Annotated in this window: 47 protein-coding genes, 1 tRNA gene and 1 pseudogene; 26 read left to right on the top strand and 23 right to left on the bottom strand. The window is 34.4% G+C overall.

The annotated features are described in order from the left end of the window. The 3 genes and pseudogenes from Q0941_RS03670 to Q0941_RS03660 all read right to left on the bottom strand — a co-directional run. A pseudogene (locus Q0941_RS03670) lies at positions 1 to 159 on the bottom strand (ammonia monooxygenase); the annotation flags it as partial. 107 nt (positions 160 to 266) lie between these two features. Continuing rightward, positions 267 to 629 (bottom strand): hypothetical protein, encoded by a 363-nt coding sequence (locus tag Q0941_RS03665; RefSeq protein WP_299291480.1) that lies wholly within the window; start codon positions 627 to 629, stop codon positions 267 to 269. Between the two features lie 118 nt (positions 630 to 747). Then, a complete protein-coding gene (locus Q0941_RS03660; RefSeq protein ID WP_299291478.1) occupies positions 748 to 1,311 on the bottom strand; it encodes a methane monooxygenase/ammonia monooxygenase subunit C in 564 nt (187 codons plus the stop codon). 255 nt (positions 1,312 to 1,566) lie between these two features. Here Q0941_RS03660 and Q0941_RS03655 point away from each other — a divergent pair, with 255 nt between their 5' ends. The 3 genes from Q0941_RS03655 to Q0941_RS03645 all read left to right on the top strand — a co-directional run bounded on the left by Q0941_RS03655 (position 1,567) and on the right by Q0941_RS03645 (position 3,106). Further along, positions 1,567 to 2,136 (top strand): methane monooxygenase/ammonia monooxygenase subunit B, encoded by a 570-nt coding sequence (locus Q0941_RS03655; protein ID WP_299291476.1) that lies wholly within the window; start codon positions 1,567 to 1,569, stop codon positions 2,134 to 2,136. A 95-nt stretch (positions 2,137 to 2,231) separates the two neighbouring features. Next, on the top strand, positions 2,232 to 2,546 hold the full coding sequence (locus Q0941_RS03650; RefSeq protein WP_299291474.1) for a hypothetical protein: 315 nt from the start codon (positions 2,232 to 2,234) through the stop codon (positions 2,544 to 2,546). A gap of 38 nt (positions 2,547 to 2,584) precedes the next feature. Then, positions 2,585 to 3,106 (top strand): hypothetical protein, encoded by a 522-nt coding sequence (locus Q0941_RS03645; RefSeq protein ID WP_299291472.1) that lies wholly within the window; start codon positions 2,585 to 2,587, stop codon positions 3,104 to 3,106. Between the two features lie 87 nt (positions 3,107 to 3,193). Here Q0941_RS03645 and Q0941_RS03640 read toward each other — a convergent pair whose 3' ends face one another. After that, positions 3,194 to 3,463, bottom strand: coding sequence for a hypothetical protein (locus Q0941_RS03640; RefSeq protein ID WP_299291470.1), 270 nt, complete (start codon positions 3,461 to 3,463; stop codon positions 3,194 to 3,196). 131 nt (positions 3,464 to 3,594) lie between these two features. After that, positions 3,595 to 3,927 carry a hypothetical protein gene (locus Q0941_RS03635; RefSeq protein WP_299291468.1) on the bottom strand — a complete coding sequence of 111 codons (333 nt, stop codon included), beginning with the start codon at positions 3,925 to 3,927 and terminating at the stop codon, positions 3,595 to 3,597. A 124-nt stretch (positions 3,928 to 4,051) separates the two neighbouring features. On the opposite strand from Q0941_RS03635, the gene Q0941_RS03630 reads away from it, so the two are divergent. From Q0941_RS03630 to Q0941_RS03565, 14 genes are all read left to right on the top strand, one after another. Then, complete coding sequence (locus tag Q0941_RS03630) at positions 4,052 to 4,501, top strand: 30S ribosomal protein S15 (protein ID WP_299291467.1); 450 nt, start codon at positions 4,052 to 4,054, stop codon at positions 4,499 to 4,501. Further along, positions 4,501 to 5,922 carry a DHH family phosphoesterase gene (locus tag Q0941_RS03625; RefSeq protein ID WP_299291465.1) on the top strand — a complete coding sequence of 474 codons (1,422 nt, stop codon included), beginning with the start codon at positions 4,501 to 4,503 and terminating at the stop codon, positions 5,920 to 5,922. Before Q0941_RS03630 ends, Q0941_RS03625 begins: the two co-directional genes overlap by 1 nt. Beyond that, positions 5,885 to 6,127, top strand: coding sequence for a KEOPS complex subunit Pcc1 (locus tag Q0941_RS03620; protein ID WP_299291463.1), 243 nt, complete (start codon positions 5,885 to 5,887; stop codon positions 6,125 to 6,127). The genes Q0941_RS03625 and Q0941_RS03620 overlap by 38 nt, the downstream gene beginning before the upstream one ends. After that, positions 6,127 to 7,392: a serine--tRNA ligase gene (gene serS, locus Q0941_RS03615; protein WP_299291461.1), complete on the top strand. Its 1,266-nt coding sequence runs from the start codon at positions 6,127 to 6,129 to the stop codon at positions 7,390 to 7,392. Before Q0941_RS03620 ends, serS begins: the two co-directional genes overlap by 1 nt. Positions 7,393 to 7,432: 40 nt before the next feature. Then, entirely contained in the window at positions 7,433 to 8,044 is a 612-nt protein-coding gene (locus Q0941_RS03610; RefSeq protein ID WP_299291459.1) for a 30S ribosomal protein S3ae, read from the top strand. A gap of 25 nt (positions 8,045 to 8,069) precedes the next feature. Then, the gene (locus Q0941_RS03605; RefSeq protein ID WP_299291457.1) at positions 8,070 to 8,498 is read left to right on the top strand and encodes an RNA-binding domain-containing protein; all 429 of its coding nucleotides are present in this window, start codon (positions 8,070 to 8,072) and stop codon (positions 8,496 to 8,498) included. 189 nt (positions 8,499 to 8,687) lie between these two features. Further along, complete coding sequence (locus Q0941_RS03600; RefSeq protein WP_299291455.1) at positions 8,688 to 10,145, top strand: NAD(P)/FAD-dependent oxidoreductase; 1,458 nt, start codon at positions 8,688 to 8,690, stop codon at positions 10,143 to 10,145. A gap of 41 nt (positions 10,146 to 10,186) precedes the next feature. Next, positions 10,187 to 10,978: a MoxR family ATPase gene (locus Q0941_RS03595; protein ID WP_299291453.1), complete on the top strand. Its 792-nt coding sequence runs from the start codon at positions 10,187 to 10,189 to the stop codon at positions 10,976 to 10,978. Further along, positions 10,979 to 12,541: a vWA domain-containing protein gene (locus tag Q0941_RS03590; RefSeq protein ID WP_299291451.1), complete on the top strand. Its 1,563-nt coding sequence runs from the start codon at positions 10,979 to 10,981 to the stop codon at positions 12,539 to 12,541. It abuts the gene before it with no gap. A 59-nt stretch (positions 12,542 to 12,600) separates the two neighbouring features. Next, complete coding sequence (locus Q0941_RS03585) at positions 12,601 to 14,136, top strand: pyridoxal-phosphate dependent enzyme (RefSeq protein WP_299291449.1); 1,536 nt, start codon at positions 12,601 to 12,603, stop codon at positions 14,134 to 14,136. Positions 14,137 to 14,140: 4 nt separating this feature from the next. Next, positions 14,141 to 14,596 carry an ASCH domain-containing protein gene (locus tag Q0941_RS03580; protein WP_299291447.1) on the top strand — a complete coding sequence of 152 codons (456 nt, stop codon included), beginning with the start codon at positions 14,141 to 14,143 and terminating at the stop codon, positions 14,594 to 14,596. Positions 14,597 to 14,658: 62 nt separating this feature from the next. Further along, the gene (locus tag Q0941_RS03575; protein ID WP_299291445.1) at positions 14,659 to 15,222 is read left to right on the top strand and encodes a TATA-box-binding protein; all 564 of its coding nucleotides are present in this window, start codon (positions 14,659 to 14,661) and stop codon (positions 15,220 to 15,222) included. An 8-nt stretch (positions 15,223 to 15,230) separates the two neighbouring features. Beyond that, positions 15,231 to 15,452 (top strand): hypothetical protein, encoded by a 222-nt coding sequence (locus tag Q0941_RS03570; RefSeq protein WP_299291443.1) that lies wholly within the window; start codon positions 15,231 to 15,233, stop codon positions 15,450 to 15,452. Positions 15,453 to 15,523: 71 nt separating this feature from the next. Next, on the top strand, positions 15,524 to 16,099 hold the full coding sequence (locus tag Q0941_RS03565; RefSeq protein ID WP_299291441.1) for a hypothetical protein: 576 nt from the start codon (positions 15,524 to 15,526) through the stop codon (positions 16,097 to 16,099). On the opposite strand, the gene Q0941_RS03560 is transcribed toward Q0941_RS03565, so the two are convergent. Beyond that, entirely contained in the window at positions 16,096 to 16,800 is a 705-nt protein-coding gene (locus tag Q0941_RS03560; protein ID WP_299291439.1) for a hypothetical protein, read from the bottom strand. The two genes, Q0941_RS03565 and Q0941_RS03560, sit on opposite strands and share 4 nt — an antisense overlap. 74 nt (positions 16,801 to 16,874) lie before the next feature. Then, the gene (locus Q0941_RS03555; RefSeq protein ID WP_299291437.1) at positions 16,875 to 17,051 is read right to left on the bottom strand and encodes a hypothetical protein; all 177 of its coding nucleotides are present in this window, start codon (positions 17,049 to 17,051) and stop codon (positions 16,875 to 16,877) included. Positions 17,052 to 17,170: 119 nt separating this feature from the next. Here Q0941_RS03555 and Q0941_RS03550 point away from each other — a divergent pair, with 119 nt between their 5' ends. Beyond that, the gene (locus tag Q0941_RS03550; RefSeq protein ID WP_299291435.1) at positions 17,171 to 17,512 is read left to right on the top strand and encodes a P-II family nitrogen regulator; all 342 of its coding nucleotides are present in this window, start codon (positions 17,171 to 17,173) and stop codon (positions 17,510 to 17,512) included. Between the two features lie 156 nt (positions 17,513 to 17,668). Here Q0941_RS03550 and Q0941_RS03545 read toward each other — a convergent pair whose 3' ends face one another. The 5 genes from Q0941_RS03545 to Q0941_RS03525 form a co-directional block, all read right to left on the bottom strand. Then, positions 17,669 to 17,908: an Lrp/AsnC ligand binding domain-containing protein gene (locus Q0941_RS03545; RefSeq protein WP_048071573.1), complete on the bottom strand. Its 240-nt coding sequence runs from the start codon at positions 17,906 to 17,908 to the stop codon at positions 17,669 to 17,671. A gap of 127 nt (positions 17,909 to 18,035) precedes the next feature. Then, entirely contained in the window at positions 18,036 to 19,004 is a 969-nt protein-coding gene (gene dusB / locus Q0941_RS03540; protein WP_299291431.1) for a tRNA dihydrouridine synthase DusB, read from the bottom strand. Positions 19,005 to 19,053: 49 nt separating this feature from the next. Then, positions 19,054 to 21,228, bottom strand: a complete 2,175-nt coding sequence (locus Q0941_RS03535; protein ID WP_299291428.1) for a thrombospondin type 3 repeat-containing protein — start codon at positions 21,226 to 21,228, stop codon at positions 19,054 to 19,056. Between the two features lie 73 nt (positions 21,229 to 21,301). Continuing rightward, entirely contained in the window at positions 21,302 to 23,476 is a 2,175-nt protein-coding gene (locus Q0941_RS03530; RefSeq protein WP_299291426.1) for a thrombospondin type 3 repeat-containing protein, read from the bottom strand. A gap of 14 nt (positions 23,477 to 23,490) precedes the next feature. Beyond that, entirely contained in the window at positions 23,491 to 25,869 is a 2,379-nt protein-coding gene (locus tag Q0941_RS03525; RefSeq protein ID WP_299291482.1) for a thrombospondin type 3 repeat-containing protein, read from the bottom strand. A gap of 195 nt (positions 25,870 to 26,064) precedes the next feature. Here Q0941_RS03525 and twy1 point away from each other — a divergent pair, with 195 nt between their 5' ends. Next, a complete protein-coding gene (gene twy1, locus Q0941_RS03520) occupies positions 26,065 to 27,093 on the top strand; it encodes a 4-demethylwyosine synthase TYW1 (RefSeq protein ID WP_299291424.1) in 1,029 nt (342 codons plus the stop codon). On the opposite strand, the gene rdgB is transcribed toward twy1, so the two are convergent. Both rdgB and Q0941_RS03510 read right to left on the bottom strand, forming a co-directional pair. Continuing rightward, positions 27,071 to 27,619 (bottom strand): RdgB/HAM1 family non-canonical purine NTP pyrophosphatase, encoded by a 549-nt coding sequence (gene rdgB / locus Q0941_RS03515; RefSeq protein WP_299291422.1) that lies wholly within the window; start codon positions 27,617 to 27,619, stop codon positions 27,071 to 27,073. The two genes, twy1 and rdgB, sit on opposite strands and share 23 nt — an antisense overlap. Beyond that, the gene (locus tag Q0941_RS03510; protein WP_299291420.1) at positions 27,603 to 28,223 is read right to left on the bottom strand and encodes a KEOPS complex kinase/ATPase Bud32; all 621 of its coding nucleotides are present in this window, start codon (positions 28,221 to 28,223) and stop codon (positions 27,603 to 27,605) included. Before Q0941_RS03510 ends, rdgB begins: the two co-directional genes overlap by 17 nt. A gap of 36 nt (positions 28,224 to 28,259) precedes the next feature. Between Q0941_RS03510 and Q0941_RS03505 the strand changes: the two genes are divergently transcribed. Then, positions 28,260 to 28,583, top strand: coding sequence for a hypothetical protein (locus Q0941_RS03505; protein WP_299291418.1), 324 nt, complete (start codon positions 28,260 to 28,262; stop codon positions 28,581 to 28,583). Here the strand turns inward: Q0941_RS03505 and kae1 are convergent. Then, positions 28,580 to 29,563, bottom strand: a complete 984-nt coding sequence (gene kae1, locus Q0941_RS03500) for a KEOPS complex N(6)-L-threonylcarbamoyladenine synthase Kae1 (protein ID WP_299291416.1) — start codon at positions 29,561 to 29,563, stop codon at positions 28,580 to 28,582. The genes Q0941_RS03505 and kae1 overlap by 4 nt on opposite strands. Position 29,564: 1 nt before the next feature. Further along, positions 29,565 to 30,752: a redox-regulated ATPase YchF gene (locus Q0941_RS03495; RefSeq protein ID WP_299291414.1), complete on the bottom strand. Its 1,188-nt coding sequence runs from the start codon at positions 30,750 to 30,752 to the stop codon at positions 29,565 to 29,567. Positions 30,753 to 30,824: 72 nt separating this feature from the next. Between Q0941_RS03495 and Q0941_RS03490 the strand changes: the two genes are divergently transcribed. Further along, complete coding sequence (locus Q0941_RS03490; RefSeq protein WP_299291412.1) at positions 30,825 to 31,370, top strand: AAA family ATPase; 546 nt, start codon at positions 30,825 to 30,827, stop codon at positions 31,368 to 31,370. A gap of 29 nt (positions 31,371 to 31,399) precedes the next feature. Further along, the gene (tgtA, locus tag Q0941_RS03485; protein ID WP_299291410.1) at positions 31,400 to 32,908 is read left to right on the top strand and encodes a tRNA guanosine(15) transglycosylase TgtA; all 1,509 of its coding nucleotides are present in this window, start codon (positions 31,400 to 31,402) and stop codon (positions 32,906 to 32,908) included. A gap of 69 nt (positions 32,909 to 32,977) precedes the next feature. Here the strand turns inward: tgtA and Q0941_RS03480 are convergent, their stop codons facing one another. Together Q0941_RS03480 and Q0941_RS03475 are read right to left on the bottom strand one after the other, a co-directional pair. Next, positions 32,978 to 33,280: an ATP-binding protein gene (locus Q0941_RS03480; protein WP_007403030.1), complete on the bottom strand. Its 303-nt coding sequence runs from the start codon at positions 33,278 to 33,280 to the stop codon at positions 32,978 to 32,980. 141 nt (positions 33,281 to 33,421) lie between these two features. Further along, positions 33,422 to 33,634 (bottom strand): hypothetical protein, encoded by a 213-nt coding sequence (locus Q0941_RS03475; protein ID WP_012215921.1) that lies wholly within the window; start codon positions 33,632 to 33,634, stop codon positions 33,422 to 33,424. A 113-nt stretch (positions 33,635 to 33,747) separates the two neighbouring features. On the opposite strand from Q0941_RS03475, the gene Q0941_RS03470 reads away from it, so the two are divergent. From Q0941_RS03470 to Q0941_RS03455, 4 genes are all read left to right on the top strand, one after another. Then, complete coding sequence (locus Q0941_RS03470; protein ID WP_299291407.1) at positions 33,748 to 35,013, top strand: MBL fold metallo-hydrolase; 1,266 nt, start codon at positions 33,748 to 33,750, stop codon at positions 35,011 to 35,013. 1 nt (position 35,014) lies between these two features. Beyond that, positions 35,015 to 35,854, top strand: coding sequence for a DNA glycosylase (locus tag Q0941_RS03465; RefSeq protein WP_299291405.1), 840 nt, complete (start codon positions 35,015 to 35,017; stop codon positions 35,852 to 35,854). A 33-nt stretch (positions 35,855 to 35,887) separates the two neighbouring features. After that, a tRNA-Arg gene (locus Q0941_RS03460) sits at positions 35,888 to 35,962 on the top strand. A gap of 40 nt (positions 35,963 to 36,002) precedes the next feature. Beyond that, the gene (locus tag Q0941_RS03455) at positions 36,003 to 36,353 is read left to right on the top strand and encodes a hypothetical protein (RefSeq protein ID WP_299291403.1); all 351 of its coding nucleotides are present in this window, start codon (positions 36,003 to 36,005) and stop codon (positions 36,351 to 36,353) included. On the opposite strand, the gene Q0941_RS03450 is transcribed toward Q0941_RS03455, so the two are convergent. Genes Q0941_RS03450 through Q0941_RS03430 form a run of 5 tightly spaced genes read right to left on the bottom strand, consistent with a single transcriptional unit; the run spans position 36,350 to position 43,939 of the window. Next, the gene (locus tag Q0941_RS03450) at positions 36,350 to 36,814 is read right to left on the bottom strand and encodes a plastocyanin/azurin family copper-binding protein (RefSeq protein ID WP_299291401.1); all 465 of its coding nucleotides are present in this window, start codon (positions 36,812 to 36,814) and stop codon (positions 36,350 to 36,352) included. The genes Q0941_RS03455 and Q0941_RS03450 overlap by 4 nt on opposite strands. A gap of 52 nt (positions 36,815 to 36,866) precedes the next feature. Continuing rightward, a complete protein-coding gene (locus Q0941_RS03445) occupies positions 36,867 to 38,459 on the bottom strand; it encodes a cytochrome b N-terminal domain-containing protein (RefSeq protein WP_299291399.1) in 1,593 nt (530 codons plus the stop codon). Beyond that, complete coding sequence (locus tag Q0941_RS03440) at positions 38,443 to 39,048, bottom strand: Rieske 2Fe-2S domain-containing protein (RefSeq protein WP_299291396.1); 606 nt, start codon at positions 39,046 to 39,048, stop codon at positions 38,443 to 38,445. The genes Q0941_RS03445 and Q0941_RS03440 overlap by 17 nt, the downstream gene beginning before the upstream one ends. 43 nt (positions 39,049 to 39,091) lie before the next feature. Then, positions 39,092 to 42,922 carry a S8 family serine peptidase gene (locus Q0941_RS03435; RefSeq protein ID WP_299291395.1) on the bottom strand — a complete coding sequence of 1,277 codons (3,831 nt, stop codon included), beginning with the start codon at positions 42,920 to 42,922 and terminating at the stop codon, positions 39,092 to 39,094. A gap of 30 nt (positions 42,923 to 42,952) precedes the next feature. Further along, positions 42,953 to 43,939 (bottom strand): methyl-accepting chemotaxis protein, encoded by a 987-nt coding sequence (locus Q0941_RS03430; protein ID WP_299291393.1) that lies wholly within the window; start codon positions 43,937 to 43,939, stop codon positions 42,953 to 42,955. Positions 43,940 to 44,130: the final 191 nt, after the last annotated feature.

The raw sequence follows: 44,130 nt of genomic DNA, 5'->3' as shown, positions 1-44,130 counted from the left end.
AATAAGCATCAACGTTTGCGATATTGAGAATACCGTGTACGAAGTCCAAGCCCAGTCAGTGTAGAAGATGTAGTCTCCTGCATTAATTGTTAACAGTGTTGAGTTAACTGCAACTACTACTATGAATAAGTAGTGTGTACATCGTCTTAACCAGACCATAATCAACTTGAAGAAAGGGTCAGTATATAAAATTTTAGAGTGTGATGAAGATCGTTGTTTTTTATTAAAATTAAAATGAAAAATAAAGTGTCTGAAGGGGTTTCCTTCTAGTTACCAACGAATAATGCGATGAAGATTGTACCTGCTGTAACTGCAGCAACACTGCCGCCAACGATACCATTGCTATTCTTGTTGGAACCTTCTTCCATGACTTTAACACAGAAGATGTAACCTATTGCCTCAATGATTGTAAGTACGATGAATGCAAAGTGACCACTTGGAGTTGGATATGCCCATGGATAATAGAAGTATCCTGCTGCAGTACCGCCAAATGTTGCCAACCATGCTGCCCAGAATGAAATTGTAATCATGCCGGTCATGTTTTCAACACGTTTTCCAATCATTCGTTCTACGTCAGCGCTAGATGATCCACCGCCACCGCCAGAACCGAATCCTTTAGGAAGAGTCATTATGGAATTATTCTAATTCAGAATCCTTTTAAGTCTTTCTTAAAGGCCGGCACCTAGTACGATCTACGGCTTTGATGAAAATAATAAAAGAGAAAAAATGTGCGATTGCACAATTTGTCTATGGGATTGCTCTACTGTACAATTTGCCTTCTAAGGCCATCTTGTACATTTCAGCAACATATGGATTCTCACCTGGAGTTTCTGCACCTAACTCTACGAGTCTAGCATATACTCTGACTACGTATGCGAGTGCTCCCATGAATGCAACTACTACACCCATGTTAAACATCCAGTGATTTGGTACTGCAAAGATTTCTTCTACAAACCAGAAGTGCCACATCTCATTGACTCCAATTGTAAACATGGTTGCTAAGTAACCGAGAATGGTCATTTTCAAACCTGTGTTCATTGAATTATTTGGACCTCTAAGAACTGGAACTTTTCTATCATAGATTGCTGCTGCACCCCAACCGAGTGGTAATGCTACAAAGTGGGAGTATAACCACCAGTGTGCTGGAGTAAATGCACTATCTCTGATAGATGTCTGATGTAGAGAACCGTCTACGAAGTTATCTACTTCGACGGATGCTGCAGTACTTCCCATAGCAATAACGATGAGCCAGATTTTCTTAAGTCTCTGAATCTCAACTTCTTTTGGGATTAATGCGGGCATCTGTGCCATGTAAGATATCATGTAAGTTCGGGATATAAAGTAAGAGATTCCAATTTAATGTAATTTGATGAATTTTTTTATATATTTGATAGAAAAATATGAAAATTCTTGTATTCCAAATTAGAATTTTGAATTAATTTTATTATATTTTCCCTATTTTCATTGTATAACATCGATGATTTACATTCCATTAAGCGTCGATCCTCGTAATGAAGGTAAAACATATAACGACGTGTATTATCTTTCTGATTATTAGGGATAACTATGGTCGAAAAAAAGATTTTCGTATTCGGACTAGCTGTCGTACTAGCATTAGGAACTTTAGGTTTCAACTGGGTTGAGTCTATTCTTCCAACTGCTGATGCACACGGTGTCCAAGCACAACTTCAGAGTCGTTTCATCAGAATTGAGGATGAAACCTTCAACAGACAATCCCTCCAAACTGGCGAAACCTTGACACTTCAAGGAACATTAGTCAGTCTTGTAGAGAGAGACCTTAGAGGATGGCTATCTATCTTCTCAGAGTCAACCAACGCAGGTAACAGATGGGAGATGTTGGCAAGAGACCCACCAGGAAACGTCTTTGACATTCCAGGAAACTCTGTCATCGAATACTCACTATCAGCCAAAGCACTTGAAGCAGGTGTATACCACGTACACACCCAACTCAATGTAGCAAGCGTCGGTCCAGGACTTGGTCCAGGTCAAACAGTAGTTGTTGAGGGCGAACCAATTATCAAACCAATCCCATATACCAACATCGCATATCAATCAATTATTATCGGTGTTGGATATGTCATTACGTTTGCAACACGACCCTGGCAAGTAATCTAAACAACCCAACCTTTTCCTTTTCATTTTCTATATTTCCTTACGTCTAGCGTAAGTAACAAACTAAGTTTTATCTTCTAGAAATCAATACTGAAAATATGCTAAGTTTCAAAGTAACCAAACTAGATATTTTTCAAAGTTATTTTTTCGGCGAGGTTGAATTTCGTTCAGATCAATACAAAGTAAATATTCAAAATCAAAGAAGAGGTAAAGTTCTAAAATTGCCATTTGAGATTCAACCAAAAAACGAGAAGGTTGTTGTAAGAATGACAGGTCCAGGAGATCTATTTGTTGAAGACTATCTCCCATTTTCAGGGGAATCAGAATGGCTTGAAATTGATTCAGATGAAATTACGTATTTTCTGGCTGATAATCAGGATAAGCTCGATACAATTGAAATTATGTACGAATAAGAGAAAGGACTTTAAGGAATCTGACTTAGAAAAATCACATGATTTGGCCAGGAACTAATGATCCTCACAAAAGGAAGAAAACAATCAAGTTCCTAATTATTACTGCAGTGATTGGAATTTCAGTTGCTGCTGCCAGTTCAACAATTCAGCAAATGGCCAATTCAGATAACCCATTGAAAGTCTGCATAAATGATAGAGATACTCCTTACAAAATCAAGGCAACATTAGAACTGATTATCGATGGTCAAAAAGCAGACATTCCAGCAAACATTGGAATTAACGAAGGGGAATGTCATAGGACAATGTATACACTTACAGATGATGGTACCATTTATGCTGAATGGATAGAAGAATATCCCTTTGAAATTGGACACTTTTTGTGGATGTGGGATTTCCCTCTAAGAGACATGGATCAGAGTAAATCTACAATGTACGTGAATGGAAAAGAATCACCTCATTTCATCAACCATCCACTTCAAGAAGGATATCACTACAAGGCTGAATTCACATCAAAAGATTACGATACATCCAAAGACAAAGACTTCTTGCCAGAACAATAAGCAATTTCGGACTTCGTAAAAATCCAAAAAAATTTTGCATGAACTAAGGTATAGAGATTAAAAATAATGAAAAGAAAGGAAGTTGTTTTACCAGTATTTTCCGTTGTCTGGAATCAGACCAATACCTTCTCTTTCAAAGTGTCTGTCCAACTCGTCGACCCATCTTTCACGGTTGTCTTTGTATGCCCATCCGTGAACACGTAACCAGAATGCAATAATTCCTAGAAGGAAAACTGTAAACATCATGGTTCCAAAGATGTAAATCATTACATCGTAGAATAATGGATCATAGTTTGGTCCTAATTGTCCTGTAAGTGATGACAGGATGCTTAGGAAAGTTCCTACGATAGGAGTCATGATATTTTGGCTCTATTTGTGCGATATATACATTTCCTTTATTCTCAGAAAAGACGAGATCAGCATTTACAAAATTAAACCTAGTTGACACTAAGTGATAGATAATAAAATAAGAGAAAAATGAGGTTTGTTTATCCTCTTCCCATTGCTGCGTATTTGCCAGATCTTCCTCTAATGAAGAAAGCTCCTGCAATACCACCAAAGACTGCACCAGCAATAACTGAGGCACCTACGACACCACTTGCATCAAGATATGGAGTTCCTGAACCAGATGATGGATTTGCTTCAGCAGCTTCGATTCTTCTACGTTGAATCTCAAGTGCTTCCTCTAAGGTATATGATCCGGTTTCTCCAGAGTCACCAACGTTGCCCATGTATTGAGCGAATGCAACTGAAGCTGCACCGATGGCACCGAAGAAAAATACAGATAGCATGGTTGCTGTTAATAGTACTTTTGTATTCATACCGTTTACCTGTTCGTTTTGAAGCCAGAGTACTTATTAAAACTTTAGTCTGTCCCTCAATTTTTGAAAAATGTACGAGATCAGCATAAGTAACGTTTAATTCTGCTCAGAATTGAGCCAAAATATGGGACGAATGCATACTCATAGACATGGAAAATCACATTCCATTAGACCTGCAACACTAAGAGCACCTTCATGGATTACACAAAGTCCCGCAGAAGTAGAAGAATTAGTTGTAAAATACTCTAAAGATGGTTTAACACCAAGTCAAATTGGAATTAAATTAAGAGATCAACATTCAATACCACTAGTCAAACCAATTACAAAGAAAACTGTTGGGGAGATTTTAGAAGAACATGATCTTATTGCAGAGATGCCAGAAGACCTAGAAAATATTGTCAAAAAAGCAGTAGGTCTCCAAAAACACCTAAAGGCAAACAAAGGAGACAGAAGAAATGTGAGATCTCTAGAATTGATTGAAGCTAAAGTTCACAGATTATCTGTTTATTACAAAAAAATTGGAAGAATTCCTAAAAACTGGAAATATAAATCCGTGGTTGCTCAATTAGAGTAATGACAAAATCACTTGATGATTCACTATCGTTTTTCAAAGACAAAGTTTCGGATTGCATAAAGTCACAAAAATCAATTTCTGTTACAACCCATATTGATTGTGATGGACTTACATCTGGAAGTATTATTACTAAAGCCCTAATCAGAGCTGGGGCAAAATGTACTCTAAGAACATCTAAAGAATTTAGCAAAAATGTTGCAGAGTCATTTAAGACAGATTCAAGAGATTTCCACATAGTTACTGATCTTGGAGGAGGTTTTGGACATGAGATGAATCAAAATTTGGGAGAGGACTGGATAATCCTTGATCATCACCAAATTCCTGAGGCCGAAATGGATAATCCAAATGTCATCAATGCATGGAAATATGGAATGGATGGAGGAGTGGAAATTTGTGCAGGAGGAATGGCATATTTGGCAGCAAATGCATTAGATGAGAGAAATTCAGATCTATCTTCAATTGCCGTGGTATCTGCATTAGGAGATAGACAAGACCAAGGTGAAAGAAAATCATTTACAGGAAAGAATTTTGAGATTGCTGAAACTGCCAAAAACTTGGGGTTAGTAGAAATTGATTTAGATTTACTTTTGGTTGGAAGAGAGACCAGACCCCTTCCAGATGCTTTAGCATTCACATCTCAGCCATTTATTGAGGGATTAACCTGGAATCGTGATGTTTGTCTTTCAGTGTTAAATTCCTCAGGAATCCAACTCAAAGAAGGTGGAAGATGGAGAGTTCCAGCTGAACTAAATGAAGATGAGAAAAGAATGGTAATTGAATCAATAACAAAATTCACCTCAGGAAAAAATGCAACTGAGATAATGTCAGAATTAATTGGATACACATACACATTTCCAAGAGAAGATAAACGGAGTTTCTTAAGAGATGGAAGAGAATTCTCCACCATGTTGAATTCTTGTGGAAGGATTAGTAGATCTGGAGTTGGAATGGCTGTCTGTATGGGGGATAGAAACAAGATTCTAAGAGAAGGAGAGACAATCCTGACGGATTATAGAAAGATGATCAGAGAATACATGAATATTTTATCAAATGAAAGATGGAGAATTTCTGAAAGTGAAACATGTGTAATGGTAAATGGAGAAGATATTGTTCCAGAAACTATGACAGGAACTATCTCATCATTAATTGCAGGTTCTCCAAAAAATTCGGGAAAAATTGTAATTTTGAGAACTAAAGCAGAAGAGAACACAATCAAGTTTTCGTCTAGAAAATCATTTGGATGTAAATCAGAGATTAACCTAAGTGACCTAATGAGAGCAGGTGCAGAAAAATTTGATGGGGTTGGAGGAGGTCATGATGCTGCAGCTGGGGCAAAAATAACTAAAGACAAATTAGATGACTTTCTTAATTATTTAGAAGTAAATGTCGTTAACGTGTCAAGTACAAGTAGTACTCAATGATATATCAAAAGAAAAGGCTGAAACCGTACAGAAAGCATTAGAGCCAGATAATGTAGATTTTCCAGAAGGTTTGAGTCTTAATGTTGAAAATGTTGATAACAAACTAATTTTTAATTTTGAAAGTAAGAAGAACATGAAACATCTTGTTGGAACAATCGATGAGGTTTTAGAACATATCCAGGTTGCACTAAAGGTGATTGAATAATGCTTGATCCTAAAATTATCAAAGAAAAATCTGAGATCATCAAAAGTATGTTAAAAGCTCGTGCTATGGATTTTGATTTAGATGGATTGGTAGAATCGGATCAAAAAAGACGTGAGTATATCATCAAAACTGATGAGTTAAGAAAAAAGAAAAATCAAGTTGCACAAGAGATTGCACAAAAAAAGAAAGCAGGAGAAGATGCAACTTCAATTCTAGCTGAGATGAAAAATGTTTCAGCAGACTTGACACAGTTAGAAGGAGAACAAGAACAGGTTGAGAAAAAATATGCTAGTTTAGCATTCACAATTCCCAATTTGATTCATGAATCTGTTCCAGTTGGACCAGATGAAAGTGCAAATAAAGAAATCAAAAAATGGGGAAACTTGCCAAATTTTGATTTTAAGGTAAATGACCATATTGACATTTCTGAAAATTTAGATCTTGTTGATTTAGAACGAGCAGCAAAGGTTGCTGGTGCAAGATTCTACTATCTCAAAAATGATTTAGTTAGACTAAACCAGTCACTCACTCATTATGCATTGGACTTTTTATCAAAAAAAGAATATTCACTTGTACAGCCACCATACATGATTAACCATGAGGCAATGCAAGGAGCTGTTATTGCTGATGACTTTGAAGAAGTAATCTACAAAATTGAAGATGAAGATCTCTACATGATTGGAACTTCTGAACATGCAATGGCTGCAATGCATTCAAAGGAAATTATCGAGGGAAAGGATCTCCCATTAAGATATGCTGGAGTTAGCCCATGTTTTAGAAAAGAAGCTGGTGCACATGGAAGGGATCAAAAAGGAATTTTCAGAGTTCATCAATTTGATAAAATTGAGCAATTTGTATTTACAAGACCAGAAGATTCGTGGAAGGAACATGAAAGAATGTTATCTATTGCTGAAGAGTTCTATCAACAATTAGAGATTCCTCACAGAGTTATGTTATTGTCAACAGGAGACATGGGAAAAGTTTCAGCTAAAACTTATGATATTGAAGCATGGATGGCAGGTCAAAATGCATATCGAGAAATTGTTTCATGTTCAAACTGTTTAGATTATCAAGCAAGAAGATTGAAAATTAGATTCCGAGATAAGACTAATGAGGATACACAATATCTTCACACTCTCAATAGTACTCTAATTGCCACAAGTAGAATTTTAGTTTCCATAATGGAGAATTTCCAAACAAAAGATGGGCATATTAGAATTCCACAGGTTTTACAGAGTTACATGGGAAATCAGAAAGAGATCTAGTAACATACCCTTATATTTTGGGTTCAAAGGTCGATAATAATTGGCACGTAGAAAAGGTCGAGTAAAGGACAAGTGGAGAGAAAAACGCTGGGTTACAGTGAATGCTCCAGATTCATTTAACAATGTCCCAATCGGTTATGTTCCAATTACTGATGATGAAAATGCATCAGGTAGAGTTTTAGAAGTTACGCTATATGATATTCTCAAAGGAGATCCTTCACAACATCAATACAAAATTTATTTCCAAATTGACAAAGTAGATGGAGAGAAAGCATCAACAATTTTCAAGCGATTTGAATATTCTAAAGAATTTTTGAGAAGTTTAGTTAGACGTGGTTCATCAAAAATTAATTTCATTATTGATATCAAAACAAAAGATGGTTACATCTTTAGAATCAAGATTATTGCATTAACTCACAGACAACTTAACACATCTAGAAAGCATGCTTTGAGATTAATTGCAAGAGAGGTTATCAATAAGACAGTTCCAGAAATGACTATTGATCAATTTGTTCAAGCAACCTGTTACAGTAAAATTAATTCAGACATCATGGCTGCATTCAAGAAAGTAATCAGAGTTAGACATGTTGGTCTTGAAAAAGTAAAACTAATCAGAACAGCAGAGAAAGAAACAGTATTACTCGAAGCATAAATTTTCAAAAAGATATTTTAAATTAATGATTGAAAAAATTGAAATTACTATTGATGTAATTGTTCATGCAACAGAAGACATCAAAAAAATTTTTCAAGCATTCGAAGAAATGCTAGAATTAAATGAAGATGATTTTAGTATTCAAAAAACAACAGGGCATTTTGATAATCCAATAATCATCTTAAATTCAAAAATTGTTAAAAAACAGGCTCAAAATTTGATAGAAAAAATTCTAGATAGACTATCTAAAGAACAAATAGACCAAATGGTTGAGGAGATTGAAGAAAGAACTATGGATTCAAGATTTCATATGAGATTAGGAAAGCAAGAGATGGTAAAAGGCAATCTAGTATTTGTCGAAAAAGATCCAATTAAGATGAAAATCCACACTCCAGTATACAACAAAAAAGAGACAGTCAAAATTTTTACTGAAATTTTTCAAAAAGCCAACTAGATTAAATAGGAATAAAAGAAAAAATTTCTTGGGAATGAGGAAATAACAGCCGCTCCAGTCTGAGCGAAAGCTTTGAAGACGCCGCGACGAACCGACCCCATTTTGAATCGATCATCAAAAATTGTTGAATGTTTCAGTGACTATAGATCATGGTATTATTTTAAATACGGATAGACGAACCTCATTATCGTGGCAGATTATGATGTTATAGTTGCAGGTGGAGGTCTAGCAGGAACAATTACTGCACAAGCAATTGCTCATTATACAAATCAAAATACCAAAATTCTAGTTGTTGATAGAAATACAGAATTTTTTCCAGGTAGAAAATCTCTGGCTGGATGGGTATGTGGTGATGCCTGCTCTAAAGAAGCAGTTGATTTTATGGCAGAAAGAATCAAAGTTCAATGGACTAGACCAGAAATTGAACATGATGTCAAAGGTGTAATGGCATTTTCACCAGATAAAGAAACTGCAATTCCATTTGATGGAGACGGATACATGTTAAATCGTCAAAAGCTTCCAGAGATTCAAAATGAAAGATGTAAAAAAATAGGAATTGAGTTTGAATATGAAATTAATCTTACTGGTTTAATCTATGAAGGACAACAAGCAGTTGGAGTTCAAGGAGTTGATAATAAAACTAAACAACCTTTCAAAAAGACAGCCAAAATTGTTATTGATGCTACTGGAGTAACATCAATGCTTAGAAACACTCTCAAGAATTCCACTAAAGTAGAAAAAAGAATAGACAGACGAGATTTGGAATCTACTGGAAGATACATCATGTATTTTGATCCTGCACAAAAAGATCTTACTGAATTTGATCCAGATTATTGTATTATTCATCTAGACCAAGATATTGCACCTGGTGGATATGGATGGGTTTTCCCCAAAGCAGATGACAAAGTAAACATCGGACTAGGTGTTGAAAAATCTCTCTTAGAAAGAAGAAATCAAAGACTAGGAAAGAAAGACAATGTTGAATCATTAATGAAAGAATATCTTGAAAGAAATACCGTAATTAAAAATGCAAAATTATCTGAGGATCCAGAAGACATCAATAACAATACAGGAATTTTCCAAGTATCTGTTAGGAGACAAAACGATTGCATGGTTTCAGGCGGATACATGTTAGTTGGAGATTCAGCTTGGATGCCAAAACCAATTGATGCTGGCGGTATTGGACCTGCATTAATTGCAGGAACTATTCTTGGAAATAATGTTGCTAAAGCTCTAGAAGCAAATGATGTTTCTGAAGCAGGATTATGGGAATACAATCTTGATTTCATTAAAGAGTATGGATACAAAACTGCAGGTCTTGAATTGTTTAGAAGATTAGTTCAACAAATGACAAATGATCAAATTAGTTACGGAATGAAGCACTTTTTAGGAAATATGGATGTTGAGGCAATTAGCAAAGGAGAACATCCAGACTTTTCAGGGTTAGGAAAACTTGGAATGATTATCAGGGGTGCAATGAACAAAACAGTTGCAGACGGTTTACGATATACTTCAAAAGAAAATCAGTGGTTAGTAGAACACTACAATGATTATCCTAAAGATCCTTCTGGATTTGACGAATGGAACAAGACACTCCACAAAAGAATGGATGCAGCATTCGAAAAAGTAGAAGCATTCGGAAAGTAAGATCTAAAATTAAATATTGTTGCAATCCATCAAAACATACTTTGGAAGAAGTATCATATCTTGATTGGAATAATTCAATAGAAATTCTCAACAAAGCCTACGAATCAGGCTTATTCGTGCTCATAATTGGACCAAAAGGTACAGGAAAGACTTCACTTGTAAGAGATTTTGCAAAAAATAAGAATGTGAACTTGGAATCAATCAACTTTAGTCTCAGAACAAGAGAGAGTCATCTCATTGGTACTAAAACCCTCAATGAAGGAACTGTCAGTTTTGATGAAGGCCTACTGATAAAATCTATGAGAGAAGGAGATATGCTATATCTTGACGAGATAAATTCTGCAGAAGCTGATGTCTTGCTTAGACTTGATGAAGCATTAGATGACAGAAGACAAATTGCATTAAAAGAATCTACAGGGGAAGTTGTTAGAGCAAAAGAGAATTGGTTTGTTGTTGCAACAATTAATCCATTGACGCACAGTGGTACAAAGGAATTACCACCACAATTATTGAGTAGATTTCCTGTACGAATTAGATTAGAATATCCCCCAGAAGATGTTGAATTAGAAATTGTAAAAAAACATGTTTCAGGTCATGAATCAGAAATTACACAAGCAATCAAACTTGCAAATACTCTAAGACAAGCTGCAGCAGTTGAAGAATTGTTTTACTCTCCAAGTTTAAGAGAAACAATTGCTTTTGGAAAATTATTAGAAAAAGGAATGTCTGCAAAAGAGGCAGCAATGATTGTTTTTGGAAATGTATACACACAATGGGGAAATATTGAATATCAAAAGGTAAGCGATATCATCACATCAATGTTTGGAAACTAAATGCAATCAATTCAGCTTCAAAATGATTCTCTAGTAGAAATTGCCACATTTCTAGTTAGAAGATGGTCTGAATCAGATAAGATGATAGTTGAAATTTCAGACAAAGTTGAAACCAAAACAAGACTAAACGAAAACAAGGTGATCTTAACACCACTGGAGAAAAGAATAGGTAATGATTTTCAAAAGTATAGACAATTTCGAACCTCATTATGGTATGAAGCAATGCGTGTGAAATACTGTAAAAAAATTCTCAGTAATGACCATGCATTTGGTTTTATTCTCAACACTATGGAAACTCAAAGAGTTGAACAGTTAGGAAGAGAGATTTGGAAAGGAATGGATGATGAAATTATTTTTAATTACGCCTACATGTTGGTTTCAAGACCTCAATTACACTCAGTATATGGAAAAGCAAGGATTGTAGAGGCATTTTACCAATATTTTATGTTTGGAGCAATTAAAGGAGAAATTCAATCTAGTCACTTTGAGAGAATAAAAAAAGCAACAGTTCTTGCAAAAAAAATTGTCAAAAAAGCAATTGAAGAAAAACAGAATACTGAATGGCTTGAAAAAAATGTTAGTGAAATTGTAAAAATTTTAGATATTGATTCATTGCTAACAATTCCAGTTTCACTTCCATTCATGAAAGCTGGAATGGCATTAACAGAAGAAGAATTACGAAGAATTCTAAAAGTAATTTCTAAAAATAAAGAAGGCGACTTTGGTAATGTAGACACTAATGCAGTAATGAGAGGAGATAATGTTATTGATGAATACAAAGTATTACTAGATGAAAATAAAAAAACTGAAAACAAAGGCTTAGCACCTGAACCAATAGGAATCCAAACCCCAACAACTAAAGGAGTTGATGAAACAACAATTTACGATCTGAATCTCATAAATGGATTAAAAACAAAATTCAAAGAATGGAGATCAGGATGGAAAGAACAACATCTTCGTTCAGGTGATGAATTTGATGAAGAAAGTTACATTGAAGGACATGAACCATTTTTTACTGATGTAAAAAAATCCATTAAAACTAAAATTGTGATTTTGTTAGATCATTCCTCAAGTATCGCATCTGATGCACTAGAATACAAGAAAGCAACTTTAGCTTTATGTGAAGTATTGTCATTTCTAAAAGTAAAATTTGCAGTTTATGCATTTAGTACACAAAATAGAGCAGTAGTATGTTGGTCAATAAAGCCAGACAATATCAAATGGAATAATGTTTCTGCAAAAAGACTAGCTCAAGTAGTAGCAAATGGTTCCACCCCATTAGCTGAAGTTTATGATAAAATGTTTCCAGTATTACAAGCAAAAAGACCAGATATTTTCTTGACTCTCACAGATGGAGAACCATCTGATCCAGATGCCGTTAGAAACATGACAAAATCCCTCAAGGGGTTAGGCATTAACATGGTTGCATTAGGATTGGGTCCTAATACACTTAGAGCAACTACAATTGCAAATAATCTAAGACATCTTGGATATGAAAAAACAATGGCAGTTAGTAGACTCAACGATATTCCAAGTAAAGTAATGAGTATTTTAGAAGCATAGATTCAGAAGCATATCATAAGATATTTTATGAGTAAAGATTCAACGGCATTTAGTAAAAAATGTCAGAAACCGTAGATAATGCACTAATTCAAAAATTTGAACAAGAAATTTGGAACCAAATCCCTCATCGTGAAGGTGACAAGATAGTTAACGCAACACCATTAGTTGATCTCACACAAGATTTCAAAGAATGTGCAAAAAATGTCTTCAAAGTTGATTTAGATAATCAAGATTTGAAAATTTACGGAAAATTTGATTCAGAATTAATAAGTGGTTCTATCAAAGTAAGAGCAGCATCCCACATAATTCATGAGGCTATAAAATCAGGAAAATGTAATGGAAAACGAGTAGTAATTGAAGCAACTTCAGGAAACTTTGGAATTGCTCTTGGTTTGTTATCTAAACTTGGAGTTACAGTAGTTGCACTAGTTTCAAGAAAGCTCCAAGAAGGAGTTTTCAAAGAATTAAGAAATGAAAATATTCGAATAATGGATTTAGATATGGATATTTGTCCTGCACCAGGAATGGAAAATAAAGCAGACGAAATGGCTGCAAAAGCTACTGCTGCAAATGTTCGTTCTCAATTAGCTGAGATGGGTTTTGATCCTGAAGTTTTTGATAAAAACATTGGCGAAATTGAAACATTGTTAGCTAAACAAGATATTATCAATTTAGCAAGTTTCCTTGCAGAAATTTACGGTATGTTCTGTCCAAAACAATATGATAACGAATTAAACATTGACATTCACAATACTGTAACTGCACCAGAAATTGATCAGCAATTACATGAAAATGGAGATTCATTAGAAAACTTTGATTTAGTTTGTTCTTTTGGAACTGGTGGAACATCAGGTGGTCTAAGCAAATACATGTCTGAAAAATACAACAAGAAAGCAGTTCACGTTGTTTTCCCTCCTCAAGGTCAAGATGTAGCAGGAATTAGAACTCATTCCAAAGCAGAGGGCTTGACATTATACAATCCAGAGGCATATACTGAACATGTTGTTGATTTTGAGAAAGCAAAATTCCTTTTGAAATTCTTTGTTGATAAGGGATACGATATTGGAGAAAGCACAGCACTTGAGTTGTATTCAACATTAGAAATGATAAGTGCGGGATTAGGCTCAAAATTTGTTGTTATAGTAGCTGATGGAATTGAGAAATACAGAAAGAACTTTGAACAAATTTCTCAAGACAAACTTCCTATGAGAATTTCATTAGAAGATGCAGCATCAGTTGCAAGTGAATATGACAGAATAGTATGGGTACACACACAATATGCTCCAAAAGAAGAAGGAATTGAAATGATTGCAAAATCATTAGGTGTAGATAAATCAAAAATTGCTGTTCCAAAAGCTGGAACAATTAACTCATTATTATCTACTCAGCAAGTTCCTGAGGAGCTAAGCAAAGAATTTGATGGTTCAAATGGAAAATCATTACTAGTATGTATGGCTGGAAATACTTCATTTATGACTGCACAAGTACTTGCAAGTAAAGGAATTGTTACTCAAAGTTTGAATGGTGGTATTACTGATTTGCCAGAAGGTAGAGGTAAAAACCCTGGTGAGTATATCCAGATAGCTAGAGAATAATAATTTGAAATGTCTTTCAGTATCACAACCATTTGCTAATCTAATAATTTCAGGCAAAAAAACCATAGAATTAAGAAAATGGAATACTAATTTCAGAGGAGAGTTTTTAGTTCATGCTCCATTAAAAATTAGAACTGAAGACTGTAAGCGATTAAAAATTAATCATAAGTTAGCAACAGGGGCAATTGTAGGAAAAGCAGAGTTGTATGATGTAAAAAAATACAATTCAAAAAAAGAGGTAAATGATGATAAACAATTCCATTTTGCAGGAAAAAAATTTCAAGATCGAACGTACGGATTTATGTTGAAAAATTTCAAAGCATTTAGAATTCCAATTCCATGGAAGGGTCAATTGGGTTTTTTTGATGTAGATTTACCTAAAACAAAAATCAAAAACAAAGAGATTGTTTCAGATATTATCGATGAAGAATACCGATATCAATGGATTGGACATCATTAGAAATCAATGAGTGCAAAAATTATGTCTAGTATATATAAAGGGCCTATTTAAAGTCCCTCGTCATGCCTCAAACCAAACCTATTGTCAGTGTTGAAAATGTAGTTGCATCAGCATCCATTGAACAAAAAATTGATTTGAATGAAATTACAGAAAAGTTTCCAGATACAGAATATCATCCTGAACAATTTCCAGGACTTGTCTTTAGATTAAACACTCCTAGAACTGCAACATTGATTTTTAGAACAGGAAAAATGGTTTGCACTGGTGCAAAATCTGAAGAGATGGCAATCAAAGCTGTTAACACAGTGGTTCAAAAATTAAGAAAAGGCAAAATCAAAATTAAAAATGATGCGGTAATTACTGTACAAAACATTGTTGCTGCAATTAATCTAGGAGGAAAAATTCATTTGGAAAAAGCAGCTAGAACATTACCAAGAAGTATGTATGAGCCAGAACAATTTCCAGGTTTAATTCATAGAATGTTAGATCCTAAAACTGTAATCCTATTGTTTGCATCTGGTAAGTTAGTTTGTACAGGTGCAAAAAAAGAATCAGACGTTTATCGTTCAGTACACAATTTACACTCATTATTAGAAGAAAAAAATTTAATGATTTACGATCAGTAAATTAAAAAATGTCTACAGACTCGTATGCTGAAGAAAAAAAGAAACTAACGCCTGAATCAGGTTTTGATTTAATTGGAATTGATTATTTTGCAGAACCTGGGAATCAATTGTATCTGGTAGAGCATTTTGAAATGTATCAAGATGCACTAAAAGCAAAAAAGGACAGAAAAAACCCAGATGAATATTTTATTTTATACAAGGGTAGTTCTGGAGAAAATCTGAGTAGATAAATCTAGAATATACCATACTGAATTTAATTTTACAAATTGTTTTATCATTTAGAAAAAAAATTGGTTAGTCTATGGCCAATGAGACTTCAGATTTGATTGATACATTTTATGAGAAAGACGAATCAAACAAAAACAAGCCTATTTCTCAACAATTTTTACGAAAAAGTCCAAAGGCAAAATACCAAATTTTTGATGAATCAGAATTCACTAGAGGTCGAGAGGTATTAGGGAATCTCATTGTTCATGGTATGGTTTCCTCAGGAGGCACGGATATTGACTGGATGATAGAGCATAATGGAGGATTTGTTATTCTAGAATTCAAAGGATTTCACAATGATAAAATCAACATCCCATTAGGACAAATGATTGCATATGAGAAACTGCATGAGAAACTAAACCTTGCAACTAAATGCTATCTATACATAATTGGATGTGATGAAATCAATTTTTCAAATCCAGATGCAACAGTGTGGTTATTTGAAATGAATCATTGGAAAACAGGTGCTGTTCCAAAAAATACTAATGACATCTACGGAGAAGATTCAGGAAGACAAAACAAGTTCATTGTTTATAGAGAATACATGGAAGAAATCACTGTAGAAAAATTAAGAGATTTAGTCGATTCACATTGGAAAGAATTTGATTAAGATGTAAATGTAAAAGTAGTTGTTTTGGTTTCTTTTCCATTATCTACAATTAATGAATAAGTTCCAGATTTCTCCCAACCAGGGCCTCCTGCAATTGCAAGTGTTGAATATTTACCATTACTATTGATAGAAACTTGTTCTGCCCAAACTAATTCTCCATCTTGATTTTCTATTGAGAGATTTGCAGTTCCTGAAGTTTCAGAATTTCCACTAATAGAGATAAGATCTTTTGCATCATATGAATTCAAATCTGATTTTATTGATAATGAAGCATCAACTGGAGTAATAGGATCATCAACTACTCCAGGAGAATCAGTAGACATTCCACCATATGTTGCAGCAATTGCAATAATGATTACAAGTGCAATACCACCAATGCCCATCATAATTTTAGAATTTTTTTTGTTTTCAGATGTAATTTTAGGTGGAGGAGTTTGGAATGTTTGTGTTTGTTGAACAGTTGAAGGTTCAGGAATCACAACATCTGGAACTGGTTTTTCTTCTTTTGGTGGAATTTCATTAGGTTCAACAGGTGGTTTTCTGCCAAGATGTTTTTCTGCTAGTTTTTTAACATAATTTCTTTCAAAGTTACTAATTACCTCATCATTTTCACATGCTCTGAGGATTTGCTTGAGAATTCTATCATCTCCAAAATCTTTGTCTAAAAGAGCCTTTACGTCATCATGTAAGGATTCTTCCATGTTTATTCACCTATCAAATGATTATTTATGAATACTTGTTTAATATTTCGAAGAATTTCTTTTTGAAGAGAGGGTTATCTTGTATGAATTTTTTTGGCCTGAATTATTACAGTTCTAATGTAATCTTTGGCTGTAGAATCAGAAACTCCCATCTGTTTTGCCCTAAGATAAAGTGATTTTTCCTGAGGGTCGGTAAGATAGCATTTTAGAAGATAATTCAATCTATGAGATCTTTTTTCATCACTTTTCATAATTTTGATTATTTTTTGAATTAAAAAGGTCAGAGGATAGTGAAATAACCAACATAGTATCATAAAATATTCATAAAAACATATGATCTTTTTTAAACAATAGGGAAAAATCAATTCAAATGAAACGAATTGAGGCAACAATTCAAGGCAATAAAATAGGTGCAGTTTCTGATGCCATAAATGACATCGTTGGGGGTTTTACCATTTTAGAAGGCAATGGTAGAGGTTCTGGTGAAAGACAAACCATCAGATCTGGAAGAGGAACAGGTTCAATGGTTGCAGAATATAACAAAGTTGCAACTGTTAGTACAATTGTCGATGACGCAGAAGTAGAAAAAGTTACTACAGCAATTGCAGATGCAGCTTTTACAGGAAAAGGTGGAGATGGAATTATAGTCGTATCAAGTGTAGACAGTGTTCTAAATATTGCTTCAAAAAAGAGTGGTAGTGAAGCCCTCTAATCATTTTCTTTTATAACAATATTTTTTACAATTTAGAATAATTCTGCCGAGAGGTTCACTACGTCTCTCGGGAACGGTATCTCTTTGGGAGACATGTTGTTTGAAGGGATAGAATACTATTACAATTTGAGTATAAAAGCAAAGGATTTTGAAGGATTATTGTTGTCCTTCAATTCCCATTAGTGTCAGAGTTGATCTTATTTTTGGAATTTTACGGATTTTCCATGTGATTGTTTCACGTAATGCCTCTACTTGACCAGATTCTACTTTGGCCAAAATATCGTATGCACCAAATGTTCCATGGACTTCAACAACTCCTTCAATGGATTTTAATTCTGAAATAACTGCTTCTTCAGAACCTAGCTCACAGTTTATGAGAACATAAGCTGTTGCCATTTTATGATTCAACTCCTAATTTCATACATTATTTGGTAATCTGAATTATATAAGAATAAGCTAAAAAAGTCAAAAATTCAGAAAATTTACTACCAAAATTATGAACAAATGTTAAGGAAAAAGCCCTTTATGCATTTGATAAAGCATAGCCATCTTTCATAATTTGTTCAAGTTCAGACAAATTCTTTGAAAAAGTAATTTTTGCACGAAGACTAGAACCTCCTCTCATTCCTTTGGTAAATCTCATTGCTTGACCCTTGATGTTTGCAAATTTGATATTGTATTTTGATGTCAAATGAAGATATTCAAAAAATGAATCTAATCTATCTTTGAATGAATATTCATGATATGAGTTGGTCTTTAGATAATCATTGATTTGCTCAAACAAGAAGGGATTGCCCATTACACCACGGCCTATCATAACATAATCACAACCAGTTTCATCTAGCATAGTTTTTGCTTCTTCAGGAGTGGTCACATCACCATTTCCTACAATCGGTAGATTTGAGATTTCCTTTAGTTCTTTTATCAAATTCCAATCTGCATTTCCAGAATATCCTTGACTGACAGTCCTTGGATGAAAAGTAATCATTTGAATTCCTTCATCTTCTGCAACTTCTGCAATATCTCTGAACAAGAATTTACTTGCACTTGTAACTCCTGAACGAATTTTTAGTGTAACAGGCTTTTTGACAGCATTTACAAGAGTACTGAAAATTTGTTGCGTAAGATTTACTTCTTGAAGTAGTGCACCACCAGCCATCTGTTGAGTAATATGAGGTGCAGGACATCCCATGTTATAATCAATAATATCAAAATAAGGTTCTACAATTTTTGCTGCTTTTTCTAATGCAACAAGGTCAGATCCAAATAGTTGAACAGATAATGGTCGCTCTTCTTCAGAATATTCAATGAATTCTTGAATGGTTTTCATATTCTCTTTGAGTTGTTGTTCTTTTGCAATGATACTATGGATACTAGTAAATTCTGTAACAACTAATCCAGCTCCCATCTTTTTGCATTGTAATCGTAATGCTGGATCACTAACTCCAGCCATTGGAGCCAAAAATGCCTTACTAGAAAATTTTGGAAGCATGGTGTTTTCTAATCAATTGAATATATTTAGATTAAAAATTGTTTTTTGATTATGGATCTGGACAACCGTCATGGTCATTATCGCCATCATAATCTTCTGGATCATATGGGCACAAATCTTCATCGTTAATGATGTCATCTAGGTCATCATCATGGACAAATCTTTGTTGTTCAGGAGCAGTATCAGGACAACCGTCATGGTCATTGTATTTGTTCCAGGTTTCAGGACTGGTTGGACAAGAATCAATTCCATCATAATAACCATCACCATCAGAGTCATATCGTGTTGGTTCAGTTGATTCTGCAGCTAGAACATCTGGGCAACCATCCCAATCAAGATAACCATTGAAATTTTCTTGTTCATCAATACAAGCATCTCTTCTATCCTCAATTCCATCACCGTCAGTGTCTGGGAATGTATAAGATGGAAGTACAGAGCCTAAAGTATCAGGACAACCATCATGATCCTGATAGAAATTATAGGTTTCAGGTTCAAATGGACATGCATCTGAAATATCTACGATTCCATCTTGATCAGAATCAGTTGTAAATGAAAAACTATCTGGGCAGCCATCGGCGTCATCAATTCCATTGTATGTTTCTGGTTGTCCGGGACACAAGTCAATATGATCACCAATTCCATCACCATCAGTGTCTGCTGCAAGTTTGTTATCAGCAATTAAATCAGGACAGCCATCACTATCTTGGAATCTATTGTAAGTTTCTCTAGCAGTTGGACATTGATCTACATCATCAGTGACACCATCAAAGTCAGCATCACCAAATGAATCATAGGCTATTGTGTCAGGACATCCATCTTCATCTTGGAATCCATTGTAGCGTTCGCCAATAGTTGGACAAGAATCAATCTCATCTGGGATTCCATCATAATCAGAATCAGGTAATGCTGATTTTGAAATTCCAGGAACATCTGGACAGCCGTCAGTGTCTAAATAATCATTAAAGTTTTCAGGTTCATCATCACATGCATCCCATCTATCATCAATTCCATCTCCATCAGCATCTGGGAAAATGTAAGATGAAACTACAGAACCAGTTGAGTCAGGACAACCGTCACCGTCCTTAAAGAGATTGTATGTTTCAGGTTCAAATGGACATGCATCAATTGTATTTGGAATACCATCTTGATCAGAATCTAAAACAGAAATAGAACTGTCTGGACAACCATCAGCATCCTCATAACCGTTGAAAGTTTCTGGTTGGTTTGGACACAAATCTAAGTTATCAATTATTCCATCACCGTCAGTATCAAATGCAAAGTTGTTATCAGCAACTAAATCAGGACAACCGTCAGTGTCTTGGAAAAGATTGTAAGTTTCTTTATTGTAAGGACACATATCAAATTCATCTGGGATTCCGTCATAATCAAAATCACCAGTGTTTGTTAATTGAATTTTATCAGGACAACCGTCTTCATCTTGGAATTTATTGAAATTTTCTCGTTCTGTTGGACAAGCATCTAGATCATCAGGAATGCTATCATAATCTGTATCAATTAGACCAAGAGAATTAATTCCTGGTGCTTCAGGACAACCGTCAAAGTCAAGATAGTCATTGAAATTTTCTCGTTCATTCAAACATTGGTCCCATCTATCATCAATTCCATCACCGTCAGTATCTGGGAATGTGTAAGAAGAATCAATTCCATCAACAGAATCAGGACAACCGTCTAAATCCTGATAGAAATTATAGGTTTCAGATTCTAATGGACAAGCATCTGTAGAATCAGAAATTCCATCTTGATCAGAATCTCTAAGAGTTGATTCATCATCGGGACAACCGTCTTTATCATCAATTCCATTGAATGTTTCAGGTTGGTTTGGACACAAATCCATGTAATCAGGATAACCATCACCATCACTGTCAGCTATTCCAGAACCAGCATCTCCAGATAAATCAGGACAACCATCCTCATCTTCAATCAAATTGTAGGTTTCTTTTACCGTTGGACATTGATCAATATGGTCTTGAATTCCATCATAATCAGCATCATACCAAGGAACAAAATCAGCGGGACAACCGTCAATGTTGTTTCCATATTCTGGATCATAGTCTTCTAAAAGATGAGGGCAAAAATCAAGTGCATTTGGAACACCGTCACCGTCAGTATCAATTTCTTCATTAGCAGCATAAACACCATTTGACATCATACCAATTGATACTGTAACTAAAAGCAAAAATCCTACAAGAAACTGTTTTTTCATTATCCCTGACTCCGCTATTATCAAGTATTTATTAAGTCTCACGTTAAATAGATTCTCAAAAATTTGATATAGATTATGGATCTGGACAACCGTCTAGGTCATTGTCACCATCATAATCTTCTGGATCATATGGGCACAAGTCTTCGTCATTGATGATGTCATCAAGGTCATCATCATGGACAAATCTTTGTTGTTCTGGAGCAGTATCAGGACAACCGTCTTTATCTAGATATTTGTTCCAGGTTTCAGGACTGGTTGGACATGAATCTATTGCGTCTGGATAACCATCAGCATCAGAATCTGCATACACTGGAGTGGTTGATTCAGCTCCTGGAACATCAGGACAACCGTCAAAGTCAAGATAGTTGTTAAAGTTCTCTGCTTCATCTATACATGAATCCCATCTATCAGGAATTCCATCACCGTCAGAATCTGGGAAGGAGTATGTAGCATCTACTGCATCAACTGTATCAGGACAACCGTCAGAATCAAGATATCTATTGTAAGTTTCAGGTTCTAGTGGACATGCATCATTTACATCCATTATACCATCCATATCAGAATCGAGTTTTGATAATTGATCATCAGGACAACCGTCAGTGTCTAAGACTCCATTGAATGTTTCAGGTTGTGTTGGACACAAATCAAATACATCTGCAAATCCATCACCGTCAGTATCTGCTAACAATTTGTTATCTGCAATAAAGTCAGGACACCCATCTTCATCTTGGAATTTGTTATAGGTTTCTTTAATTTCAGGACACATATCTACATCATCAAAGATTCCATCTCCGTCAGAATCACCTATTGTCATATAATCAATACTGTCAGGACAACCGTCGTCATCTTGGAATTTGTTGTAACGTTCAGCCAAAGTTGGGCATTCATCTAGATGATCTGCAAGACCATCATAATCAGAATCAATCATATCTCCAGCAGTAGTTCCTGGAACATCAGGACAACCGTCAAAGTCAAGATAGTTGTTAAAGTTCTCTGGTTCTTCAATACATGAATCCCATCTATCTTCAATTCCATCACCGTCAGTATCTGGGAAAGTGAAAATTGAATCAATTCCATGAACTGAATCTGGACAACCGTCAGAATCAAGATATCTGTTGTAAACTTCAGCTTCTAATGGACAGGCATCTAAGACATCAGGGAAACCATCTTGATCAGAATCATGTTTTGCCATATGTTGATCAGGGCAACCATCTTCATCAAGTAAACCATTGAATGTTTCAGGTTGTGTTGGACACAAATCAAATACATCTGCAAATCCATCACCGTCAGTATCTGCAGTAGATTTGTTATCAGCAACTAAATCTGGACAGCCATCTTCATCTTCAAACATGTTAAATGTTTCAGGACTAAATGGACATGCATCATCTAAATCCATTATTGTATCACCATCTGCATCACCTGTGGTAAAGAGTTGTAAAACATCTGGACAACCGTCACCATCTTCAAATTTATTATAATTTTCACGATCTAAAGGACATTGATCCATATCATCTGGAATACCATCATAATCTGCATCAAGAATTTCTAATGATTCAGCACCTGGAACATCAGGACAACCGTCAAAGTCAAGATAGTTGTTAAAGTTCTCTGCTTCATCTATACATGAATCCCATCTATCAGGAATTCCATCACCATCAGTATCTGGGAAGACATATGGAGAATCAATTCCTTCAATTGAATCTGGACAACCGTCAGTGTCTTGGTATCTATTGTATGTTTCAGGTTCTAATGGACATGCATCTCTTCTATCTGAAATACCATCTTGATCAGAGTCACGTAAGTCTAAATCATCATCAGGACAACCGTCAGTGTCATCAATACCATTGAATGTTTCAGGTTGGTTTGGACACAAATCCATGTAATCAGGATAACCATCACCATCAGTATCAAAGATTGGTTGTGAATCACCTGGAGCTAAATCGGGACAACCGTCAGTGTCTTGGTATCTATTGTAGGTTTCTTTTACAGTTGGACAATCATCAATGTGGTCTTCTACACCATCATAATCTGCATCATACCAGGGAACAAAATCAGCTGGACAACCGTCAATGTTGTTTCCATACTGTGGATCATAATCTTCTAAGAGATGTGGACATTGATCAACAGCATTTGGAACACCGTCTCCATCATTGTCTATATCATCACCAGCAGCATAAACACCATTTGGCATCATACCAATTGATACTGTAACTAAAAGCAAAAATCCCAAAAGAAATTGTTTTTTCATTCTAAGATATACTCCTAATTATCAGGACATCCGTCTGAATCTCTATCTCCGTCATAATCCTCTGCTTCTAGAGGACACATGTCATGTTCATTGATAATATCATCCAAGTCAGCATCATGTTTGTATCTTGATTGTTCTGGAGCAATATCAGGACAGCCATCATGATCATTGTATTTGTTCCAAGATTCTTTCAAGTCAGGACATAAGTCAACTTCATCACGAATTCCATCTCCATCAGAATCTATTACAACATTTCCAGTTGGTAATACATCTGGACAACCGTCATAGTCAACATATCTGTTCCATACTTCACTTTGTTCTGGACACATATCCATAACATCTGGAACGCCATCACCATCAGAATCAGGTCTTGTGTCATCTAAGTCTGGACAACCGTCGTCATCTTGGAATCCATTATAGTTTTCAGCAACAAGAGGACAGTTATCATAGACATCCAAAATACCATCATTATCAGAATCAACAGTCATTGATTCTAAGATAGCATCTGGACAACCGTCGTCATCTTGGAATTTATTGTAAGTTTCTTTTGCAGTTGGACATGCATCAATAGCATCGGGAATTCCATCCATGTCTCTATCTTGACCTAAAATGTAATCATCAGGACAACCATCCATGTCTAGAATTCCGTTATAGATTTCTGGTTGGTTTGGACAATGATCTCTGTAATCATTAATTCCATCTCCATCAGAGTCTGGAGTTCCCTTGTTTTCACCAACAGTATCAGGACAACCGTCAAGGTCTTCAAACATGTTGTAAGTTTCTGGAACTAGTGGACATTGATCAAATTCATCAATTATTCCATCAAAGTCAGAATCTAAATTAGTAATAAAGTCAGGATAATCTGGACAACCGTCTTCATCTTGGAATCCATTGTATCTCTCTCTATCAAGTGGGCATTGATCAACTGAATCTAAAATGCCATCAAAGTCAGAATCAGATTCAGAAGGATTGTCAGGACAACCGTCATGATCCATGTATCTGTTCCATGTTTCAGGAGAGGATGGACATTGATCTAATGAATCTCTAATTCCATCATTATCAGAATCAACAACTGCTGAATCAGGACAACCATCTTGATCAAGATAGCCATTTACTGTTTCAGGTTGTAATGGACATTTATCATTCAAATCAAAAATTCCGTCACCATCAAAGTCTAATCCAGATAATCCAGCAACACCATCTGGACAACCATCAGAATCATTAACGCCATTGTAAGTTTCTTTAGCAGTTGGACATGCATCTAAATTGTCAGGTATTCCATCCATGTCTCTATCGCCTCTATTGTTATCATCAGGACAACCATCTCTATCAAATACACCATTGAAAGTTTCTGGTTGGTTTGGACACAAATCATTATAATCATTTATTCCATCTCCATCAGAGTCTGGAATTCCACTATCATCTCCAACAAAGTCAGGACAACCGTCGTCATCTTGGAACATATTGTAAGTTTCTTTTACATCGGGACATTGATCAAGACTGTTTGGAATTCCGTCTAAATCAGAATCATTATCACTAGAATAAGGTGGAATGTCAGGACAACCGTCGTCATCTTGGAATCCATTGTATCTTTCTGGTTCTAGTGGACATGCATCATCTGCATCCATTATTCTATCACCATCAGCATCATTAAGGGAACCTGCAAATGAAGGAATTGAATCTGGACAACCGTCATAATCTGCAAAACGATTGTAAGTTTCAGGATCATTAGGACAAATATCAAACTGGTCTGCAATTCCATCACCATCTGCATCATCAAATGAAGTGTCAAGTGCAGAGTCTGGACAACCGTCAGTGTCTAGATAACCGTTGAACACTTCAGGTTCTGTAGGACACAAATCAATTTTGTCTTGTATACCATCATTGTCAGTATCAATAAATTGTAAATCATTAAATGAATCAGGACAACCGTCGTCATCTTGGAATCTATTGTAAGTTTCAGCACTTAGTGGACATTGATCAAGATAATCTGGAACTCCATCTAAGTCTCTATCACCAGAACCAAATGTATCAGGACAACCGTCTCTATCTAAAACTCCATTGAAAGTTTCTGGTTGGTTTGGGCAATTGTCAACAGTATCAACAAAACCATCACCGTCAGAATCAGGTAAACCACCTGGACCACCTTCTGGTGAAGTATCAGGACATCCATCTTCATCTTGGAATAAATTGTAATTTTCTCTTAAGCTAGGACATTGATCAATATGATCTTCAATTCCGTCATAGTCCTCATCATACCATGGGACAAAGTTTGAGGGACATCCATCGATTGTTCCTTCATAGTCTTCTTGAAGATTTGGACATGCGTCCATTGAATCATCAACACCGTCATTATCTAAGTCATCAACAGCATGGACAGTTGCAAAAGGCATACTAGTTAAAGTAGTTACAAGCAACAATAGGAACGGTAAAACGTGTATTTTCTTCAATGCCTAAAATTACCTTGAGGATCCAGTTATTAAACCTCACTCTAGAATCGACTAAAAATCGCAATAGATTTGAGAAAAGTTTCCAAGTTAGACAAAAAACTCGATCAATTTAAGTAAACGAAAACAGGTTTTCAACTCATGAGTTGTTCTGGAGAAGTTGTTGAACAGGACGATCAATTAATTCAGATCAAGCCTGCTATTTCTGAGCAACTAAAAAAAGCCAAGTATGGAGTAGCAGATCATTCAACAGTTGAGCTTTGCCATTGGACAAAAAAATCTTTCAAACACGAAGGGAGTTGTTACAAACACAAGTTTTATGGCATTTCAACACATCGATGTATGGAATTTTCTCCAGCTGGAATGCACTGTGAAAACAGATGTGTGTATTGTTGGAGACCAATGGAATTTTATGATTCATTAGAAATGAAACCAGAACAAGTTGCAGAACCAGAAGAAATTCTAGAAAAATTAATGGCTGAAAGAAAAAAATTGATCAATGGATATTATGGTGACTCTAGAAATGATAAACAAAGATTAGATGAATCATTATTGCCAAGTCATTATGCAATTTCACTTTCTGGAGAACCAACAATGTATCCAAAATTACCAGAACTCATCAAATATCTAAATTCACTTGAATCTACAAAATCAATTTTCCTTGTAACAAACGGACAAGAGCCAGATATGATTCAAAGATTACAAGATGAAAATGCATTACCTACTCAATTGTACTTGTCAACAAATGCAGCAGATTATGAATCATTTTTGAATATAAACAAACCAAAATACGATGATTCTTGGGAAAGATGGAATCGTACTTTGGATATGCTAAAGAAATTAGATACTAGAACTGTGTTACGAATAACTTTGATTAGAAATTATAATGATAAAAAAGAAATGATTCCAGAATTTGCAGAAATGTTTAGAAAAGCAAGTCCACACTTTATTGAAATTAAATCATACATGCATATTGGACGTTCAACAAACAGACTAGAGCATTCAAATATGTTAGAAATGGAAGAAGTTAAAGAATTTAGTAATCAAATAGCAAAACAAACTAAAATGTTTTCAGTTATGGATGAAAGTTTTGTTTCAAGAATTTCAGTATTACAAAATAATGAACGATTTATTGATCGTTGGATTCCTACTTACGCAAATACCAACTAGCAAATTTTTTCAAAGCTTTGTATCTATGAGATAATTCATTTTTGTTTTTAATTTCTGCAAATGTTTTAGTTGAATTTTTTGGAACAAAGATTGGATCATAACCCCAGCCTTTTCCTTTTATTTTTTTAGAAATGGTTCCATCAATTTTTCCTTCAAAAGATTTAATGGTTTTTTTGTCACAATAAGTTATTAGAGAAACAAATTTTGCATTTCTTTTTGTATCAAGTAAATTTAGAATTCCTTTATTGCCTATTGTTTGAAAAACAAAAGATGAGTATGGACCTGGGAAACCATCAAGTGAATTTATGAATAATCCATCATCTTCAATTATTAGAGATTTGTTGCATTTTGAAAATGCATTTTTAGCTTTTTTAATTGCAATTATTTTGATCGAATCAGATTGAATTTCTTCTAAACTTAATTTTAAAAAACCCAAACGAATTCCAAATGAATCAAGAATAGTTTTTGCTTCTAGATACTTGTGTTTATTTGAAGAAACAAAGTAAAGATCAAACGACTGTTGCATATCTTCCACGACTCTCAATTTCTGAAACTAAGTGTAAGATTTGAGCATGTTTAATGGCTCCTACAATTGATTTGTATCCCAAAAGAAAATTTTTCCAGCTAGATTGCATAATTTGTGCATGTGCACTGTTCAAAATTTCTTTAATTAATCGTAAATCGACTGCATGATCTTCAGGTTTGATTGAATTTTGAGATAATCCAAAATCAATAATGTAAATCTGATTTTTATAAAAAATAAAGTTGGACGTAGTCAAATCTCCATGCATTATTCCATTTTTATGCAAAGTTCCAACTAATTTTCCCATATCTTTTGAGAGTTTGATAATTTTGGAATTTGGTAAATCATGTACAGGAGTACCTGGAATTTCTTGCATGAAGATTGCAGAGTCTTTAGTATTTACAAAATAGACCAATGGTGATAAAACACCAAAAGATTTGACATGTGAAATAATTTGTGCTTCTTTAATGGTTCTATGTTTTCTAATTTTAGAATCCAAAGTAGGATTTCTATAAGATTTTGATTTACGGATTTTTAAAATTGCTTTTGAATCATTCCATGTTGTTTGATAGATATCAGCCTCTGCACCTTTTTTGAGCAATTTCATTAACATTATATCCAAAGGAATTCAATAAAAGTCAACATGGATGAAGGAGAGAAAAGAATCAAACAAGAAGACTGTAATGAAGATAACCTTGGTGCAGGCATTCTTACTTTAACAAATAAGAGATTAGCATTTGATAAAACAAAAGCAAGAATTGCAGATTTTTCCAAAAATGTAGGTGATACAATTCTTGATGTTCCATTAAGTGATGTTACAAAAACGTGGAAAGAAGGATTATTAATGAAAAAAGCTTGTTTTTCTACAAAAACTTCAGAAGGAGAGAAAAGCTACAAGTTTGGAGTGTTTAACTCTGGCGGTTGGGTAAATAGTATCCAAGATGCCATGGATGACTTAGAAAATTAGTAATCTACTTTTACAGAATCTAATCGCCAAGATTGAGTTACAAAAGTGTCTTTTATTGAGACTCCTGATTTTACTTGGGATTCTAATAATCCAGTCCAACAGATTTGACTGCCACAGTCACCAGCATATTTTATTGGAACTACAAAAAATTTACATCCATGTCGTTTACAAACATCTTTTAGCATTTCAGAAAGTCTTTTGTTTGCAGCAACTCCACCTACGATCATCAATTCTTTCTTTCTGGTAAAGGATAAAGCTCTCTCTACTGCTTCACTAATCATTGCAAAAGCTGTTTCCTGTAATGAATAACATGCATCTGATTTGTTTTCTTTAGCAACAGATTTTGTAGCAGAAAGTAAGCCAGAAAAAGATACGTCATTACCTTTTACTGAATATGGTAGTGTGACATAGTTTGATGAAGATGAAGCAAGCTCTTCAATATTTCTTCCACAAGGAGATGCAAAACCAATTGAACGTCCAAACTGATCAAGTAATTGGCCCAATGTAATGTCTAGTGTTTCACCAAAAACTCTCCATTGTTTGTTCAGAAATGCAAGTAGCATTGTATGGCCTCCAGATACAAGAAGAACAAGAGGGTTTGTAGCCCCTGTAAGTAATTTTCCTAATTCAATATGACCAATAGCGTGATTGACTGGGTAGATTGGAATTTTGTAAAAAGACGCTAAGGATCTTGCAACCACAGCACCTACTCGCAAGCATGGTCCCAATCCAGGACCAGCTGCATAAGTAACAAGGTCTAAGTCTTTGACTGAAATTTTTGCTTCTTCTAGGCATTGTGACAAAACAATTGAGCTATTATCAATATGATGACGTGATGCCTCTCTTGGATGGATTCCTTCTCCATCCTCTGGATGATAAATCTTCCTTACATCAGATAGAATTTTTCCTTTTTTTCCTTTCTTTTCAATTACAGCACATGAAAATGTATGAGCAGTACTTTCTATTCCTAAACCTAACATCTTAACCCCTACTCAAAGTAGATACTATTTTGATGACGTCTCCATTTTTCAATTTTTGATCACCACTGATTCTTTGTTTGGTTTTGCAATCAATTGCATGTAAAAATCCTTTTGCAATATCTGCATGAATTAAGCCAGCCAGATCTTTTGCAGTTGAATCTTCAGGAAGTAATTTTGTATCAGGTAAAACAACTCCATCTTTGTTGGTTAGTTTTGTTTCATCTTCAACAGGATACACTACAATAAAATTTAATGAATCAAAGACAGCCGTATTCAAAATTTTTTGAATTCCTGTATTGGGAATTTTTACAAAGACAGATTTGACTAAATCCAATGCTTTTTGTTGTGGAGGAGCAATTTCTTTTCCTTCAACAACTGAAAATCCATCATTACCTGGAGAATAATTTACCAGTCCAGCTTTGGAAGCTTTACGCAATAAAAGTTCAGTTTCTGCACTACATGGAATTACATTTTCGTTAATTTTTTTCATTATTTCTAAATCTAAACACAAATCTGCTTTGTTTGCAGCAATAATCATGGGTTTTGTATTTTTTCTAAGTTCTCGTGCAAAAGTTACGAGATCTTCATCATTCCATTCTTTGGGATCTCTTGAAATGAATCCGAGTTTTTGTAATACTTCTTGTACTTGAAAATCTTTAATTCCTAATCCAGTGAAACGTTTTGCAATACCATCTGTAAGCTTTGCTCGCTTCTGATGAATTTCTCTAGTAATTTTATCCCATTCTCGTTTCAAGATATCTGCAAACCAGAGATCAAATTCATCTTGGACAAATTCAACATCTTCAAGTGGATTATGCGTTCCTGGTGGAACAGGTTGGCCTTGTATGTCAGTTGTTCCAGCTATGTCAACAACATGAATCAAAACTTCAGCTTGTCTAGCATCATCAAGAAATTGATTTCCTAATCCTTTTCCTTCATGAGCACCAGGTACTAATCCAGCAATATCAATTAGTTTTACAGGAATGTATCGAATTCCATTTACACAACAATCATTTTGATGTTCAATTTTGAAATGTTTGCAAGCACAATCAGCTTGTACATGTGCAACACCAACATTTGGTTCAATTGTTGTAAATGGAAAATTTCCAGATGCTACAGGGGTTTCAGTTGCAGCAGAAAAGAAGGTTGATTTTCCAACATTCGCTTTACCTAATAATCCAATTTGCAATAATCTAAAAAATTCAATTCTACTTATTAGTATTGCAGAAATCGTTTAATCATCATCTTGTAGAATGATCGTATGACAATTGTGATAACTGGGAATCCAGGAGTTGGCAAACATACTATTGCAAAGGAGATATCTCAAAAAAAGCATCTAGTAGTCATAGACATCAATGAAATTGCCAAAAATGAAAATTTGTTTGAAAAAAATGATGAAACAAATGATGTAGATACTGAAAAACTAAAAGAAATTTTGAGACCAAAAATCTCCACAAAATCAATTATTGTAGGACATTTGGCACCATATGTTTTAGATAAAAATCAGATTGATAATGTGATTGTTTTGAGAAGAAATCCATATGATCTTTTGGATGTATACACAGATAGAGGATATTCAGAGGAAAAAAGTAGAGAAAATGCAGGTAGTGAAATTTTAGGAGTTACTGCATTTGATGCAATTAATCAATTTGAGGAAAAAGTAGTTGAAATCAATGTAAGTGATAAAAAAATTCCCGTAGTAGAAAAAATTGAAAAGGTAATTTCTGGTAAAAAAGATTCTGAGCAAATTGACTGGCTAGAATTGGTAACAAAAAATGATGACCTGAAAAAATTCTTTGTTGATTGATTAAATAACACCCTAAAAATAGAAAAATATTGTTTGAGATTTCAAAGACAGACTTAGCTGGTAGAATAGGAAAGATTGAAACAAATCATGGTAAAATTGAAACTCCTGCATATGTTCCTGTAATTCATCCAGTAAAGCAAACTATCCCATCAAAAAAAATCAAAGAGATTGGATTTGATTTGGTTATTACAAATGCATACATTACAAGAAACAATTATGGAGATAAAGCAATCAAAAAAGGAATTCACAAAATTATTGATTACGATAAAGGAATTATGACAGACTCTGGTGGGTATCAGGTTCTAGAATATGGAGATGTTCCAGTAAAACCAACAGAAATGGCAGACTTTGAAAGAGGAATAATGACAGACTTTGCAATACCATTAGACAAACCAACAGGTTTTGGATTACCAATAAAGAAAGCTGAAGCTTATGTCAAGCACACACTTGAAGTTTGTAAACAAACGATAGATGACAGTGAAGATAACGGACAGATTTGGATTGGCCCAATTCAAGGTGGAGAACATTTTGATCTTGTTGCAAAATCAACCAAAGGTCTCATCAAAATGGGATACAAAATGTTAGCATTAGGAAGTCCAGTTGAATTTATGGAGTCATATGAGTATAGATTACTAGCTGAAATGATTGTTGCAGCAAAAAAACAAATTCCACACAATATTCCACTACATCTCTTTGGAGCAGGTCATCCCTTAACTATTCCATTTGCAATAGCTCTTGGGTGCGATACCTTTGATTCAGCATCTTACATGTTGTATGCAAAACAGAATAGATACATTACTGAAGATGGAACGCGTAATTTATCAGAAATTACTGTTTTTCCATGTCATTGTGAAGTTTGCTCAAAATACACACCAGATGAACTAAGACAGTTAGAATCTTCTGAGAAAATTAACCAACTTGCGATTCATAATCTATATGCCATAAAATTAGAAGTAGACAAAGTAAAACAAGCAATCTACGAAGGAAGATTATGGGAATATGTGATTAAAAAAGCCAGAGCACATCCAAAACTCTTTGAAATGATTAAAGTAATGACTGAAAATTCTGAATTCCTCAAGATTTCAACTCCAAAATTTAAAGAAAAAGCAGTTTTTCTGTTTGACAAAGAGGATCAGTTCAGGCCAGAAGTTCAATCATTTCATGAGATAGTAAGGAAATTCAAATCAAAGAAAAAGAGAATTTTGATAACAAAAGAATCATCTACAAAACCAGGATATCTATCTCATCAATACGTCAACCTACAAAGAAAAACTAAAGATTTTGATGAAATTCAAATCTGTCAGTATAATCCCCAATTAGGATTAATTCCAATTGAGATTTCAGATGTTTTCCCTGCTGCACATCATGAGACATCACGTTTAGATTTTGACCCTAAAGAATTTCCTGAATTTGAAAAAACATGGAAAATATTTTTTGAAAATAACAAATTTTTAGAAATTAGATATGATAAAGAAGATAATTTCTTGAAACACTTTATCAAATTACTACCAAAAGAAATTAAGAAAAAATCTTTGTAAAAATCAAGTACAAACAAGTTTCACTTGATAATTAAAAATAAGAAAAAAGAATGTGCTAAAAGATTCAGCCTATAAAGCTGCGTCTTCTGCCCAACCTTTGATGAAGATACCGTTTTTGTGAAGAGGTACTGGTTGTCCAGCAGTGTAATTCATTGGTCTCATCCAAAAGATTGATTTTGTTGGGCATACACCGATGCATGCACCGTCAGAAATACATCTTTCTGGATAAAATACAAATGCTTTACCTCTCTTCCAGCCTTCAACAGGTTTTACTCTAAGGACATCTGGACCTAAAGTTGTACAGATTTCTACACATAGTGCACATCCGATACATCTTTGTTCATCGATGTCTGGAAGTATTGCTATTGGCATTACAAAATAGAAAACGCTTGGAGACTATTTAAACCATGATTGAAATTCATAACCCTGTTATGAAAATGATCGCCAAAAAATCATGCGCAGGATATTGAATTCAAGAATTTAAAAAACAAAAAGATAACGTGATTTTCACGTTTATTTTCTCATTGCGTCTATTTGACCAGAAGTAACCCAGTCAAGTAATTCTGCAGAAGAAGGATTAAGGTCTGCTTTCTGGTTCATCAGATTGTTAACCCAAATCCAGTTAATTTGGTTAAGGAGTGGTTTGTTTGCTTCGTCACCAGCACGTGTTTTAGCGACGACGGCTTGATCTTGTTGTCCTAACCATTCTTGGAAGCTTCTTCCCATGAGGATCGGATCTTAGCTTGCACTAATTAAAGCTTTTGAAGATTCCACATGAGGCATAATGATCGGATCGATCCTAAGAAGGTTTTAACGTAGATGTTAAAGCATGATAATTCTTGGATGTTAAGGTTTTAGGAGCTGCCAATGAGGTTGGCAGATCTGGTTTTTTAGTTAACTGTGAAGGCACAAATCTATTACTTGATTATGGAGTAATGTTTGGAAAAAGAGGTACACCTCCAGATTATCCTTTACATGTCAAACCGAAGGACGTGGATGGAATTGTCATTACCCATGCTCATCTAGACCATTCAGGAAATGTTCCATCATTATTTGTAAGTGGAAATACAGATGTCTATGCTACTCCACCAACATTTGACTTGTCAAAGTTACTAATTGAAGACATGCTCAAAATTGAGAAAAATTCTCATCCATTTGATTTGCCTGAACTAAATAACATGATGAGAAATGCTAAACCTGTAGAGTATAAACAAAAAGTCACCAAAGGTAATGCTACATTTGAGCTAAGAGAGTCAGGGCATGTAGTTGGGGGAAGTACTGTCCTTTTAGAATCAGAAAATAAGCGCTTGTTTTACACTGGAGATATCAAAACCAATGGTTCTAGAATGCTTCGAGAAATGGATTTGGATTTTGATGAAATCGATCTGTTAATTACTGAAAGTACATATTCTCAAACAGAACAAAAACCAAGAAAAGAATCTGAAAGAGAACTAGTTGAATTTGCAAATGAAGTGATGGATAGAAAAGGTACATTATTTATTCCATCATTTTCTGTTGAACGCTCTCAAGAAATGGCATGTATTTTAAAAAATGCAAATTTCAAACATCGAATAATCATGGATGGAATGGCATTAAAGGTAAATGAGATAATGTTCAAGCATCCAAGCTATCTTAGAGATTCCAAAATTTTTGCAGATGCAATTAATAGTTCATTATCAATTAGAGAACATTCTGAAAGAAAACGTGCAATGGAAGAACCATGTGTTGTAATTTCTCCAGCAGGAATGTTAGTTGGAGGAAATGCAGTTTATTATTTGCAACAACTAGCATTTGATGATAGAAATGGTATTGCTCTAGTTTCTTATCAAGGCGAAGGGACTCCAGGAAGAAAATTGCTTGAAACAGGCAAGGTATCTACTAGAGGAAGAGACCTAAGTGTAACTGCAGAAGTTAAACAGTTTGAATTTTCTGGGCACGCAGATAGAAATGAATTATTTGACATGATTTCAAAAATAAAAGGAAATCCTAAAGTGATGACTGTTCATGGAGATACAGATTCATGCACAAATTTTGCTCAAGAAATTCATGAAAAATTTGGATTTGAAGCATATGCTCCAAATGTGAATGATACAATAACTATCTAAAATGCAAAATTTTAACACAATTAATGTTGAAAATACAATCCAAAGTGGTCAAGTATTTCTTTGGCAAAAAACAGATGATTTCTGGTATGGTGTAAATGGTCAAAATATCCTAAAAGTGGATAAAATTGGCAAAATTACATCATTTAAAAAAAACAAATCAGATTTTTTTAGAAATAACGATAATCTAGAAAAAATCATCAAAATGATTTCAAAAGATTCTACAACAAAAAAAGCCATAAAAAATTATCTTGGTTTAAGATTAATGGATCAAGATCCATTTCAATGCATGATTTCTTTTATTGTTTCATCAAATTCTAACATTCAAAAAATCAAAATTTGTTTAGAAAGATTATCTGAGAAATTTGGGGAAAAAGTAGAATTTGATAAAAAAGAGTTTTTTGTTTTTCCTAAACCAGAAACTCTTGCTGAGGCACAAATTAAAGAAATTATGAAGTGTGGAACTGGATATCGTTCTAAATTCATTAAATCTGCAGCAAATATGGTAGTCGAAAATAAAATCGATTTTAAAAAATTAAGGAAATATTCTTACAGTCAAACAAGAGAAGAAATTTGTAAAGTTCCAGGAATTGGAAACAAAGTTGCCGATTGTATCATGTTATTTTCATTAAATAAATTGGAAGCTTTTCCTTTAGACAGATGGATGATTAGAATTTTAGAAAAATATTATTCAAATTTTCATCTTGAAACAAAAACAATTACAGAAAAACAGTATGAATTACTTCACGAGAAAATTGTCAGTTATTATGGGGAATATGCAGGATATGCTCAACAATTTCTATTCAAAATGGAACGAGAAAATTTTGATAAAAAATGGCTGTAAACCCTTAAAATGGTAATTAATTGGTAGGTTTTTGGGCCCATAGCTCAGCATGGATAGAGTGTTGGACTTCTAATCCAATGGTCAAGGGATCGAAGCCCTTTGGGCCCGCTTAACAAAATTATTATTTCAAGCCATAGCCTCACATTTTATGGGAGATTTAGAATTCAAACTAAATTCTACGGACATTAAGCCAAAATCAGAGATTATTGGAGAGATTTCTGTTTCATATCCAGGAAGATATGATGGAGTTGTGATTAATACAACAATCTTAGATTCAAACGAACACATTGTTTACAAATCATACAATGAAAAGAAAATTTCAAAAAATGTCTCCAGACTATTCATTAACAAAGATGTAATGCCTCAGGACAAAGCTGAATTTACTGCATTAATTCAATTTGAACCAGAACAAGAACATGAAGTGAAATTTAGAGTCTCAATTATAGAGCAACATAAAGAAATTGAAAGTAAAATAATTTTTGCGAAATATTCTAACTAGAATCTACTTTTCTCTACTGATATTTCGCCTTTCATCCAAGGATGAGGTTGACAGAAATAATGAACTACAGTTGGTTCAGTAAACAAGAATTCATAGGTCTCTCCAGGTTTAATGACTCCTGGTGAGCCAAAGTCACCACTATATCCATCTGCATATCTATGATCAGGAGTTACAGTGTGAGCAGTATCATCATTGTTTACCCATCTAACATTGTTTGTGAATGTCAACAAAACTGTTGGTTTGTTTGGTACATAGTTCTCATTTCCATCAATAACTGCACCTGGAACAATATCAATTAAGAAAAATTCTTCTTCAGGATGTAAAATATGATCATCAACTGATGGTTTTGCTAATGATTCTGGAAGATAAAATGATGTATAGAAAACAGTGATAGCAGATAATGCTACAATGAATGCAAGTGCACCAATCCCATATGCATGACTAGATGTGGGGGCAGCCATATTTAGCTGGTTCCTCTCAAGTTCTTATAAAGTTTGGTTGAAATTTTCGAAATCATGGTTTATTCAAATCCGTTGAACCGATGTTAGGGTTTTGGTTTGAGTTTGGGTCTGCACCAACACCAAGATCAGCCTGAGTTTTTGGTGTTGGAACTTCAGCTGGAATTTCTTTTGGTTTGGTGTCAGATGAAGCATCTCCTTCTGGAAGTTTTCCTGGTTCTTCTGTAGCTTCAGGTTCTGCTAGTTTTGGCTTTTCATCTTCTACTGGAGATGGTGGTGGAGGAGGGGCATTCTTTTGTTCACTCATTCCATATCTGTAGATATGGAAGAATGCTGCAAAGACCAATAGGATAATTCCTACAAATAGTAATGAAACATTCTTCATTCCTGTTAATGCCGCATTATATGCTGCAATATTGAGGAATACTTGGAATGCCAATAATGCAATCAGTAGCCAATTAATCCATTTTTCAGACAAATTAATTGAAGCTACTTTCTTTGGACCGCTATCCTTTGCAAGTTTAGATTTTCTTTCTGCTTCATTTGCTAGTTTAATCATCATGTAAGTAAATCCAAATCCTAATGGAACTAACAATATCATTACAGAGTAGAAGAATACTGGATCTATTACCAAACGCTCTACTAATGGAACTGAGATATCAGGAGAGATGTAGAATCCCCAATAGGTAGTAACCATAATTTGGGCAAGACTAGTAATTCCAAATGCAGTGATGATAGGTCTATCTCTCCAAGAGAATTTCTTGTATCTATCAATGAATGGAATTAATACAAATGATATAATGAATATCAACGGCCACAGCAGACCAGTTACAAACTTGTCATATTGAGTTCTCATGAAAGCATAGATTCCAGTCAAATACCATTCAGGTACTGTGACTCCAGGAGGAACCGAGGGTTCAAATTTGAAGCCCAAGTCAATTGGGAATACACCACCGGTAATTAGGATGGCTCCTGAAATTGCCATTACCATTGGTACATCAAATACTAGGAATCTTGGGAAGTGGACTGCCATTAATCCTAACATGACTATAGGTAACAGGAACACATGTTGTGCATAGAATCTTAATACAAAGTCCGAAAATCCACTACCCAGCGCCGCATCACGAATTGTTGGTCCTACCACTGGAATTGAAGTAGTTAACGACGCAGCAATACTAATTGCAAGTTCTGCTCTTTCACTGAAAATAACATCATATCCTGTAAATGCTTCAAGAATTGTAACTACACCAAGTATAACACCAGTCATCCATAAGACTTCGTTTCTAATTTTGTATCTTCCACTAAAGTATTGATAGTACATGTGTAAAACTGCAAGAAGTACCATTGCATTGGAACCATGATAGTGAATATTCCTAATATGAAAACCAAATGGAACTTCATCATTGATAAACTGAACACTATCCCACGCTCTATCAAGAATCGGTTGATAATAGAACATGAGTAATGCTCCTGAGATTCCTAGAATGACAAATACGATAAAGGTAAGCATTCCAAGAAAACCAAATGGACTTACAAATCTTGCAGGGAATGAAAATTTGATTGCAGTAAAAATTGTTCTATCTACACCATCCCATAACCAATAGAAGAAGCCAACAGCTCCTGTTCTTCTTTCAAGCGAAGCGGCCATATCCAACTACTCCATTATCATTTGCATTGAATTTTGGTGGTAAAATGAAAACAAACCCAGCAGAATCAACTTCTAAGCTTAATTTTGGTAAAGTGTTTGAAGGGGCTGCTTGTACAGATGCAGGTCCAACAAAAGCTGTTCCAGTATCAGGATCATACATACTTCCGTGACATGGACATTCGCCTCTCTTTCTTCCATCATCTGGCCAATATTTCCAAAGACACCACAAGTGTAAACAAATCATACTAAAAGCTCTAAAGGCACCTGCATCATTTTTTGCGCCACCTAGTTCTTCTGGCAATCTAATGAATTGCCATTTACGAAATGCTTCTGCATCAAGTGCAGCATCTCCTGTTGCAGGATATGTAATTACTTCAGCGTGATTTACTGGAAAAGAGTTAACGTTTGCCTGAGTTCCATCAGGTAAAATTACTGGGACTTTTTCTAATGAAGCCTGATTAGGGTTTGGCATGAAATTACCAAATGGAACGAATGGTGCAAATGCTAATCCTGTGCCTGCAGCTCCCATTAACTTTAGAAAGTCTCTTCGGGATAATCCGGCAGACTTTTTCGTCCCCACCTCTGACATTCAAGCTGACGTACTCGCCAAATTGCTTATAAACCTTGTTCAATTATTTTGACGGTTTTTGTCTTAGAAGGAAAATTGCTACAGATCCGATCGCAATTCCAGAGATAATTCCAATAACTACTCCAAGTGTGAATGAATCATTATCCTTCTGATCAATATTTTGTTCTAATTTAAGATCATTTAAGATCTCATTTTTTTCTTTAGAGGCTTCAATAGATTCCTTATTTACTTTAGACTGCTGGTTTGATTCAGAAATCTCATTTGTAAGTAAGTTTGATTCATCAGTTGAATCAATCATCAAGTCTTTTGAAATATTTGAAAATTTTCCAACAAAAGAAATTGGTTCTGTAGTAGAATTACCACCAAACAATGTGGAATGTGTTAATATTGAATATGTACCAGTTTGATTAATTGGAACGTAAAGAACAATTGAAGTGTCATCCTTATTTTTTACAGGATAAAATCCACCACCTTGACTAAAAACAGAATTACCTAACCAATCAAGTGATGCCCATCCAAGGAAATGTCCAAAAACTCCTGAAGGGACGTTTGTTTGAATAATTTTTCCAGAAGGATCCATTACAAAAACAGAGAGATTTGTATCATCGTGTTCCCATGATAGTTCTATTGCAGCAGAATTAATCAATTCATCTTGAACATCAAAATAAAATTGTCTCCAGTCTCCAGCCATGTAACGATTTACCATATCAAATGCTCCTTTAGTATATCCATTACCATACATTACATCATCACTATCTTTTCCTTCTAGAATTACAATTGAATCATTTTGATCAACTAAAGTTTTTGAAACAAAAGATACAGGTGTATTGATAGTATGATGTTTACTTTCAAAATTAAGAAATCCTTGATAGACTCCAGTTGGAAGATCTGTTGGAGTAACTAAGGTTACATCAAATGTAGATTTATCATTTGCAGGAACTACTATAGATTCAGACTCTGTCCAAAGCAAGGACCATTTTTCTTTATGATAATAACTTGCAGACAAAGTATAATCTATTGATGTCGAATTTATTTTTGTATCACCTAACCAGTAAGAATATTTTGTGGGAACTGGATATACACCAACCAATGGAATTCCATCGAATTTTTCATTAGGATCTGAAACACGTAGTTCTTGTACTGTTCCCCAAGATCCAGCTCGATTTACCATTGAAAGTTCATTACTAGAAATTTTTGTATTATTATCAGAATCTATCCAATCATAGAGATACAATGAAGATATTTGTAAATCATCTGCATAAACATCAGCAGTATCATTCATAAAATTATCAAATGGGAAGTTTACATTCAAAATCATTAATTCTGAATTTATAGGGATAGGATTTTTTTCATCAAAAAATTCATCTACAGTAGAATGACGTTTAACATCTGAAAGTTTTATGTAATTAGGAGTAAATGTTCCAGTTTTATTTAGAATTGAATCTTGTTCTCTAGGAATTGTTTTTCCATCATATTCAGTTTTATGAATTAAGGATAACTGTTGAGGTTCAATTTTTACAACAATTTCCTCGTTAGAAGGATTTTCAATTGTAAATGTTGTTGTACTACGTTCTTCAGGTAATAATTGGCCTGCAAACCAACTTGTCATAGGAAGAGATTTTGTGGGTAATTCAAATTGTTCAAATCCAATCTCAGTTGAATTTACATTCTTTAAAGAAGGTTCCAAGATTTTTCGTAAATTCTCATACGATTTATCATTATGAACAATGAAGACTCCTTTTGTTCCGTTTACAAAATCTAGTGCTTTTGAAACATCTACCAAACCCGATCCTTGAGTAAAAGGATCATTTCTCAAATCAGTTGCTGAAGACATCAAAATATTTTTTATCAGAAATGGATCATAATTTTTTGATTGATCTTTCATAGCTTCTATAACAATTGCTGCACTACCAGATACTATTGGAGCAGCCATACTTGTTCCTCCAAATAATGAAATTGGTTCATCTTTGGAATCCTTTTTGGGTGTTAAAACATTAGATGGTGTAAATCCATGTGCACCAATACTCATAACATCAGGTTTAGGGTCTCCAATTATACTAGGTCCTCTACTTGAAAAATCTACCACATGGTTATAGTGAGCAGTGGTATCTCCAAATCTTGGTTGATCCTTGAAAGGACCATATCCTACATACACATTGTTAGTTGTTGCACCAACGGATATTCCAAATGGAGATGCATTTGGTAAACCAATTGTCCCATAACCATGTCCAGAATTTCCAGCACTTGAAATAATTGTAACACCAGGATAATCATCATCTAATGAATGAGGAGTTGATAGTACGCTAAGAATTAATGAAAGAAGATCCATTCCTGGTGCAGCATCAAAAGTTGGAAAAGTTGAAACACCCCAACTATTGGAAATTATATCAACTCGAGGATTTCCAGAAAATTTCCAATTTGTTCCAGTGTTATCAAATCCTGCTGCCCATAACCAACCATATACAGTATCACCAAACCACAATGCTTTAACGGGAACAATTTTTGCATTAGGTGCAACACCAGTAATACTATGTTTTTTTGAATCATTGTAAATGTCATAAGTCAAATGACCTCTTGACACAATTGATGCTGCACTAGAGGTTCCATGACCTTGAAAATCAGTCATTAATCCAAAGAATTCACCCTCAGGATCTAATGGTGGAAGAATTGTTCCGTTTATGGCATTGAGTGAATCATGAATATTTGTAGAATTGTTTCTAATTACGCCATAAACATCTAAAACATGCGCACCAATTGTTCCTGCACTATAATCAGATTTTCCATCTTTGTTAGAATCATAAACAAGAAATTCATTTCCACTTCCCAACACAATTGGTTTTTCATCAGTGAAATCAAAATCATAATCAGGTTGTGTTCCAGGTTTTAGATCAAATCTTGTGTAGTCTTCCCATGATGTTGAAAGATCTGGGATTATTGTGTCGTATACTCCTGGTTGAAATGAATCAACAACTAAAACTGGTACAACTTGGATTCTAGCGAGAGGTCCTGATAATGCACCTTGATAAACTACTCCTAGATGGTATTCACCACTTTTTGATTTGATATAATCTCTATTATTATCACCAATTTTCATATCATTTGCTAAAGTACCATTAAAAATTATTGAGGAACCCAACTGTGGAAAAAATGAATTGTAAATTGGTATCTTACTTCCTTTTCCTCCTTGAGAAACATCTAGGAATACACCTTCTCTTGACACATATGCAGAAGATGTCATATGAGAAGGAATTGGTTTACTATAATTTCGAATTATTTCATTTTCATCAATGTATGCAAAAAATGTTGCATTAGTTAGAATTATTCCTTGACCATCAGGATCAAACATTATTGGATGATTAATTTCATTTCTTGCTAGAGAATGTTGAATATCTAGATTTGAAAAATCTACACCAGTATCAACTATTGCTATTGTAGTTCCATTTCCAGAATATCCATATTTTTTTTCTGCAATATCAGATTTAGAAATTTGTGAGATTCTTGAAATATCTGAAGATTGTTCTGTTGAATGAAAATCTAATTGTGTATCCTCAACAACGTAATAGCCCTTGGAAATTAAGTTAGATGCATTCTTTTCAGATAATAATGTAACATAAAAAAATCCATTATCAGAATTAATTTGATAAATTGAATTGTTTTTAATTAAATTATTGTCTAGATTACTTGTTCCAAATACTAAATACCGTTTCACATTATTTTCAGTAAAAAAATTTTCATTTACTTGAACAATTCCAGAATCAAATATGATTGAATTAGAATTATCAAAATTTTGTAAAACTTCATTTTCTATTGCATAAGAATTAACAACGCCAGATGAAAGAAGAATAATTGATAAGAAAATTGCCACTTTGGGCATAATTCAATTCCTCATTGTGTATTATTATAATTATCTTCTTCGTGCAAGAATCGCAATTTGTAATGCAACAATGAGTCCAATTGCTCCTATGATCGGAAACAATAGGGAGTTTAATTGAGATGAGGCCTCAAAGATTAGAGGGACAGAGTCGGTAATGGTTACAGTACTTTCATCTATTTTCTCGCTAGCAGTTTCCAGAGTTCTATCAAAACCTGCAATTTCAGATTTCAAGATATCTACTTCTTTAGATGTTTCACCTAAAATTTCATTTAATCGTATAATCTGATCAGAGATCCCACCCAAATCTTGACTTAGTACATTAGTTGCAGCAGAACCATGTGATGTTGTTCCTTGACTAAATGCTACTACATGAAAAACATGTGTACCTTCTTCAATTGGGGTATAATCTACATAATACAATCCTTGATGTAAAGTCTTAAAGGAATTTGTTAAAGGAACTGAAATTCCAGATGGTAAGTGAACATGTGTTGTTTCCAACAATTCTTGTGGATTATTTCCTATCAGAAGACCATCACTTGTAGTTTGAACAAATACTCTAATTGGCTGACTAATTGCTGCAGTTTCTGGAGCAAAGACAAGAGTGTTTACATGTCTTTCTACAGGAACATCAAGTAATTCAGTTGTAGAAGAAAATTTCACATCTATTTTTTTAGAGATTCCATTTTGTTCAGTACTAATTACTTCAACAGTGTATGTTCCATATGGAAAGTTTGTTGATGGTTGTGGCCATGTTAACAGAGAATAGTTGAATGTTCCATCTGAATTAGTTGTTAATTGATCAAATTTTGCAATTGATTCATCAGGTGCAAAAATTCTTATGATTAAATTTTCTTCAGGTAATCCATTCCCGTATACTTGAAGATTATGTGCAGGAGCATATACCTTACTGTTTGTAAATAATTCAAGAGAATGGTCTTCTTCATACTGACTAAATGAATTTGGAATATTAACTAGAATAAACATTGCAATAAATGGAATTAAAATTTTAGTTTTCATTTTAATTTATTGCAAATTTCCTCCTAGATATTACTTCTGGAAAAATGATCTATAACTTTCGTTAAGTAGGATTCAAAAAAAGAAAAAAAGGGTAATGTGAACTAGTTTTAGCTTACGTTGACAGTTGTACTAACTGGTGGTGATAATGCCGTAGGATTATCAACAGACTCCCAAACGAATGCAGTAGCAGT

The organism is Candidatus Nitrosopumilus sp. (genome assembly GCF_028278985.1).
GTDB lineage: Archaea > Thermoproteota > Nitrososphaeria > Nitrososphaerales > Nitrosopumilaceae > Nitrosopumilus.
This window is presented reverse-complemented; position numbering and strand designations above follow the sequence as displayed.

Excerpts from the sequence above, each read along its gene's own strand:
- Q0941_RS03665 (WP_299291480.1), bottom strand. The coding sequence starts at position 629 with ATGACTCTTCCTAAAGGATTCGGTTCTGGCGGTGGCGGTGGATCATCT.
- Q0941_RS03660 (WP_299291478.1), bottom strand. The coding sequence starts at position 1,311 with ATGGCACAGATGCCCGCATTAATCCCAAAAGAAGTTGAGATTCAGAGA.
- Q0941_RS03655 (WP_299291476.1), top strand. The coding sequence starts at position 1,567 with ATGGTCGAAAAAAAGATTTTCGTATTCGGACTAGCTGTCGTACTAGCA.
- Q0941_RS03650 (WP_299291474.1), top strand. The coding sequence starts at position 2,232 with ATGCTAAGTTTCAAAGTAACCAAACTAGATATTTTTCAAAGTTATTTT.
- Q0941_RS03645 (WP_299291472.1), top strand. The coding sequence starts at position 2,585 with ATGATTTGGCCAGGAACTAATGATCCTCACAAAAGGAAGAAAACAATC.
- Q0941_RS03640 (WP_299291470.1), bottom strand. The coding sequence starts at position 3,463 with ATGACTCCTATCGTAGGAACTTTCCTAAGCATCCTGTCATCACTTACA.
- Q0941_RS03635 (WP_299291468.1), bottom strand. The coding sequence starts at position 3,927 with ATGAATACAAAAGTACTATTAACAGCAACCATGCTATCTGTATTTTTC.
- Q0941_RS03630 (WP_299291467.1), top strand. The coding sequence starts at position 4,052 with ATGGGACGAATGCATACTCATAGACATGGAAAATCACATTCCATTAGA.
- Q0941_RS03625 (WP_299291465.1), top strand. The coding sequence starts at position 4,501 with ATGACAAAATCACTTGATGATTCACTATCGTTTTTCAAAGACAAAGTT.
- Q0941_RS03620 (WP_299291463.1), top strand. The coding sequence starts at position 5,885 with ATGTCGTTAACGTGTCAAGTACAAGTAGTACTCAATGATATATCAAAA.
- serS (WP_299291461.1), top strand. The coding sequence starts at position 6,127 with ATGCTTGATCCTAAAATTATCAAAGAAAAATCTGAGATCATCAAAAGT.
- Q0941_RS03605 (WP_299291457.1), top strand. The coding sequence starts at position 8,070 with ATGATTGAAAAAATTGAAATTACTATTGATGTAATTGTTCATGCAACA.
- Q0941_RS03590 (WP_299291451.1), top strand. The coding sequence starts at position 10,979 with ATGCAATCAATTCAGCTTCAAAATGATTCTCTAGTAGAAATTGCCACA.
- Q0941_RS03585 (WP_299291449.1), top strand. The coding sequence starts at position 12,601 with ATGTCAGAAACCGTAGATAATGCACTAATTCAAAAATTTGAACAAGAA.
- Q0941_RS03575 (WP_299291445.1), top strand. The coding sequence starts at position 14,659 with ATGCCTCAAACCAAACCTATTGTCAGTGTTGAAAATGTAGTTGCATCA.
- Q0941_RS03570 (WP_299291443.1), top strand. The coding sequence starts at position 15,231 with ATGTCTACAGACTCGTATGCTGAAGAAAAAAAGAAACTAACGCCTGAA.
- Q0941_RS03565 (WP_299291441.1), top strand. The coding sequence starts at position 15,524 with ATGGCCAATGAGACTTCAGATTTGATTGATACATTTTATGAGAAAGAC.
- Q0941_RS03560 (WP_299291439.1), bottom strand. The coding sequence starts at position 16,800 with ATGGAAGAATCCTTACATGATGACGTAAAGGCTCTTTTAGACAAAGAT.
- Q0941_RS03555 (WP_299291437.1), bottom strand. The coding sequence starts at position 17,051 with ATGAAAAGTGATGAAAAAAGATCTCATAGATTGAATTATCTTCTAAAA.
- Q0941_RS03550 (WP_299291435.1), top strand. The coding sequence starts at position 17,171 with ATGAAACGAATTGAGGCAACAATTCAAGGCAATAAAATAGGTGCAGTT.
- Q0941_RS03545 (WP_048071573.1), bottom strand. The coding sequence starts at position 17,908 with ATGGCAACAGCTTATGTTCTCATAAACTGTGAGCTAGGTTCTGAAGAA.
- dusB (WP_299291431.1), bottom strand. The coding sequence starts at position 19,004 with ATGCTTCCAAAATTTTCTAGTAAGGCATTTTTGGCTCCAATGGCTGGA.
- Q0941_RS03535 (WP_299291428.1), bottom strand. The coding sequence starts at position 21,228 with ATGAAAAAACAGTTTCTTGTAGGATTTTTGCTTTTAGTTACAGTATCA.
- Q0941_RS03530 (WP_299291426.1), bottom strand. The coding sequence starts at position 23,476 with ATGAAAAAACAATTTCTTTTGGGATTTTTGCTTTTAGTTACAGTATCA.
- Q0941_RS03525 (WP_299291482.1), bottom strand. The coding sequence starts at position 25,869 with ATGCCTTTTGCAACTGTCCATGCTGTTGATGACTTAGATAATGACGGT.
- twy1 (WP_299291424.1), top strand. The coding sequence starts at position 26,065 with ATGAGTTGTTCTGGAGAAGTTGTTGAACAGGACGATCAATTAATTCAG.
- rdgB (WP_299291422.1), bottom strand. The coding sequence starts at position 27,619 with ATGCAACAGTCGTTTGATCTTTACTTTGTTTCTTCAAATAAACACAAG.
- Q0941_RS03510 (WP_299291420.1), bottom strand. The coding sequence starts at position 28,223 with ATGAAATTGCTCAAAAAAGGTGCAGAGGCTGATATCTATCAAACAACA.
- Q0941_RS03505 (WP_299291418.1), top strand. The coding sequence starts at position 28,260 with ATGGATGAAGGAGAGAAAAGAATCAAACAAGAAGACTGTAATGAAGAT.
- kae1 (WP_299291416.1), bottom strand. The coding sequence starts at position 29,563 with ATGTTAGGTTTAGGAATAGAAAGTACTGCTCATACATTTTCATGTGCT.
- Q0941_RS03490 (WP_299291412.1), top strand. The coding sequence starts at position 30,825 with ATGACAATTGTGATAACTGGGAATCCAGGAGTTGGCAAACATACTATT.
- Q0941_RS03480 (WP_007403030.1), bottom strand. The coding sequence starts at position 33,280 with ATGCCAATAGCAATACTTCCAGACATCGATGAACAAAGATGTATCGGA.
- Q0941_RS03475 (WP_012215921.1), bottom strand. The coding sequence starts at position 33,634 with ATGGGAAGAAGCTTCCAAGAATGGTTAGGACAACAAGATCAAGCCGTC.
- Q0941_RS03465 (WP_299291405.1), top strand. The coding sequence starts at position 35,015 with ATGCAAAATTTTAACACAATTAATGTTGAAAATACAATCCAAAGTGGT.
- Q0941_RS03455 (WP_299291403.1), top strand. The coding sequence starts at position 36,003 with ATGGGAGATTTAGAATTCAAACTAAATTCTACGGACATTAAGCCAAAA.
- Q0941_RS03450 (WP_299291401.1), bottom strand. The coding sequence starts at position 36,814 with ATGGCTGCCCCCACATCTAGTCATGCATATGGGATTGGTGCACTTGCA.
- Q0941_RS03445 (WP_299291399.1), bottom strand. The coding sequence starts at position 38,459 with ATGGCCGCTTCGCTTGAAAGAAGAACAGGAGCTGTTGGCTTCTTCTAT.
- Q0941_RS03440 (WP_299291396.1), bottom strand. The coding sequence starts at position 39,048 with ATGTCAGAGGTGGGGACGAAAAAGTCTGCCGGATTATCCCGAAGAGAC.
- Q0941_RS03435 (WP_299291395.1), bottom strand. The coding sequence starts at position 42,922 with ATGCCCAAAGTGGCAATTTTCTTATCAATTATTCTTCTTTCATCTGGC.
- Q0941_RS03430 (WP_299291393.1), bottom strand. The coding sequence starts at position 43,939 with ATGAAAACTAAAATTTTAATTCCATTTATTGCAATGTTTATTCTAGTT.